Source organism: Mangrovimonas sp. CR14, from assembly GCF_011764015.1.
Taxonomy (GTDB): Bacteria; Bacteroidota; Bacteroidia; order Flavobacteriales; family Flavobacteriaceae; genus Mangrovimonas; species Mangrovimonas futianensis.
The window spans coordinates 230,685-288,355 of the sequence record NZ_JAAFZY010000004.1 but is presented as its reverse complement, the minus strand read 5'-3'; the positions used below and the strand labels follow the sequence as shown (position 1 = coordinate 288,355).

Below are 57,671 nucleotides of genomic sequence, written 5' to 3'. Positions count from 1 at the left end.
ACATCCCGTTTTAACCATTTGTCTTTTCACGGCAGTGATGCTTCTACCCAACCTACATGTCATGGATGTGACAATCATGGAGGCTAGAAATTTTATTTCCGCCAGAGAAATGATTCAGGATGGCCATTGGCTATTAACGACCATGAACGGTGAAGCTAGATATCAAAAACCTCCAATGCCCACATGGATAACAGCGGTTTCAGGTTCCCTATTCGGAATCAGCAGTGTTTACGCTTTACGACTCCCTACTGTATTTTTTGTCATGCTCATTGGTATATTTATTTATAAATTATCTCTTTTACTCGTAAAAAATAAATCACATAGTTTAAGGAACGGCCTTATAGGGGTTACTTCCTTTTACGTTATTGGAATCACCATGGAGGCACCTTGGGACATTTACACCCATGGTTTTATGATAGCTGGGATATATTTTTTAATTAAAATTTTCAGCTTCAATGATTTAAAAATAAAATGGATTGCTTTAGCCACCCTATTCCTAGGACTATCATTTTTATGCAAAGGTCCTGTTTCCTATTACGCTTTAATGTTGCCATTTCTAATCGCCTATGGATTTACCTATAAATATCAATGGTCTGGTAAATTAGTTTTTACCTTCATTGGAATTTTAATCCTCTCTTTAGTCATTGGAGGTTGGTGGTTTATTTATGTAAGACAAGCAGACCCAGCTACTTTTGAATCGATTGCTACTAAAGAAACCTCCAATTGGGGAAGTTATAACGTGAGACCCTTTTACTATTATTGGAGCTTTTTTGTACAAAGTGGACTATGGACCATTCCAGCCTTTATTAGTCTTTTATACCCTTATTTAAAATCACGCGTCTCTCATTTAAAAGCCTATCAATTTAGTTTACTTTGGACATTATTTGCCGTTGTATTACTTTCCATAATTCCAGAAAAAAAATCCAGATATTTAATGCCTGTTTTAATTCCATTGGCCATCAACATTGGGTTTTACATTCAGTATCTAATCACGCATTTTAAGGAACTTAATAACAAAAAAGAAACAGTTCCCGTTTATTTCAATTTTGGACTTATTGGGTTAATCGGACTCGCATTTCCCATTTTAGGATATATCCTTTTAAAGGGACATTTTCATTCCTATTGGATTTCTTACCTTTTGGCATCCTTAGTTCTTTTTGGACTGGGGCTCATGATTTATGTCTTTCTGATTAAGAAAAATATGAAAATGGTTTTTTATTTGACGGTTACGTTTTTTGCCGGTATTCTGGTTACGGCATTACCTTTAAGTAAAGCAACCACTACGGAAAATTTTAAGCCCATTTGGAATCTAAAAAATCAATTAGAAGCGCAAAACCTCAAACTTTATGGCAACAATGTCTCACCCGAAGTTTTTTGGCATTACGGCACAACAATCCCATTTGCCGATTTGAATAACATGCCTAATGAAGAGGAATTTGGATTTATCACAGGAACCTTGAGTGCGTCTTCAATGAAAAAGTTACTAGAACAATATACTATTGAAGAAAAAATGGTTTTTGATATGAACCGTGTGGAAGTTTCTTCAAGTCGTCACAATGACCGTTTGCAAAATGAATATTACTTGCTAAAAAGAAAACCTTAAAGTTGGTATTTCTTTCTAACAAACTCATTGAGCTTATAAAACATCCATCCGGCAAGTCCTCCAAAAATAAGTCCGCTAACCACATCCAACGGGTAATGAACTCCTATGTAAACTCTACTGTAGGCCATAAGTATTGCCCATAAAATCATAAGAGGCATAAGATATTTAAACCTGCCTTTAAGGAGTAGGCCACTAAAAATAGCCACTCCCATGGCATTAGACGCATGCCCCGAAAAATATCCATAAGCACCACCGCAATACGGTTTCACCAATCTCATTAAGTCTATAAGCCCTTCTTCATGACAAGGTCTAGGTCGCATAACATTATGCTTAAAAAAATTGGACACTTGGTCTGTAAAAGTGACTAAAGCAGCAATAATAACCAAAGTCACCAAAAACATTTTCCAATGCTCTTTTTTGAATATGAAAAACACCAAAAGCGCATACAGCGGAATCCAATAGAATTTGGTGGTGTAAGCCATCCAAAATCCATCCCATCGCTCGGTACCAATTCCGTTTAAAAATAAAAATAGCTGTTTATCTAATTCAATGATTTGATCTAACATATCTATTCTTCATAACGTTCTACTTCCCTATCATAAAAATCCATGGCCTGCTGAATTAAGTTTTCAGCCTCCATTTCTAGCTCCTCCTGATCATGTTGATCAAAATCCTCCAACCATTCAACATCATCATTTTCAAGATTAATAATGAATCTTGGAAAATCTGTATGAATCACAAAAATAGCATCAGGAAAATCGGTGTTATCACCAAGTAAAAATTTAGGAAGTTCCATGTTTTGTTTCGATTAATTTATTAGTTAAAAAGTGAAATCTAATATACAATAAAATTGCCGCCGATGTCAATCCGGCCAATAATCCAATCCAAATCCCTACACTTCCCAATCGGTCTTCTTTTCCCAAAAGTATCGACACAGGAAAACCGATAACCCAATAGGCCACAAAAGTGATAATGGTTGGAATTTTAACATCCTGCAAGCCTCTAAGCGCACCCAAAACAATTACTTGTATGCTATCACTTATTTGAAAAACAGCTGCTACCAATAATAAGGTTGCTCCTATTTTTACCACTTCCAAATTGTCTTGCAGATTATTTAAATCACCAAGGTCTACATACAGTCTTGGCAGGAATTGGTGCATGACCGTAAAAAATAGCCCAAAGAGAATGGCAAACAAGGTTCCCATAATAAAAATAGAAAATGCAATTCTTTTGAGTTCGATATAATTACCTAATCCTTTCTGGTTTCCAACGCGAATCATGGCAGCCACACTCAAACCTGTAGCCACCATAAAGGTCATGGATGATAAATTTAAGGCTATTTGGTTGGCAGCCTGTGGGTTCTTGCCCAATAAACCACTTAACCAGATAGCTGCTGTAAAAATCGCCACCTCAAAAAACATCTGCATGGAACTGGGAGCGCCCAAATGAATTATTTTTTTCAACATCAAACGATCCAATTGAAAAAACTTGATTTGGGTGACATAATTAACTGATTTACTGTTTTTAGTTAATAACCACCAAAGCAATACAACCAATACAAACCGTGAAATAAGGGTGCCATAGGCAGCACCTACAATTCCCATCGCTGGAAAACCAAATTTTCCAAAAATAAGAATGTAATTAAAAAATACATTGACCACATTGGCGAGCAACGTGGCATACATGGGATACTTCGTTAATGAAAGTCCATCACTGAATTGTTTAAAGGCTTGAAAGACCACCAGTGGAATTAAGGAAAAAGCCACCAAATCCAAATAAGGAATTGCATAAGCCACAACCTCTTCTGGCTGGTTCATTAAATACATAATGGGTTTGGCAAAAAATACCATTAAAAACAGACTAATACCCAAAACGGTACACAAAAACAAGCCATGTTTAAATGAGGATTTTCCCTGCGCAAAATTTTTAGCTGTATCCGCCTCGGCAACCAATGGGGTAATAGCAGTAGAGAAACCTATACCCAAAGACATGGCAATAAACATAAAACTATTACCCAAAGAAACGGCAGCTAATTCTGCGGTTCCTAATTGCCCTACCATGATGTTGTCTATAAAGCTCACAAAAGTGTGACCTAGCATACCCAACATTACAGGAGCCGCCAATTTCCAGTTGTATTTAAATTCTTTGGTGTAGTTTTCTAAAACCATTGTGCAAAAGTAAGAGATAGTATTTGTTTTCCCTCTCTTTCCTCGTTATTAATTAGAATTTCCCAATTACTACATTTTTTAATTATGTACCTTCGCTTGAAACTCCAAAAAATGCCAAAAAAAGCCATCCTATTCATGATTATAAGTGCCTTGGCATTTACACTTATGAATATCACGGCTAAAAAAATGGCCCATTATTCTCCATTTCAAATGGTATTTTTTAGATCATTAGGAACCTTAGTATTCACTTCGTCCTACCTCGTCTATAATAAAATCAATTACTTCGGAACCCATAAAAAATTATTGTTTTTTAGGTCTATCGCGGGTATGACGTCCATGTTATTGTTCTTTACATCCTTATCCTACCTTCCCGTAGGAACAGCAGTTACCCTAAGGTATCTTTCCCCTATTTTTGCCGCTATTTTTTCAGTTTTTCTGATAAAGGAAAAAATTGTTCCCATTCGCTGGCTATTTTTCATTCTTGCCTTTGTGGGAGTACTCATTTTAAAGCTTACCGATCTTCAATTTAACATAATTGGTTTGGTAGTCATTATAGGATCAGCAGTTTGTGGTGGCTTAGTTTATAATTCCATTAAGTTAATTGGTGACAAGGAACATCCTTATACCATTGTCAATCATTTCATGCTGCTTTGTGCCCTTGTTGGCGGTGTGGCTTCCATATTCCACTGGAAGCCTATACAGAGTGAAGATTATATACCATTGTTGAGCTTAGGCCTCTATGGATATGTTGGACAATTAAACATGACCAAAGCATTTCAATTGGGAGAAATAAATAAGGTGGCCCCAATAAAGTACACCGAAGCCATTTTTACCTTGCTCATTGGAATTTCATTTTTTGGAGACAGTTACTCCCTTTGGAGTCTAATGGGCATGGGGTTAATCATAACCGCTTTACTATTGAACCTGCTTTTTAAACCTAAAGGTTCTTAACTTCATTTTTGGCACGTTCAAATTCAGAAATCATATCATCTACAATTTCTGATACAGGTTTGATATCGTGAATCAATCCTGCAATCTGTCCGATTTCGAGTTCGCCATCTTCTAAATCGCCTTCAAACATACCTCTTTTTGATCTAGCTCTTCCCAAAAGTTCCTTGAGCTGTTCTACAGTTGGTGCTTGTTTATAAAGTTCTTGAACGTCGTTAAAGAATTTATTTTTGATCAACCTGACAGGAGCTAATTCCTTCAAAGTTAACATGGTATCCCCTTCCTTGGTGTTTACGACCACTTCTTTGAAAGCTGGATGCGCCGAACTTTCTTCACTCGCCACAAATCTGCTTCCTACCTGTACACCATCTGCTCCCAATACCATAGCTGCCAACATAGCTTTACCGGTGGCAATACCACCAGCGGCAATCAAAGGAATTTCCAACTGCTCTTTTACCATAGGAATCAAGGTTAAAGTAGTGGTTTCATCACGACCATTATGTCCACCAGCTTCAAAACCTTCAGCAACGATAGCATTCACCCCAGCTTCTTGAGCCTTGAGGGCAAACTTCACACTACTTACCACATGAACCACCGTAATTCCCTTTTCTTGAAGCCATGAGGTCCAGGTCCTAGGGTTACCAGCTGATGTAAAAACGATTTTCACACCTTCCTCCACGATAATGTTCATGATTTCTTCTATGTTGGGGTATAGCATAGGCACATTCACCCCAAAAGGTTTATCCGTTGCTTGTTTGCATTTTTGAATGTGTTCTCTTAAAACATCGGGATACATACTCCCCGCCCCAATTAAACCTAAGATACCAGAATTGCTTGCAGCAGATGCTAACCTCCAACCGCTATTCCAGATCATTCCAGCCTGTATAATGGGGTATTGAATTCCAAAAAGTTGTGTGATTCTATTTTGAGACATTAATCTTTAACGAGTTTGATGGTTTTATGATAATTTCCAGACTCTAACTGTAATAGATAAATACCACGATCCAAATGCTTCACATTAATGCTATTATTGGTGTTGGTAAGTTTTTGTTGTATCACCATTTTACCCAAGACATTATAAAGTTTTATTGTTGCCGAAGCCCACTCATCGGGTAAGTAAATATTCAAATTAGCCTTTACTGGATTGGGATATACCTTAACTTCCGGAAGGTTTATAGTATTATTTTCAGTGGATAAGGCTAAATTTAAGGCTAGTGATAAATCAGGAATACCATAACCCAATAAATAATCTGGGGAGTCAAATTGTGAGGCCGATTCCCTAACTAATTGCATAATCTCACCATTATCTAAATCTGGTAAGGCTTGCCATAAACAAGCGATTCCCCCCGCTAAAATAGGAGAACTAAATGAGGTACCGCTAGCAGTTACAATTTGATCATTAGAATTTATTACAGTAGAGCTTTGACCCTGAGCAGCTACATCGGGTTTGATGACCGGTTGAAAATCACTTCCTTGACTACTAAAGAGCGCATAAACACCACTGGAATTAACAGCTCCAATTGAAAACACAAATTCAGAATCTGCGGGTGCATTAACTCCATTTTCACCAGCGTTACCCGCCGAATTCACAATAAGAAGTCCTTTTTCATACCCTATGTTGGCTCCTTGTGTAATAAAAGCTGTCTCGCCATCCATCTCTTCAGAGCTATAATTATAGGCTGCATTATCATAATAATCTTTGTACCCCAAAGAGGAATTTACTAAATCAACTCCTAAACTGTCGGCACGCTCTAAAGCTTCTACCCACAAACTTTCTTCTACTGGGTTTTCATTTGGGGCATTTTCAGTTCGAAATAAATAATACTCAGCATCAGGCGCTGTACCTACAAATTGATCTTCAACATAACCTGCCATATCGCTTAGAACCAAAGTACCATGTGAACTGGAGGTATTGGCATAAACATCTTCATTTCTATCATAAAAATCATACCCTCCTAAAATGCCATTATTGGTTCTTAACCTATCAAAACCATCCATGGTATCGACATTGGGAAAGCCTGCATCTATAACGGCGATAACCATTCCCGCTCCCGTGAAATCCATTTCATGAAGCACATCTCCATTAAACATTTCAATTTGATTTCCTGAATTGCCATAAACAAAATCAACCATCACTTCCTCAGTTTCAAATTTGTTAGATATTTCACCTGGGCGTGCATTCAAACTACCATCGGCATAAACGATTTCATCTACAATTTCTAAACTCAGAAGCTCTGATATGGCCTCAAACTCTCCTCTTACATGAACACAGTTCATCCATTTGGATTTGGCTAAAACCGTAATACCGTCTTGATTTTTGATTTCGGATATGTAAGATTCAGTGACTGGAACATCACGGGTATCAATAAGCACGCCATGAGCAGCCTTTCTATCGATGGCTCTTTGAGTTAAAATGCTAATAGGATTTGCTAAAGACTCAGTAACATTTTCTTTATCCACAAAATAAACCCAAGCATCTTGTTGGGCAAAATTAGATATACTGAAAATACAAAAAATGAATAGTGTAATTTTTCTCATCATAAGCGTTTAATTCAATTTAGGATATCACTCCAGATCCAATCAACTCATCACCAAGATACCATGCAGCAAACTGTCCCTCTGTTATAGAAGATTGTGGCTCAACGAACTCTATATATAATCCTGAATCCACTTGATATAATTTGGCTTCCTGAAGTTTTTGTCGATATCTTATCCTAGCCATAACTTCCATAGTACCATCAATAGGTAGCTTTAAATCTTCCCGTACCCAATGCACTTCATCATTTTTAATAAAAAGTGCTCTTTTAAACAGGCCAGGATGCGATTTCCCTTGCCCAGTAAAAATGATATTCTCTTTGACATCGGTATCTATAACGAAAAGTGGTTCAGTTGTACCACCAACGGCTAATCCTTTTCTTTGGCCTTTAGTAAAAAAGTGAGCCCCTTGATGTTTGCCAACAACCTTGCCATCGGTTAAAGCAAAATGATGCTTTCTAGATAAATAAGCCAACTTTTCTTCTTCTGAATTGAAATCTACAGACTCCTGAAGAAACTTCTCATCATTCTCCGGAATTTCAACAATAACGCCTTCTTTTGGTTTTAACTGTTGTTGGAGAAAATCGGGCAATCTAACCTTTCCTATGAAACATAACCCTTGAGAGTCCTTTTTATCTGCTGTAATGAGATCTAAACGTGATGCTATTTCCCTAACCTCTGGTTTTGTTAATTCTCCTATAGGGAATAAAGAACGTGATAGTTGCTCTTGACTCAATTGACAAAGAAAATAGGATTGATCTTTATTAGAGTCTACTCCTGCCAATAGTTGATAGATTTCTTTTCCATCTTGTACCAAAGTTCCTTTTCTACAATAGTGACCAGTTGCAACGTAGTCTGCTCCAAGTTCTAAGGCAATCTTCAAGAACACATCAAACTTAATTTCTCTATTACAAAGAACGTCCGGATTTGGCGTTCTTCCTTGTTCATACTCATTGAACATATAATCAACAATCCGTTCCTTATACTGTTCACTTAAATCCACAGTTTGAAATGGGATCCCCAATTTATCAGCCACCAACATGGCATCATTACTATCATCTAACCATGGGCATTCATTTGAAATAGTTACAGATTCATCATGCCAATTCTTCATAAATAAGCCGATAACCTCGTAACCCTGCTCTTTTAACAAGTATGCCGCTACACTGGAGTCAACACCTCCAGACAATCCAACTATGACTCTTTTTCCTTCCATATTTAAGTGCAAAGATACATTTTTTAAACATCAAATTTGGACTCCTCTAGAAATCCAAAATTTAAAATTGTTTAAGTTTTTTTATAATTTATTAAACATTTAACATCTTTTTGTTTAATCTTTTCTTAAGTTTGTTTAACAACAATTTAAAATCACTGATTATGAAAACATTAAAACTATTAGCAATCTTATTTATTGCTCCTTTTCTCGTAACTAATTGTAGTGACGATGATGACATGACTCCAATTAACACTCCTACTCCTACGGCAACCACTATTGTTGATTTAGCTATAGATACACCTGAACTAAGTTCTCTTGTGGCAGCTTTGCAACAAGCTGATGGTGATTTGACCACCGTATTGAGTGGTGATGGACCCTTTACTGTCCTTGCACCAACTAATGCAGCCTTTGCAACCTTTTTAAGTGCAAACGGTTTTGCTTCCTTAGACGAGGTTCCTACTGATATCCTTTCAAAAATATTATTGAATCACGTTATTTCTGGAAATGTTATGTCCACCGATTTAGTAGCCTTGGGCGAAGGATATACCTCCACAAGTACCAATGGTGCAGGAGGAATGCCCATGAGTCTTTATTTTAATACAAGCAATGGTGTTATGTTCAATGGTATATCTTCAGTAGAACAAGCGGATATAGAAGCTTCAAACGGCACCATTCATATTGTGGATGCTGTGATAGGCTTACCAAATTTAGTTGACCATGCCTTGGCCAATCCTAACTTCACCAATTTGGTAGGAGCCCTATCAGCTGCAGATGGAGATCTTGTGGATGTCGTTGGCAACAATGGTCCGTTTACCATACTCGCTCCAGGTAATAATGCCTTCGGAACATTTTTAACTAATAACGGTTTTGCTTCATTAGATGAAGTACCTACGGACATTTTGGCACAAGTGTTACTAAACCATGTCTTATCCGGAAGTATATCATCTTCCAATTTAGTAGAAGCAGGGGCAGGTTACACGACCACAAGTGCTACCGCAGCACCAGATGGAAATGCCTTAAGCCTTTACTTTAATACAAGCGATGGTGTTAGTTTTAACGGTGTTTCTAACGTTGCTACACCTGATATTGTGGCGACCAATGGTATTATCCATGCTGTTGATGGCGTTATAGGATTACCAACTGTTGTTGATTTTGCTTTGGCAGATCCAAACTTTACCACTTTAGTAAGCGCTTTAACTCGCGATGATTTGACTTTTGATTATGTAGGAGCTTTATCTACACCTAATGGAACTGCACCCGCACCTTTCACAGTATTCGCCCCTACAAATGATGCATTCGCTTCTTTATTAGACGAACTGGGAATCTCAGGCTTAAATGATATTTCTGAACCAGTTTTAAAAGCAACTTTAGATCACCATGCCGTAGCTCAAGCCAATGTATTATCCTCAGATTTAATGGATGGAATGACTATATCTACCTTAGGTGGAAATATCACCGCACAATTAGAAGGTGGTGCTGCCTTGGTGGATGCCAACGGAAGAATTTGCCATATAATAGCTGTGGATGTTCAAGCTTCTAATGGTGTAATACATGTTCTAGATAAGGTTGTTTTACCACCTTTATAAAAAATAACAGAATAAAAAACGCTGTTAATTAGATCGTTATAATATTTTCGATTAAAAGCCTGATTAAAAATTTGGGTGTGATGTAACAATTACATATCTTCGGAATCGTTATTTTTAGGTAACTTCCCACAAATAGATTGATTAATAGCTTATTCAAAAATGTGATAATTGATACCTAAAAAAGAAAAGCTCCTTTTTCAAGGAGCTTTTTCTTTTAATAAATTTAATATACCTACTTTTTCTTATATGGATTTTTACTAACTCTAGTGAAGTCTTTTTCCTCCTTCAATTCACCATTTTCATAATATTTCCATATACCATCCTTTCTATCATTTTTATATCTTCCTTCTTGTACTAACTTCCCAGAGCCATCATAAAATTTTGCCTCTCCATGCAATAATCCATCTTTGTAATGGTAGATCTTAGTCACCACCCCTTGGTCTGAATACCATGTAGCCTTCCCGTCTACGTTTCCATTTTTAAACATGCGCTTTTCAGCAATGTTTCCGTTAGTGAAATAAACAATGCTTTCTCCTTCTAATACACCCTGTTCATTATAATTCTCTCGGTTCATGACGGCATTTTTATCCTTATGATAATAAATCCATTCACCAGTATGTAGCTTTCCTTTCATTTTGCCCTCACTTATCTTTTTACCTTTCGATGAGTAAAAAGTCACCTTAGCCTTACCATCTGGCAAAAATTCACGAGTAGCAGCCAACACAGCCTTTCCGTTGATATTTTTATAATATTTAAAGGTTCCTACTTCTTTGCCATGGTTAAATTCACCTTCATACCTTAGCACATCAGAGTCTTCAAACTTTTTCTTCCAAACACCATGTCGTTGCCCTTTATCATCCATTTGGTTTATATCTTGGGCATTCAACACAGAAGTTCCCGTGAAGAAACATATTAATACCACAACAATTATTGATTTCATTCCTGTCATATTGTTCTCTTTTATATCTTTAAATAACAAAAAAGCTGCCAATTTATTTGACAGCTCCTTTAATTATTTTTTGCGATTCTGATTTCGTTGCTGTTGTTCCGCCTGTTCCATCATTTCTTTCATCTTCCTCTGGAACTTGCTTTCCTTTTTAGGCTGAGCCTTTTTAACTTGAATTTGTGCATGAATTTTATCTTCATCCAAAATGTAGTTTTTGATGACTATCATAATTCCAATACTAATCAAATTCGATATGAAGTAATACAAACTCAATCCCGAAGCATAGTTGTTAAAGAACACCAACATTAATAAAGGAGAGAAATAAATCATCACCTTCATCATTTTCTGCATATCAGGCATCCCTTCTTGCTGTGGTTGTGACATGGCAGTCTGTTGGCCTGTTGTCATTTTCATGTAGAAGAAAATTGCAATAGCCGCCAAAATAGGGAACAAACTTACGTGCTCTCCGTAAAAAGGAATTTTAACAGGCAATTGAGCTACCACATCATAAGAAGATAAATCTTCTGCCCATAAGAAACTTTTCTGTCTCAAATCAAATGCAGATGGGAAAAACTGAAACAGTGCATAAAAAACCGGTAGCTGTATCAGAGCTGGCAAACATCCACTTAGCGGACTAGCACCAACCTGAGTTTGTAAAGCCATAGTTTCTTGTTGGATTTTCATCTTATTATCCTTGTGCTTTTCTCTAATTTGATCTAATTCTGGTTTGATCACCTTTAATTTAGCTTGAGACAAGAACTGTTTGTACTGAACGAAAGACATCAAAAGTTTGATCAAAATGGTCATGACAATGATAGCTCCCCCATAAGGCAAAATAGTAATCAAGAAGTTAAATAGAGGGATAAATAAGTATCTATTGATCCAACCAAAAATTCCCCAACCTAGTGGAATGGAATCTTCTAGGTCATAATCATAATTCTTTAGAACCTTGTGATCTGTAGGTCCAAAGTACAATTTCAAATTTTCATTCAATTCTCCGGCGTTTAAAGCCATAGGTATTTTAGAATCGAATGTTTTGGTAAATAGAGTATCAACATCCTCATCTTCCACCATATTTTCTGAAGTCAATTTTACAGACTTAAATGGTGTTTCAGAAATTAAAATAGAACTAAAGAAGTGCTGTCTGTAAGATAACCAAGTTAAATCTTCTACACTTTCATCATCAGATCCTGTAGGTGATAATTTGCTAATTTTACCATCATCATGTTGATAGGTTAATCTCGTATATCGATTTTCATAACTGATACTCTTATCATTCCTGAAACCTTTAAGACTCCAATCCAAATTTACTTCTTGGGAGCCATTGATTACTTGGCTAAGACCTTGCGATTGGATTGAAAAATCCATCATATAGTCATTGGGCTTCAAAACATAACGGTACTCCAAATACTTAGTTGCAGAAACCTTCAATTTCATTGAAACCACTGTATTCTCTCCATTTTTGGTTACAGATGGCTCAAAATATAAATCCTTAGTGTTTAAAATTCTGCTATCAGTCGTTCCAAAATTAACATTAAAGGAACTATTATTTTCTTTGATCAAGTAGATAGGAATGGAATCATAATCTACAAAAGGCTTTAATCGGACTTCCTTTAAAAACCCACCCTTATTGCTAAATTTCAAATCCAATAACTCGGTTTCTACCTGCGTAAATTCATCCTTAGCTGATGGTAAAGTAGCTGAGTATGCAAATGCTCCCAGTTTATTTTGTAATTCCAAAAACTTTAGTGAATCTTGTGCACTAGCGGCCGAGAAATCTTCTGAAGTTGCAACTTTAGGCTCTTGTTCCTGTTGCTTTTTTTGTTGTTCTACCTGTTCTTGCTTTTGTTTAGCCTCCAACTCCTCTTGGGTTGGTGTTTGCATGTAGAACATGTACAATAAAATTCCGAAAATAAGTACAAACCCTATTATCGAATTAATGTCTAATTTCTTTTCTTCCATTTAAGTATAATTAGTCCTATTCTCCTTGAAGAGAATTAATAACAGCATTGTGCAACTCAAAAAGTTGTCCAATTTTATTTTTGTGCCATACTGACACTTTTATTTTTCTTATGCTTGAATGCAGCTTTAACGAAAGCTACAAATAAAGGGTGTGGGTTGGCCACCGTACTTTTATATTCTGGGTGGTACTGAACACCTACAAACCATGGGTGTTCTGGTACCTCAACGATCTCAACCAATCCAGTATCTGGATTCAATCCCGTAGCAATCATACCGGCTTCTTCGATACGTTGCTTGTAATCGTTATTAAATTCATAACGGTGTCTGTGACGCTCTTGAATCAGGTCTTTCTTATAAATTTGTTTAGCTAAAGACCCATCTTTAATTTCGCAATCCCAAGCTCCTAACCTCATGGTACCTCCCTTATCGGTGATATGCTTTTGTTCTTCCATGATATCTATAACCGGGTCAGGGGTATCTGCTCTCATTTCGGTAGAACTGGCCTCAGATAATCCCAAAACATTTCTAGAATATTCAATAACTGCCATTTGCATTCCTAAACAAATTCCGAAGAAAGGAATATTGTTTTCACGAACATATCTTACGGCATCAATTTTACCTTCAATACCTCGTTCTCCAAATCCAGGAGCTACCAACACACCATTCAAATGAGAAAGTTTGATTTTTACATTATCCTCATTTAAATATTCTGAGTGAATAGGCTCCACTTTAACCTTTACTTCATTGGCAGCACCTGCATGTATAAAGGCCTCTAATATAGATTTATAAGAATCTTGAAGTTCTACATATTTACCAATAAGACCAATGGTAATTTCGGTAATTGGATTTTTATGTCTTTGAAGAAATTTATTCCATTGTGTTAAGTCTGGATCAGAAGCTTCCAATCCAAGTTTCTTTAAAACTACCTTATCCAAACCTTGCTTCAACATTAAGTTTGGTACATCATAAATGGTAGACGCATCGATAGATTGAATTACAGCTTCTTCCCTTACATTACAGAATAAAGCCAATTTGGTGCGAAGCTCGATTGGTAAATCATGTTCGGTTCTACAAACCAAAACATCTGCCTGAACCCCACTTTCCATAAGGGTTTTCACACTATGTTGGGTAGGTTTAGTTTTTAATTCTCCTGCAGCAGATAAAAATGGTACTAAAGTTAAGTGAATCACAATACCATTGTTTTCTCCCAAATCCCATTTTAACTGACGAACTGCTTCAATGTATGGCAAAGATTCAATATCCCCTACAGTTCCTCCAATCTCTGTGATAACGATATCCCACTCTCCAGATTTACCCAGTAATTGAATGCGTTCCTTGATTTCATCTGTAATATGAGGAATGACCTGAACAGTTTTCCCTAAGAATTCACCTCTTCGTTCTTTCTCAATAACACTTTGGTAGATTCTACCTGTAGTCACATTGTTAGCCTGACTGGTAGGTACATTTAAAAAACGCTCATAATGACCTAAATCCAAATCAGTTTCGGCTCCATCATCGGTTACATAACACTCCCCATGCTCATAAGGATTCAAGGTACCTGGATCAACATTAATATAGGGATCCAACTTTTGAATGGTTGTTCTATATCCTTGGGCTTGAAGTAATTTGGCTAGAGAGGCAGCTATGATTCCTTTTCCTAACGAGGAAGTCACACCACCGGTTACAAAGATGTACTTGGTATTCGTATTTGTTGTCATGTTGCGCTTTTAAACGCAGGCAAATTTACAAAATTAAAACCGTTAATAAAGGAATGTAGCAGCAGAAAAATAAGATTTATTAACACTGGTCATTTTGAAACCATCCAATTAAATATCAATTGCTTAGAAACTTACTTGGGATAATTCTCACGAATGTTTCTCACCAAAATTTCCAAGCCGTTTACTTTAAGTTCGTAAACCGTTTGAAGCATCTCCCCTAACTGACCTTTTGGGAATCCTTTATTATGATACCAGACCACATAGTACTCGGGTAAATCTATTAGGTATCTATCCTTATATTTACCAAAGGGCATTTTTGTATGAGCCAACTTAATTAAAAACTCTTTGCTTGGTCCTAAATTCATTTATACGATTCCAATTGTTTTAATTGGGTTGAAATATACGCTTGCCATTTTAATTGATTGGCTAAATCTCGAGAAAAATTGGTTTCACGATCATAGTTTTCTTGCATTTTTGCCCAATCCCTATTAATCTGTAGGTGCAATCTATCTATGTCTTGAACTAGTTGCCGAGAAATTTTAACAGCACCCAATTCCATTCTAAAACGGCGGGCATGTAATTCCGTAATATCGAAATGCAACTGTTCATGATTCAAAATAACCGAGGTAGTATCAGCTAGTTTTACCCAAGATTTCTCAGGATAAAAAAAGGCATTCACCTTGGGTTCAAATCCTATTATGTTATCATCTGATGTTTTTAGAGCGTATTCAAACACAATACCTGATGCGGTAAGTGCCACTGCCTTGGTATTGTTATTGGGTTTCCCCTTAAAATCGTCCCATTGCAACTTTTGAGCTCCACTCCATTTTATGGAAGGCTCTGAACTTTTATCTGATATGAAAAAGGGAGACAAGCAAAGCAATATCCAAAAAACTAGTTTCATAGGTAAACCATTTACTAGTTAAAAACGAATAATCAACAAACTTTATTACTTGACTACAACAATCTTAAGATTATCATATTTGACTAAATAAGACGTATCGTTATAGTACCCCCCAAACAATTTTTTCTTGTATGCGAATTTATTTTCCACATACTCTGTCATAGGAGCATCTATAACCGACTGATATAGATCTGGCGAAGTCACCAATCTTAAAACAACATCCATAGTTAAATCAAAACCTCTTGTCGCCACCTTGTTAGGTGTAATATCAAAACGCTTTTCATAAGCCTTAACAAATGGATTTTGATCATCTTCACTATATGATTTGGCTATAGATGGAAAATGGAATTGCAAATTAGACAAATGGTAATTTGAAACCTCATCATCTCTAAAAGCATCATTCATATTAGTGGTTGCAAGAATAATGGATTTATCTTCCAAATTAGTCATGGAATTCAATTTACTGGTCACGTTTGAAATGAATCCTGGATTATCCGACTCAAGGAAAACCAAATTGACACCCTCCTTTAATCTACTCAATATATCATCATCCAAAACATAGAAAGCATCCTTCCCTTCCTTGTCCTTTCTTGAGAATACCTGTGATGCATACATAAACTGACGTTTCAACTCATCTGCTGCCTTTATATGTTTTTGGTCTGAAATTATAATGGTATTCTGAATGAGACTATCTGCTTTAAAATAGTCTAATACGGTATTGTATAACAAATCTTCAGATGGTCTTGATTGAAATACATTATCAAACAACTGAACATTTTTTGTTACCGGCGAAATAACCGGAACGTTAAATGCTTTTAATTCAGATGCTACCCTTTCAATATTAGAAGGCATCAATGGACCAATGACAGCATCAACATTTTCAAAAGAATGATCTCTAAAAATCTCATTGATGGTGCTAATTTGATTTTTGGTATCATAGGTGTCCACTTTTAAATTAACACCTAATTTTTGAAGCGAATCAAACGCTACGACAACCCCCGAATAAAAGTCTAACGACATATTTAAAAAAGGATCAGTATGCATCTGCTCTTTGGTATCCTGAATAGAATCCATTTCAAGTTTATTCAACTTAAATGGCAGCATCACAGCAATATGCTTAAACTCTCTTGATAATGGTTTTTCATCCAAACTAACCTCAGGTATATCAATAGCAACACCATTTGCTTCCAACGTTGGATCGTAAGGCACCTTTAAAATCATACCTTCTTTCAATCCATCTATTTTCAAATCTGGATTTAATGCTTCCAATTGACTTTGATCCAATTCCAATTTAATTTTTAACCTATAAAAACCTTCTTTTGGATTTACCTTATAATAAGAGTATTGATTGTCTATTGGTTTTTCAATTTCTGCAGAGATATTTGGCACATTAATCACTTGCCCCACATCCAAGGTATCTGCTATACCAGGATTAAGTTCATCTAACTCTTGAACAGAAATACCATATTTATATGCGATTCGCCATTTACCTTCTTTAGGAAGAACGGTGTATTTTTTTGTTTTTGAATTATCTACCACCTCAACAACTTCCTCCACCGTTTTATAGACTGGGATTTTTATTTTATCACCCTTTTTTAGGTTACTGGCATATAAATCTGGATTGTGTTTTTTAATTTCTGAAACCTCAACCTGATATTCCTTAGAAAGACTAAACAAAGTCTCTTTTTTCTTGACCCGGTGCTCTTTAAAACCAACCAATTCCTTGGTTATTTTTGGTTCTGCTTTAATCTCTGCTCCTGATTTTGGGACAATAAGAACGGTGTTTGGCTTCAACTCTTTTTTAGCATCTGGATTCAGTGCATAAAGCGTTGAAGTTGAAACATTGTAGGTCTTTGCAATACTTTGAATAGTCTCTCCTTGCTTGACCTTATGGGTTCCGTAGTTTTGAGCCTGTACAGACGTCAAAACCCCCAATCCAAGCATGAAAATAGTTACTAAAAATATTTTTTTCATGAATGAGGTTTTACACTTCTTGATAAAGTTAATGGAATATCCGGTAATTCAAAATTTAATGAATATACGTTCTATTCCCACTCTATGGTTGCCGGTGGTTTAGAACTAATATCATATACTACTCTATTCACACCTTTAACTTTATTAATGATTTCATTTGAAGTCTTTTGCAAAAACTCATAGGGTAAGTTAACCCAATCGGCTGTCATTCCATCTGTACTTTCTACAGCTCTTAAGGCCACACACTTCTCATAAGTTCTTTCATCTCCCATCACACCCACACTATTTACAGGAAGTAACATGGCTCCAGCTTGCCACACAGAATCATAAAGACCCCATGATTTCAAGTTACTAATAAAAATGGCATCTACCTCTTGAAGGATTCTCACTTTCTCGGCAGTGATATCCCCCAATATTCTGATTCCAAGTCCTGGACCTGGAAATGGATGTCTTCCCAATAAATTTGGACTCATTCCCATAGAAGCACCAACGCGTCTTACTTCATCTTTAAACAACAGTTTAAGAGGTTCTACAACCTTCAATTTCATGAAATCTGGCAATCCCCCAACATTGTGGTGACTTTTTATGGTAGCACTTGGACCTCCAGTGGCCGAAACACTCTCGATCACATCTGGATAAATAGTTCCTTGAGCCAACCATTTTACATCACTTATAGCATGAGCTTCATCATCAAAAACTTCAATGAACACGCGACCAATAATTTTTCTTTTTCCTTCTGGGTCACTTTCACCTTTAAGAGCATCCAAAAAACGTGCCGAAGCATCAACTCCCTTTACATTTAACCCCATTCCTTTGTATTGTTCCAAAACATCTTGGAACTCATTCTTCCTTAGCAACCCGTTATTAACGAAGATACAGTATAGGTTTTCACCTATTGCCTTATTCAATAACATAGCAGCCACAGAAGAATCTACACCTCCAGACAAACCAAGGACCACTTTATCGTCTCCTAATTTCTCCTTCAGCTCTTCTACGGTCTCTTCAACAAAGGATTGTGGTGTCCAGTCTTGATTCACACCAGCTATTTGAACTAAAAAGTTTTCTAAGATTCTTTTACCATCCATGGAGTGATATACCTCTGGATGGAATTGAATAGCATACGTTGTTTCCCCTTCAATTTTATATGCAGCATTTTCCACATCGTGAGTACTGGCAAGAAGAACGCCATTAGTTGGCAAATGTTTAATAGTATCACTATGGCTCATCCATACCTGACTTCCTTCTGATACACCTTCAAAAAATGCATCTTCTTTAATGAATGACAAGTTTGCTCTACCATACTCCCGTGTATTTGAAGGAGCTACTTCTCCACCAGAAAAGTGTGCTAGATATTGTGCTCCATAACAAACTCCTAATAAAGGTTTTTTTGCTCTAATGTTTGAAAGATCTGGGTGTGGAGCTTCTTCTGACCTTACTGATGAAGGACTTCCTGAAAGGATTACAGCTTTATAACCATCAATATCTTCTGGAACTTTATTGAACGGGTGGATTTCACAATAAATGTTGAGTTCTCTAACTCTTCGGGCAATCAACTGCGTGTATTGGGACCCGAAATCTAAAATAAGTACCTTGTTGTGTTGCATGCGCAAAATTAAAATTTATAGCTGAAATAGCCAGCTACTTTTTAAAATTATATCATAGACTCCAATATCAACTGGATATCTTGTTCGGTTGTATCAGGATTAATAAAACAAAAACGGGAAACAGTTTCAAATCCACTTTTTGATTTCCACTTAGTTGGTGTCACCAATGCAAACCCAGATTTATGGTTTTTATAGGTCCATTCCCTATAATCTTGAGGCTCCCAGTCTTTTCTTCTGAATAATACACAGGATAAGCTAGGTTCCCTAACCAGCTCCACATGATCCATTTCTTCAATCATTTTCCCAGCTATTTGAGCTAGCTCCAATCCACGTTCAATAGCTTCTTTGTAAGTATTTGTTCCATGCATTGCCAAAGAAAACCACAAAGGCAATCCTCTCACACGGCGTGTTAACTGAATTTGATATTCTGTAGGGTTAAAACCTATAGCACCTTCATCATTAAATATTTCCAAATAGGATCCTTCTTGATGATGCGCTAATTTAGCCAGTTCTGGTTGCTTGTAAATGACAGCTCCACAATCATAAGGAGAAAACATCCATTTATGAGGGTCAATAGTAATACTATCAGATTTCTCAATTCCTTTAAACAAATGTCTTACGGAATCAGCCGCCAGTGCTCCACCTCCGTAGGCAGCATCAACATGAAACCATAAATTTTCACGCTCACAGACATCTGCGATTTCATCAAGTTCATCAATAATTCCTGCATTGGTTGTTCCGCCCGTTGCTACTACGGCAAACAACCTTCTCCTTTCAGCCTCCGAAAGTGAATCAATCATTTCAGTTAATTCCTTACCTGAAAGCTTTTCTTCAGAATCAACCAACATGATATCAACATCTGCAACCTTGGCCATAGCTTTAATAGATGAATGCGCTCCTATAGAGGTAATGATCAATCCTTTTTCGCCTTTAAATTCTTCCTTCTGCCTCCAACTTTCTCTTGCTGTTACTATTGCCGATAAATTAGCAGCTGTACCACCACTGGTAAAAACTCCAAAGGCACCTTCAGGCAAACCTGTTAAAGAAACTATCCACCTCATGGCTTCATTTTCACAATAAATACCACCAGCTCCTTCCATCCAATAGGCTCCATGAATACAAGAGGCCGAAGTCACCAAATCAAACATAACCGCTGCTCTCGAGGGCGATGCTGGAACGAAGGCCAAATGCCTAGGATGATCGACAGGTACATTGGCTTTAGATAAATGTTCTTTCCATAGATTAAAGGCATTTTCTCCCCCAATCCCTTTTTCGGTAATGGTTTCACCCACTAAAGATTTTAGTTCTTTTTCTGATTTGGGATGACCTATGGGTTGGTCGGCGACGGTAATTCTATCAATAGCGTATTTCATGACGTCTAAGGTCATGGCTACCAAATTAAAATCTATTTTGTGCATGCTTAATCTAAGTTTAGTATTAAAAACTCACCTGACAGAGGTTGCAAATTTAACACTAACTGTTGGATTAATTGGTCTCCATACTCCAAATAAAACTCTGAAAAATTGGCTTGACGTTCTTGAAGACTTTGGCTAGGAAAAAGTTCATTTTGCAGGTTAGAAGCCCTATCCAAAACATCATGCCATTTTCTTTTCTGGGCTTTTAAAAGTCTTTTCTCCAAATGCTCCAGACCTTTTATTTGTTTTCGTTCTTGTGCTCCTACCGCTCCAATAAACGAAGGGTCTGTTTTCTGAGCTACTTTATAAAGCTCTTCAAATTGCTTTTGAAGAAACTGCTTTTGCTCAGAAAAGTCGATATCAACCTCGGAAAGCTGCTTGGTTAATTTTGTTTTTAATTCAGACTGTTTTAAAAATAAATCCTGAATCTTGAGATTAAGTTTATCCAACTTAAGGCGCTGCTTTTTGTTGGTGATTAAAACAGAGTTCCTAAGTAAAAGAACAGGAAATACCACTTGATTTTTATCAAAATTAGACTTCAACTGAAACCAATAAGCTAGTTCACCACCACCTCCAATATAACATAAATTAGGAAGGATTACTTCTTGGTACAATGGTCTTAAAATAACATTAGGACTAAATCTTTCAGGATAGTTTTCAAGTTCATTTAAAATACCATCTTTATCCCACGACATATTGGTTTCCAAAACAGAATAAGTACCTTCCTGCTCTACAATACGTTCGCGTATTCCTCCATGAATATAGAATAAATTGATTTCACGTGGATTTACCTGAATCTTATAATTTTTGGGTAATTGATTGATGGATTCATTTGTTTTTGAAACTTCTTGAAAAGAGGACTGCTCCAATAGCTCCTTTTTCATGTAAGGAACAAACAAGTTTTTTAACTCATGACTATTGGCATCGATAATCACCAAACCGTATTCAGAAAACAACTCATTAGCCAAGTATCTAGTAGCATCTGCCAAACTGCTGCTTTCCAAATAGGCATTTTGAAACAGCTTTTTTAGATACGTTGCATTTTTACTAGAGTTCAATTGATTTGAGAATACCTCAAAAACTTGGTCTACACCATCCAAACGCAATTCACCCACAGCGCCACTAGATGCTCTATCCCACTTTATTTTTTTACCATCAAAATTGAAGTAATTGATTTCTTCAAAATCATGATCTTCTGAAGCCATCCAATAAATAGGAACAAAATTATAATTTGGGTAGGTCTCTATTAATTCTTTACACAGATTAATCGTTGAAATGATTTTATATAAAAAATATAAGGGTCCTGTGAATAAATTTAATTGATGCCCTGTTGTAATTGTAAAAGTATTTTCATTTCCTAAGGCAGTTATATTTTGCTGGGTCTGTTCTGATATGTTCAAACCCTTATATTGCCTATTTAATGATTCAAGTAAAATCCGTCTGCTTTCAATTGGGTAGTTTAATTGCTTTTCTTCAATTTGTTTTGAAAAATTCTCTTTACTTGGGAAATGATTGTAAAAGTGTTTTAATTCTTCCTTTTGGTCTAGATAATCGTTTATTAAATCAGAAAAATAATTGCTCTCTTTAAAGGAAATACAGTCGGTTGGCATATAATAATTCAAAATTTCTGTAAATATACGGCTATTCCAATTTGAGAATTCTAAAAAATAAGTTAAGAGAATACCTTTATCTATTTGACAGGATTACATCTTTATATTATTGAATTGCAAACGAAAACCTAAAAACATTATCAAATTCAGAAAAATTCCGTATCTTATCAAAAGAAAATTAGGTAGACAAAACTAATAATCTATGAAGTCTCATGAAAACTTTACGCGTAACTTCACATTTCCCCAAATCGTTGCTCCTTCTAGCTGCCTTTTTACTTTCGGCATGTTATTTTAATGTTTCTGCTTTTTCAACTGAAAACACAACCTTAATTCAACAAAATTATGACGAATACAAAGGAAGTGTTTATGATGCCAAAACTAAAGATCCGCTCACTTTTGCAGATATCACTTTGAAAGGAACCAATATAAGCACCATCACCAATACTGAAGGTGAGTTTATGTTAAAAGTTCCAAAGGACCAAAGCAATGGTATCATTGAAATTTCATTCTTGGGCTATACCAAGAAAGAATTAAGCTTAACTGAATTTAAAAACAATTCTAAAATCTATTTAGAACCTTCCGTTTCAGAACTAAGTGAAGTGGTCATCAACAGACCAGAAACAGCATTAGCTTTGGTTGAGGCTACTTTGAAAAAGAAAGGTGAAAACTACATCAACCAACAAAATATTATGACAGGTTTTTATAGGGAAACCATTAAAAAACGTCGCAAAAATGCCTCCCTATCAGAGGCCGTTGTAGAAATATACAAACAACCCTACAATTCCAATAAAAAGGACAAAGTAAAAGTCATTAAGTCCAGAAAAGATGTAGATTACTCGAGGTTAGACACCTTGGCTCTTAAACTTCAAGGTGGCCCTTTTAGCACCCTGTATGTTGATATGATTAAATACAACGAGTTTATTTTTGATTTTGACACGATGAAATACTATGATTTCAGTTTTGATAATTCTACTCAAATCAATGATCAAAATGTTTTCGTGGTCAACTTCAAGCAAAAACCTGAGGTCGATTCTCCTCTTTATTATGGTAAGCTCTTTATAGACACTGAAAATTATGCCTTAGTAAGTGCCGTCTATAATTTAAATGTGGAAGATGAGAAAGAAGCGAGTAAGCTCTTTGTCAAGAAAAAGCCAGCAAGGGTTGACGTTTATCCTAAGGAAGCCGCCTATCGTGTAGACTACAGAACACATAATGGAAAGTGGCATTACAGATATAGTAATGTGCAACTCATGTTTGTGGTCGATTGGAAAGGAAAATTATTTAATAGTAGGTATTCGCTTAATAGTGAAATGGCCATTACCGATTGGAAAGAAGATGCTTCTAAAAGATTGTCTTCTGGCGAAAGCTTTAAACCTAGCATGATTTTAATGGAAGAAGCCTCTGGATTTTCTGATCCCGAGTTTTGGGGAGAGTACAATATTATCGAACCTGAAAAGTCTATAGAATCAGCCATTGAAAAAATCAGTAAAAAAATGGCTAAAAACTAATTTCAATACTTACCAAAAACTGAAAAGAGGCCGTCAAAATTCATGACAGCCTCTTTTTTATTTTATTAAACTAGTTTTCAATTAATACCTTCCTAAGTCAGTGACTTTCGCCCATGCTTCTACAAAATCATTTACAAATTTGTCTTTGGCATCTGCACTGGCATAAACTTCGGTCAATGCCCGCAATTCAGAATTAGATCCAAAAATTAAATCAGCTCTGGTTCCAGTCCATTTCTTTTCTCCTGTGGCTCTATCTTTTCCTTCAAACAACTCATTGTCCTCAGAAATAGCGCTCCATTTGGTACCCATATCCAAGATATTCACAAAATAGTCATTGGTTAAAGTTCCTGGACTATTTGTTAATACACCATGGCTGGATCCGTCATAATTAATATTAATGACCTTTAATCCTCCCATCAAAGCAGTAAGCTCAGGAGCTGTTAAAGTTAGAAGTTGCGCTTTATCAATCAACAATTCCTCTGAACTAACAGGAAACTTGGTCCCTCTGTAACTTCTAAATCCATCTGCAAATGGCTCTAGATAATCAAAAGCCTCAACATCAGTCTGTTCTTGAGACGCATCCATTCTACCCGGGGTAAATGGCACTGACACATTTTTACCTGCATTCTTAGCAGCTTTTTCCACCCCTGCATTACCAGCAAGAATAATCAAATCGGCCAGTGACACCTTTTTATTACCAACTTGGGAATCGTTAAACTCTTTTTGAACACCTTCTAAAACACCCAACACTTTAGATAATTGTGCCGGATTATTTACTGTCCAATCTTTCTGAGGTGCCAGTCGAACTCTAGCGCCATTAGACCCCCCACGTTTATCTGAACCTCTAAATGTTGAAGCAGAAGCCCAAGCAGAACCAACCAATTCCGAAACGGACAAACCGCTTTCTAAAATTTTTGATTTAAGTGATTCTGCATCATCACTTGTGATCAAATCGTGATTAACTTCAGGCACGGGATCTTGCCAAATTAATTCTTCTTGTGGCACTTCTGGACCTAAATATCGTTCTACAGGGCCCATATCTCTATGAGTTAATTTAAACCATGCTCTAGCAAAGGCATCGGCAAACTCATCTGGGTTTTCATAGAATCTTCTAGATATTTTTTCATATTCTGGGTCAAACCTTAAGGACAAATCTGTAGTCAACATGGTTGGACGGTGCTTTTTATTTGGATCAAAAGCATCTGGTATACTTTCCTCTGTACTTTTAGCTACCCATTGTTTAGCACCAGCTGGACTTTTGGTCAGCTCCCATTCATTTTCAAATAAATTCTTGAAGAAAAAATTACTCCATTGTGTAGGCGTTTGAGTCCAGGTCACTTCTGGTCCGCCGGTAATAGCATCTTTTCCACTTCCTGTTTGAAAGCTACTTTTCCATCCAAATCCCATTTCTTCTATAGCAGCGGCTTCTGGTTCAGCTCCCACATATTTACTTGGATCAGCCATTCCATGTGTTTTCCCAAAGGAATGTCCGCCTGCAATTAAAGCAACGGTTTCTTCATCATTCATGGCCATTCTTTTAAATGTTTCCCTAATATCAATTGCTGCTGAAAGCGGATCACCATTTCCATTAGGCCCTTCAGGATCTACATAAATCAATCCCATAACCACAGCTGCTAATGGGTCTTCCAAATCTCTCTCACCAGAATAACGTTTATCACCTAGCCACTCCTTTTCAGAACCCCAATACACATCTTCTTCTGGTTCCCACACATCTTCACGACCGCCACCAAATCCAAAGGTTTTGAAGCCCATGCTCTCTAACGCCACATTCCCAGCTAAAATCATTAGATCTGCCCAAGAAATCTTATTACCATACTTTTGTTTGATGGGCCACAACAATCTTCGTGCTTTATCTAGATTAGCATTGTCTGGCCAACTGTTCAGAGGTGCATAACGTTGCTGTCCAGCTCCTGCTCCACCTCTACCATCACCAATTCTATAGGTTCCGGCACTGTGCCAAGCCATTCTAATAAAAAGTCCTCCATAATGTCCAAAATCTGCAGGCCACCAATCTTGTGAATCGGTCATCAAATCATTCAAATCTTTCTTTAATGCATCATAATCCAAACTTTCAAAAGCTTCTTTATAATTAAAATCTTTATCCATTGGATTGGACAGTTCAGAAAACTGACGTAGAATATTCACTCGCAATTGGTTAGGCCACCAATCTCGGTTTCGAGTTCCTCCACCAGCGGCTTTTTGAGGCGCTGCCCCAGAAAATGGGCATTTGGCACTTGACTCATTAACTTCCCAGGCATTTCCTTGATCATGCCCATTTGAATGCATATGATTTCCCATATTTAATATGTTTTAGTTTATGTTTCTTAAAATTATAATAATCAATTCTTATGAAATCTAATTTTCAATCAATAAAATTTATATCGATATAAACCTCATAAAACACCTTTAATTTACGGAATTTCAAAGAGGTAGAAAAGACCTAAACGTTAATAAGCTATTAATTAAATACCGTTCTAAATAAACCTACATATTATACTTCTAATACTTATTTTTATCTGATATGATTATAAATTACCAACAAACTTATTTTTAATGTAATACATGTTACACAAGTTACGTTTGATATGTATTAATTTCATCCTCATGAAACACATATGGATTGGTTGCTTTTTCTTTTTAGCAACCCAAATGACAATCGGTCAAAACTGGATGACCAATTTTACCCAAGCAAAGAGTTTAGCAGCTAAAGAACATAAACCAATTGTTCTTGTATTTCAAGGATCAGATTGGTGTGCTCCTTGTATCAAATTAGATAAAGAAATTTGGAGTACCGAAGAATTTAAATCGTATTCCAAAGATCATTTTGTCATGCTCAAGGCAGACTTTCCACGGAAAAAAAAGAATACCCTTTCTCCAGAATTGCAAAAACAAAATGGTGAATTGGCTGAAAGGTACAATCCCAATGGATTTTTCCCTTATGTTTTAGTATTAGATGAAAAAGGTCTGGTCAAAGGAAGTACGGGCTACCAAAAAACAACACCCAAAGAATTTATAAAACTTTTAGAATCATATCATTGAGAAAACTTGTTCTCATCGGGTTCGTAATTTTATTGGCTACCTCCCTGCAAGCCCAGACACCTTTCAAAAGGGTTTTGAAATTGATGGGAAGCCGCTTTGAAATTACTGTAGTGGCCAACTCTCAAAACGAGGCAGACCAATATATAGATCTGGCTGTTGATGAAATGAGTCGGATTGAAAAACTGATTTCCTCATGGGACCCAAAATCCCAAACATCCAAAATCAATGCCATGGCAGGGATAGAACCTGTTCAGGTGGACAAAGAGTTATTTGACTTGATCAAACGGGCTATTGGGATATCAAAAATTACTGATGGCGCCTTTGATATCACCTATGCTTCCATGGATAAAATCTGGAAGTTTGATGGTAGCATGACCGAGATGCCTTCCCCGGAAGCCATTAAAAATTCGGTTTCAAAAGTGGGTTATCAGCACATCGTTTTGAATGAAAAGGAGCTTTCGGTTTACCTGGATCAAGAGGGGATGAAAATTGGCTTTGGCGCTATAGGAAAAGGCTATGCCGCAGATGTAGCCAAAAATTTATTAATGAGTAAAGGCGTTGCGTCTGGAATCATCAATGCCTCTGGCGATATGAATACTTGGGGAAAACAACCCAATGGAGAGCCATGGCAAGTGGCTATCACCAACCCCATGGACAAAGATAAAGCGTTTGGACTATTGCCAATCGAGCATGGAGCTGTCGTAACTTCTGGGAATTATGAAAAATATGTCACCTTCAATGGTATCAGATATACCCATATTATTGACCCCAGAACTGGGTACCCTGCCACAGGTATTATAAGTGCTACCGTATTTGCACCCAAAGCCGAACTGGCTGATGCCTTAGCAACTTCCATTTTTGTTATGGGAAAAGAAGTTGGATTAAATCGAATCAATCAATTACCACAAATTGAATGTATTATCGTGGACGAAAACGGCCATGTTTTTACCTCAAATAACATTAAAATTAATTAGTAGCTATGAAAAAATTAGGTCTTGCTATTGTTATTCTTTCAACTGTCACTTCTTGCATGACCGTTAAGGAATATGAAAAAATCAACATCAACGATCCAGATATGGCCCTTTCGGACAAACCTGCAGATCGTAACGTGACCACCTTCCACTCCTACAGGGAAGCCGCTTCTGGAGCCAACGGAGGAAAAACAGGAGGCGGTTGCGGATGTAATTAACCTTAATTCAAAAAAAGATGACAATTAAATCTCTCATATTTACCTCTGTAATCAGTCTGGGATTTGGAAGAGTTGTACAAGCACAAAACTCGCCCGTTTCAGATTCTACAAGAGTTTACAAAAAAAGGGTTCTTGAAAGTACTGAAGTGGATATCTTAAGCAGCTACTACAGTCAAGACGGAGACAATGCCGCCGTTTCAGGAGGTATCGGAACCGAAGAACTTACCGATGCAACAGGAACCATCATTGTGTCAATTCCACTTAATGATGATGATGTACTGACTATTGATGCCGGAATTTCAGCATATACTTCTGCTTCGTCAAGTAATATCAATCCATTTGACAGTAACGATCCGGCAGATCCCTTCACCGCAAGTTCTGGAGCATCCTCTGGCGACATTTGGGTTAACGGAAATATTGGTTACAGTCATTCTTCAGATGATAGAAATACCATTTATTCAGGAAAAGTATCGGTAGCCTCAGAATTTGATTATTTCTCTTTGGGATTTGGTGGAAGCATCACCAAATTATTTAACGAGAAAAATACCGAACTGAGTTTACATGCTAGTGTCTATCTAGATACTTGGAAAATCCTATACCCTTATGAATTAAGGCCATTTGCTGATAACGGACCAGGTTTGAATGATGAATTTTATCAGGGTCGCATCATTACAGGTAATCCAGATTATGCCCCCTCTTTACATGAAATAGATAGCAAGGGACGAAACTCCTATTCCGGTGGATTGAACTTTTCACAGATATTGTCAAAAAATATGCAAGGATCCATCGCTTTGGATGTGGTAAAACAACAAGGCCAATTAGGAACGCCTTTCCAAAGGGTTTACTTTGCCGATGTAGCCAATTCCTATATTGAGAATTTTCAATTAGCCGACGATATCGAACAATTACCGGATTCGCGATTCAAAATAGCCGTTGGTGGCCGTTTGCACTACTTCATCAATGAATTCCTGGTACTGCGTACCTATTACCGCTATTATTCTGATGATTGGGGAATCAGTTCACATACCGCCAGTTTGGAAGTGCCAGTTAAGATATCAGATAAATTTACGCTTTACCCTTCATATCGCTATTACAATCAAACCGCCGCTGATTATTTTGCACCATACGAAACCCATTTATCCACTCAAAACTATTATACCTCAGATTATGACCTTTCCAAATATTCGGCCAACCAATACGGTTTTGGAGTCTCATACACCGATATTTTCACCAAGGCACATATTTGGAAGTTTGGTTTAAAAAGCATCGACTTAAAATACTATCATTACGACAGAAACACATCCTTTAATTCTAACATCATTACGGTGGGTATAAAGTTTGTTCAGTAGATATTCAAATTAGGTTGTATGGGTGTAATTTCTTATTATTATGAGAAATTAACATCACATGAAAAACAAATATATGGGGCTAGGTGTCGCTCTAGGCGTTGGATTAGGCACCCTTATTGGCTCTCTCTTTGATCAAACAAGTGTTGGACTAGCCATTGGAATTGCCATAGGCATTTCATTTGGTTTGATGATGGATAGGAGAAAGAAGAAATAAAGTCTAGCATTTCAGTAAATGCCTATGCAATTTAAAATAATTTTCATTTTTCTTTTAATATCAACAAATCTTTGCGCTCATAAAGATAAAGTTATTGCCAAAAACTATGGCAATATCAAAATTTATATGAAAACTGGTTTTAACTATTCTGAAATAGATAAAATTCAAATAATAGGTCAATTGTCTGAAAAATTAGCTTCGAGGTTGCAATATCAGGACACCTTACTTATTGAATACATTCATGATTACACTGATAATTTCAAGGATAATTTATATTTATTGGAACCCAATAATTCTAACTATAAACTGGCATATGGCCTTAATTTAGAGGATCCTATTCCTTCTAATCACCAAGGACTTTCTGTTAGGATTTATGCAGATAGTGTTGACATAGTCAAAATTTTACATCTAGTGGAATACAGTATTCTTAACCACCAGAACCTTAGCAAACAAATCATAAAAACAACTATGGGTTATAATGTTTATGAGGATAAAGTTCTTCTAGAACCACTGGTTGTAATAGCCACAAACGAAAAATTAATTGAGGTAATCTTTAATGCTGAAAGCTCAAAAAGTATTAAAGATATTATCTCAGAAAGAATTCCTATTATCTTAAGAAAGCATTATGGAATGGAAATATATTGGAGTAACAATACTTTCTTTTTTGAGTATAAAAATTATGAGAAGCGGACACCAGTTTATGAAATTAAGGATTACTACTATCATTTATTTCCCAATCAAAACTTTGCTTTATTATTTATAGATGAACAGTCCTTTTATTACCTAGACGACTCCAACAATTCCCCAAAAAAGCTAATGACCTGTACTGTGGGAAGCAACGCTCCTATAAGAACAATGAATTTTGGGGACAAGGTATTATTACAGCACTGGAGAGATCTAAGTAGAATTAATATGCTACTCACCAAAAAAAATAAAGTCATTACTAAATTTGAGTAACCCTACTACAACTTTATTTCTCAATTAGATTTCGATTTTTTACCAGCTATTGAAAAACCTTTTTCTAAAAATATTTACTATTCCAAAAATTTATCCCTTATTTTTAGAGAGTAACTTATCACTTTTATGAATATCTATATCATCGCGGCCATTCTGGTTTCCCTGTCAGCCGTATTCGGTTATATCAATACTCGATTTATTAAATTACCCAATACCATTGGTCTCATGCTTGTGACCATCATCTTTACCTTTTTTGCCTTTTTGGTAGGCTATTTTGATGATACCATACTAGATGCGGAAACAAATTTTGTGAAACAAATTGATTTTGAAACAGTTCTAATGGACGTCATGTTGAGCTTTCTGTTGTTTGCCGGAGCTTTACATACCAATTTCGAACAACTAAAAGTACAACGCTGGCCGATATTATTATTCTCTACGTTAGGCGTTGTTACTTCCACATTTTTGATAGGTGGTTTGACCTATGGCTTACTGGCATTATTGGATTTTAATATCCCATTTATATACTGCTTACTTTTTGGCGCCCTAATTTCCCCCACCGATCCCATTGCTGTTTTGGGTATATTAAAACAAGCAGGTGCTCCAAAAAAATTGGAAACCAAAATCGTAGGTGAATCGCTGTTCAATGATGGTGTGGGTGTTGTTGTATTTCTAACCATTTTCAAAATTGCTTCTGGAGGAACCGATATTGAAGTTGGCGAAGTGTTGCTCCTATTTGTTGAAGAAGTATTTGGTGGTATTTTATTAGGTGGTGTTTTAGGGTTTATAAGTTACCGACTCATGAAGTCTATTGATAATTATGATATAGAAGTGATTATAACGTTAGCTGCAGTGATGTTGGGTACGGTTATCGCACAACAATTACATGTATCTGCCCCTTTGGCTATGGTCACAGCTGGCTTAATTGTAGGTAATGACACCGTTAGAAAACATACCATGTCTGAAATCACCGAAACCTATGTGGATAAGTTTTGGGAGCTTATTGACGTTCTTTTAAACAATATCTTATTCGTATTAATAGGATTGGAAATCTTAATTCTATCTGTTGAAAAAAACTACGTTCTTGCGGGCATATTAATGATTCCTATAGTGTTGGCTTCAAGGTTTCTATCTCTATTGATTCCGGTAAATGCTTTAAAGAAAAAACTTGATTTTGTTCCTAACACCAATTTGGTGATGACTTGGGGCGGATTACGGGGAGGAATATCCATCGCCTTGGCTTTGTCGCTTTCTCAAGATATGCACCGTGATTTGTTTTTAGTGATTACCTATGCCGTGGTGGTATTTTCAATCGTTGTACAAGGCTTGAGTGTAGGAACCTTGATTAAAAAATTAGGAATTAATGTGGAGCCTACTGAGGGTGGACATTAAAAAAATTCAGAACTAGTAAACGAATTGGTTTAAAATAAAGAAGTCCATCCTGAGGATGGACTTCTTTCATATAATATCATTAGAATTTAAGCCACTACCTCTGCATACAAATCAAAATCAGCGGCATCCGTAATTTTCACCTTGGTAAATTCTCCTGTTTTCAAATAAGTTGTTGAAGCATCGATTAACACTTCGTTATCGACATCTGGCGAATCAAATTCGGTTCTTCCTACAAAATAATTCCCCTCTTTTCTGTCTATTACCACCTTAAATTCTTGACCAATTTTTTCCTGATTCAATTCCCAAGAAATTTGTGATTGAATCTCCATAATCTCATTGGCGCGATCTTGCTTAACTTCTTCTGGCACATCATCTTCTAAATTAAAAGCATGTGTGTTTTCCTCATGAGAATAGGTAAAACAACCCAAACGCTCAAAACGCATATCTTGAACCCATTGTTTCAATTCTTGAAAATCCTCTTCAGTTTCCCCCGGGTATCCAACAATTAAAGTCGTTCTTATGGTCATTCCTATAACTGCCTTTCTAAATTCTTGAAGCAGTTTGGTAGTCTTCTCTTTGGTGGTACCACGTCTCATACTTTTTAAGATGTGATCAGAAATATGTTGTAGAGGAATATCAATATAATTACACACTTTCTCCTCACGGTTCATGACTTCCAATACATCCATTGGAAATCCCGTAGGGAAGGCATAATGCAAGCGAATCCATTCAATTCCTTCCACTTTTACCAAAGCTTCCAATAACTCAGCTAAATTGCGCTTTTTATAAAGATCCAGGCCATAATATGTTAAATCCTGTGCAATCAGTATCAACTCCTTAACGCCACTTGCTGCCAATTTTTCTGCTTCAATGACCAAATCTTCAATAGGTGTGCTTTTGTGCTTTCCTCTCATAAGCGGAATCGCACAGAAACTACACGGACGGTCACAACCCTCGGCAATTTTCAAATAGGCATAGTTTTTTGGAGTGGTTGTCAAGCGCTCCCCAATCAACTCATGTTTGTAATCTGCTCCAAGTGCCTTTAATAATTGAGGAAGTTCGGTGGTACCAAAATATTGGTCCACATTTGGAATTTCCTTTTGTAAGTCTGGCTTATAGCGTTCACTTAAACAACCGGTCACAAAAACCTTATCCACCTCACCTGCTTCCTTTTTCTGCATAAACTCCAAAATGGTGTTGACGCTCTCTTCCTTGGCATTATTAATAAAACCACAGGTATTTATAACGACGACATTTCCCTCTTCCTCATGAACAACTTCCTTCCCACTTGCCTTTAATTGTCCCATCAAAACCTCACTGTCGTAAACATTTTTACTACAGCCTAAGGTTACCACATTGATTTTATTCTTTTTAAGTGACTTGGTTCTCATAATAAATTTTAAGGATGCAAAGATACAACCTTAATTAAACCTTTTATATTTTTATACATCTAAATGTAAAACATTGTTATGAAGCGCCTTATCTACCTATCTTTAATCTTATCTCTGTATGTATTTGGTTGTCAATCGTCTGACGACGCGCCCAATACAGACCCAGAAAACAATCTTCCCGATACTCAAGATCTTTATTTCCCTCCTTTGAATTCTGAAGAATGGGAATCTATACCTCCAACTTCATTGGGATATGATGACAGTCAAATTCAACCCTTGTTAGATTTTTTAGAAGAAAAAAACACCAAAAGCTTTATCATGCTCCACCATGGTAAAATAGTGCTGGAAGCTTACATGAATGGTCACCAAGCAGCAACACCTTGGTATTGGGCAAGTGCCGGTAAAACCCTATCTGCAACGGTTGCCGGCATCGCACAAGATCAAGGTTTTTTAAATATTGAAACACCTGTTTCCAATTACTTGGGAACTGGTTGGACTAGTGCCCCTTTGGAAAAAGAAAATTTAATAACCAACAAGCACCTACTTACCATGACCTCGGGTCTAGATGACAGTTTGGGTGATGACGTCTCTTCAGAAAACTTGCAATACCTGGCAGACGCTGGTAGCCGATGGGCCTACCACAATGTTTATGTGAAAATTCAAGATGTGGTTGCAGCTGCCACAAACCAAAATTGGGACACCTATTTTGAAAATCAATTGAAAAATAAAATTGGCATGACGGGAAGTTGGATTGATCTAGACAATTTAAATGTCTATTTCAGCAATACTCGAAGTATGGCTAGGTTTGGACTAATGATTTATGCCAATGGAAAATGGGAGGATGAACAAATCGTTTCAGAATCCTATTTACAACAAGCGACCAACACCTCACAAGACATTAATTTAGCTTACGGGTATTTATGGTGGTTAAATGGTAAGTCTAGTTTTCATCTGCCTCAATCGCAATTAGAATTTCCAGGAGAGCTTATTCCTAATGCACCAGCCGATATGTATGCTGGTCTAGGGAAAAATGACCAAAAGATATATGTTGTTCCCAGTGAGCAATTGGTCATTATAAGAATGGGAGAATCTGCCGATGACAGTAATTTTGCCTTATCTAATTTTGACAATGACTTATGGGAAAAGATAAATGCGGTGATTCAGTAGTTAGTTTCTATTTTCAAAAGGAATTACGGTGCCTTTTTCAAGATAGTCTTTAAGTCCGTTGAGTAACATGCCCCAACAAAACGAAGAAAATTTTAGGTGATCATTCATCTCGGGCCAATTGACATGACTAAACCTGACATAGGTTCCTTGGTCGTGTTCTTGTAAATCAAATCCAAAAGTAGTAGGATCCCAATCCTTGTCACTCTTGGTCATTTTAATATGGAAAGAATTATTTGGTTCACAAACCACTACTTCACCATACCAATCATACGCATCAGTAAAATTCAAATTGTAGGTTGTCCCCAGTTTTGGTTCGCCAGAACTTTTTAGAGGCCACCAATTATCCAAATGTTGTGGTTGTGACACAGCGTCAAACACCTCTTTTTGGGGAGCTTTAATAATGAAGTTATGATATATGGAATGAGATGACATAAGCAACTATTCCTTTAAAGATACAAAATTCTTTACTTGAAAAATGAATCTACAAATTCAAACTTATTGAAAACTTGAAGATCTTCAATTCCTTCACCCACACCAATATATTTAACTGGGATTTTAAATTGATCAGAAATTCCTATCACCACACCACCTTTAGCAGTTCCATCCAACTTGGTGACAGCTAATGAGGTAACCTCTGTTGCTGCGGTGAATTGTTTGGCCTGTTCAAAGGCATTTTGACCTGTAGAACCATCCAAAACAAGTAGAACATCATGAGGTGCATCACCCACCACTTTTTGCATCACGCGCTTCACTTTGGTGAGCTCGTTCATCAAATTCACTTTGTTGTGCAAACGACCTGCCGTATCTATTATAACGACATCAGCATTTTGGTTGACCGCGCTTTGTAAGGTATCAAAAGCAACCGATGCCGGATCACTTCCCATGGCTTGCTTTACAATTGGTACATCTACCCTATCTGCCCATACCTGAAGTTGATCAATAGCGGCTGCCCTAAACGTATCTGCGGCACCTAAGACAACCTTCAATCCTTTCTTCTTAAATTGGTAAGCCAATTTACCAATGGTTGTGGTTTTTCCAACACCATTGACACCTACCACCATCATAACATAAGGTTTCTTATTTTCAGGAACAACAAATTCGGTGGCTTCTCCATAGTTGGTTTCACTCAACAAGGCCGCAATTTCTTCTCTAAGGATTTGATTAAGCTCATCGGTACCAAGATATTTATCTTTAGATACTCGTTCTTCAATACGTTCAATGACCTTAAGCGTCGTATTTACACCCACGTCACTTGTTACCAATACTTCTTCAAGATTATCCAAAACATCATCATCTACTTTGGACTTTCCGGCTACAGCTTTGCTTAATTTATTTAAAAATGAAGTTTTGGACTTTTCAAGGCCCTTATCTAAAGTTTCCTTTTTTTCTGAAGAAAATATTTTTTTAAAAAAACTCATGGTCTGTTGATTATTGGCAATAAGCAAGTCAAAATGCTTGCCTAATTTTCAAAAGTGAAAATTTGTCATTAGTTGAAGAGCAAATATAAAACAAAAGCAGCTTTCAAAATATTGAAAGCTGCTTGTATATCTTAAAAAACTTACTGCTTGGTTTAGTTTTGTTTGCTTAACCAATCGTTAACTTCTTCAGGAGTCATAATTGATTCTACAAATGTATATGCCCCACTCTTAGGAGATTTAACCATTTTGATAGCTTTAGTTAATCTCTTAGATCCTGTTTGTAATGATGCTACTGATTTCTTTGCCATGATTCAAATGTTCTTTGAAATTTTTACAAAATGTAAAAAATCCTAATTATTTAATTTCTTTATGAATTGTCATACGCTTAAGAATTGGATTAAATTTCTTAATCTCCATTCTATCTGGCGTATTCTTTTTGTTCTTAGTAGTAATGTAACGAGAAGTACCTGGCATTCCAGACTCTTTATGCTCTGTACACTCTAATATAACCTGTATTCTATTCCCTTTCTTTGCCATTGTAGGTGTTTTTTCGCGTTATCTATTATTTTAAATATCCTTTAGCTTTCGCTTGTTTGATAGCGGCAGAAATACCAATTCTGTTGATCGTTTTCAAAGCGGCTGTAGAAACCTTTAAGGTTACCCACTTATCTTCTTCAGGAATATAAAAACGTTTTTTGATCAAATTTGCATCAAATTTACGTTTTGTTTTATTCATCGCGTGAGAAACATTGTTCCCAACCATTGCTTTCTTACCAGTAAGTTCACAAACTCTAGACATCTTTTTCTGACTTTAAATTGTTCTTATTTCAAAACAGGGTGCAAATTTAGTAAAACTTATCTATATCAACAAACTAATATTATTACTTTTTTAAAATTTCTTTATGTAATAATTCCAAAGCTTTATTTGCAGCCTTATTTATAACCCGTTCCCGATGGCTCCCAAAATGAAATTCATGCGTCAAAACCCCTTGTTTAGAGGCAATAGCAATAAATACCGTCCCCACTTCTGCTTCTGAGTCTCCTTTATCTGGACCTGCATTACCTGTTGTTGCTATAGCGTAATCCGAATTAAAAAGTAGTCGAGCTCTTGCTGCCATTGCTTGAGCTACCTCGGCACTCACTACCGAATATTTTTCAATCAATTCTTCCGAAAGACCCAAAACCTTCACCTTGGTTTCCGTCGCGTAAGTCACCACACTTCCCTTAAAATAGTGGGAAGCTCCTGGGTGTGCTGTAAACATTTCAGCAATTTTTCCACCTGTACAGCTTTCGGCAGTTGCAATGGTTTGATGGTTTGCCTCTAAAGCGCTACCTATTAGTTCCTCAATACTTCCATCGTTCTCAAATCCTACAAACACATCTTCTATTTGGGGCATCAACAAATCGATTTGTTGCTTGATCTCATTTTGGATTACGGCTTTATCCATTCCCTTGGCGGAAAGACGTAATCGAACCCTTCCCAAATTTGGCAAATAGGCCAACTTGACAAACTTAGGTAAATGGTCTTCCCATGTTTCAATTCGTTCTGCTAAAGCACTCTCCCCTATACCATGGGTTAGAACTGTTTGATGTTCTATATATGGAAACTTAAATTTCCTTCGGAGTCTTGGCAAAACCTCATCAGTCATTAAAGCCTTCATCTCAAATGGCACTCCAGGCATGGAAACAAATACTTTCCCATTCCTTTCCAACCACATACCGGGAGCACTCCCGTTTACATTCATTAAAGCGGTTGCTTTTGAAGGCACAAGAGCTTGATCGATATTAACCTGAATCAGCGGTTTTTTTATATAGGTATCCCAGATGCGACGAATGTTTTCAAGAACAGCTTCATCCCTAATTAAGGTATCATCAAAATACTCTGCAATAGTTTTTTTGGTAATATCGTCTTTGGTGGGTCCCAGTCCACCAGTAATCAAAATAATATCGGCATTCTCCTCAGCTTCAGCTAAAGCCTTTAGAATATGTTCCCGATCATCTTGAACAGAGGTGATTTGATATACCGAAACCCCTATCTGATTAAGGGCTTTACTAATAAATGCGGAATTGGTATCAACGATTTGGCCGATTAAAATCTCATCGCCAATGGTAATAATTTCTGCTTGCATGGGTTACAATCCAAAATCGGACTTGATTTCCTCAACAGCTTGGTCAACGGCAGTCAAAACAATGTCCAACTCATCCGATATATCCAAACCCGTTTTTTCAAACTTTCCCCAATCCTGAACTTCAATCAAGTTTGACAAAACACCCAATTCAAACAAATCTACGGTTGGTTTCATTTTATGGGCAGCCTGATAAGCCGTATAATAATCTTTTTCTGCTACTGCTTTTTTCAATCGTTCAGCATCTTCTGGAACTTCCTCCAAAAAAGCTGCAGCCAATGCAGCAACAAAATCCTCATCGCCATCGGCCATTTCCCTTACTCTATATAATTTATAATGCGCTTCCATAGTTATTTTACAGTTACGGTAAACATAGGTTGATTACCAATGTAACCTATTAATTCATCATTCGCTTCTACTTTACTCACACCGGCAGGTGTTCCTGTAAAGATAATATCTCCAATTTTTAAAGTGAAATATTTGGACACATATTCTATTATCTCATCAATTTTCCAGAGCATAAGACTCGTATTGCCCTCTTGCACCTTATTTCCGTTTTTGGTTAATGAAAACGAGACATCATTCAAGTTTTCAAATTGCTCTTTTGGCAACCAGTCTCCTATAACGGCAGCGCCATCAAACCCCTTAGCCTTTTCCCACGGCAATCCTTTGGATTTTAATTGTGCCTGCAAATCTCTAGCCGTAAAATCAATTCCCAAACCTATTTGGTCATAATATTTATGAGCAAATTTTTTATCGATATGTTTTCCTACTTTACTGATTTTTACAAGAATTTCAACTTCATGATGTACGTCATCAGAAAAATCAGGAATAAAAAAGGGGTGTTTAGCAGGCAAAATAGATGTATCTGGCTTCATAAAGATGACCGGATCTGTGGGTCTTTCATTTGCCAACTCTGCAATATGATCGGTGTAATTTCTACCAATACAAATGAGCTTCATTCTAACTCAATTTATTATTAAAGTTTCTCAATTTAATAGCTGTCAGCACTTTTTTGGTATACAACGGAAAATCGGCATTTAACAACCAACCAAAATAGCCTGGTTCTTCTGTAAGTACGTCCTCGACTCTTTTACCCTTATGTTTCCCAAAGGAAAAGCACTCCTCTCCTTTTTTGTTAAAGGCAATAAAACCAGCAAAATCGGCATATTGTTTTCTGGAGCTAAACTCGGCCAAAAACTTCATGTCATTTTCCAAGGCTTCATAACGCTCTACTTGAGCTTTTAAAACCTCATAAGTTGCTTTGGTATCTGCCTCGGCACTGTGGGCATCCTCTAAGTTTTTATCACAATAGAATTTATAGGCTGCACTAAGTGTGCGTTGTTCCATTTTATGAAATATAGCCTGAACATCCACGGCCAATCTGTTTTTCATATCAAAATCTACTTCAGCCCTAAGCATCTCTTCGGCCAACAATGGAATATCAAACCTATTGGAATTAAAACCTCCCAAATCGGCATCTTTAATCATTTGACTCACCTCCTTGGCAATTTCTTTAAAGGTAGGCTTATCTGCTACATCAGCATCTGAAATACCATGTACTTTAGTTGTTTCTGCAGGAATAGGAATGGTTGGATTGACCAACTGTGTATAAATATCCTCCTTGCCGTTTGGATGGACTTTTAGAATGGAAATCTCAACAATTCGGTCTTTTGAAATATTGATTCCTGTTGTTTCTAAATCAAAAAAGCAAATAGGTTTGTTTAATTTAAGAGACATGCTACAATTTTTGGTAAAGATAAATAAATAAAAAGGCCTTAATCAACATTAAGGCCCTATATATTCTAAATTTAAATCTCTCGATTAGGATCCCAAGCTTCCAAATAATTTTTTACGGCTTGAACAAATTGTCCTCCCAGAGCTCCATTCACCACTCGGTGATCATAAGAGTGTGATAAGAACATGCGGTATCTAATACCAATAAAATCACCTTCTGGTGTTTCTACCACAGCTGGCACTTTTCTAATAGCTCCCAAAGCCAATATCCCTACTTGAGGTTGATTGATAATGGGCGTTCCCATGACACTACCAAAGGTTCCTACATTAGTAACTGTATAAGTTCCCCCTTGAATTTCGTCTGGCTTTAATTGATTCAATCGAGATCTATTAGCCAAGTCATTGACTTTTTTAGTCATTCCTACCAAGTTCAATTGGTCAGCATCCTTGATCACTGGAACAATTAAGTTGCCATCAGGTAAAGCTGCCGCCATCCCTAGGTTGATATGTTTCTTTTTAATTATTTTATCATCTTGAACAGAAATGTTCATCATTGGGAAATCTCTAAGAGCCTTTGCAATAGCTTCCATAAAGATTGGTGTAAACGTCAAGTTTTCGCCTTCACGCTTAGCAAAACTGTCTTTAACCTTTTTACGCCAGTTCCAAATTTTGGTTACGTCGGCTTCAATAAAACTTTGAACATGGGCAGAGGTTTGCACCGACTGAACCATATGATGTGAAATGAGTTTCCCCATTCTTGTCATTTCAATAATTTCATCATCTCCTGAAGGAATTGGAGCTGGTTTAGGAGTTTCCTTAACAGGTTCTGATTTTTGAGAAGCAGAAACAGCTTGCTGTTTTACTGGCGTAGCATCAGTTCTATTTTCCAAATAACCTAAAATATCATTTTTGGTAACGCGACCGTCTTTTCCTGTTCCTGGTAAGGCATCCAGTTCCTCTTGCGAAATATTTTCTTTTTGAGCTATATTTTTCACCAAAGGTGAGTAAAAACGATCTCCAGATGAAATTACTGGTGCTGCCGTATCTTTTGCCACCTCAACGGTTTGATTAATTTCAGACACTACATCAGCATCAACACCTTCCTCGGCTTCAACTTGGGTCTCTTCCTTTTTTGGTGCACTTGCTTCCCCTTCGGTTTCAATAATGGCGATAGTCTGCCCTACTTGGACAACCTCATCGGTTTCAAATAATTTTTCCACCAAAACTCCATCCACCTCACTAGGGACTTCACTATCTACTTTATCAGTTGCAATTTCCAATACTGCCTCATCGGCTTCAATGGTATCACCAACTTCTTTTAACCAAGATGTGATGGTTGCTTCTGCAACACTTTCACCCATTTTAGGGAGCTTTAATTCGAATTTTGCCATATCCTCAATAAAATGATGTTTTTTTATTTTTCGACTGCAAAATTACTGAAAAAATATCCAATTCACTGAAATTTTGCTAATCATTATTTTTTAAATAGATTAATTCGCCTCGATTTTTGGAGCTATTACTACCTACTAAGTAGTGTGATTTTTGCATTAAAAACTTAAAGGTAAGACTTTTACTTTCCCGCCACTCCAAAAGAAATCCTATAATTTCCTTAAATGTCAAAAAGTCTGTATCAAACACTACTTCATCCTCTTCCTGCAAATTCCCTACATCTCCCAACAACTTGACCGGTTTATTCAATTTCTGCCTTAAGTCTGAAGGAATTTTATCAGAAAACAGTACATAACGCTCCACTTGTTTCTTCTCTTCTTTGGGTTCTCGCCTCATTAAAAAGGCCAATTTGATGCCCAACCAAACAACGGCGTTAAACAACGGGTTCTTTTTAAAATGCTTTTGATAAAAAATCTGCATTGCTCCATAGAACCTTTTGGCATAATGTACATTCTTCAAAGTACTTTCTCCCTTAAAATGAATGACAGTAGTATCTCCAAAATAAAAGTTTTGATACCCTTTCTTTATCGCCTTATAAGAAATATCCACATCTTCTCCATACATAAAATAATCTTCATCAAATCCGCCTATATCTTGATACACCTCACGCTTTAAAAACATAAATGCCCCCACCAAAATAGGCACCATTCCTTGCTGGGTTTCCTCCAATTGATTGGCGTAATAGGCATTGGATTTTCCAATCATTTTTTTCAAAGCAACAAAAGGTTTCGGAGTATTTCTTTTGCTTTCTGGCAGAAATTTACCTTTCCCATCTATTAATCTGCAGCCTACAATACCGAGATTTTCTTTAGAATCAGAAAAGGATAATAGCTTCTCAAAAGTATCTTCTGCAATAACCGTATCTGGATTAAGAATACAGATAAACTCTCCCTGAGCCCGCTCTACTCCAATGTTATTCCCTTTTGAAAACCCTACATTTTCTTTATTTTCAATAAGCTTTACATTAGGAAATAGTTTTTTAACCATCTCGCAACTCTCATCTGAAGACTGATTGTCCACCACAATAATTTCGGCATCCATATGCCTAATAGCGTACTCCACACTTTTTAGACATAATTCTAAAAAATAGCGAACATTATAGTTTAATATGACAACTGAAAGTTTCAAAAATGTGGTGTTACGATTTTATAGACACCTCAAAAGGAATACGGTTTATGATACTTCTTCCCAAAGTAATTTCATCTGTGTATTCCAATTCATTCCCTACTGAAATTCCTCTAGCTATTGTAGTTGTTTGAACTTCGTAGTCCTGAATTTGCTTATAGATGTAGAAATTTGTGGTATCGCCTTCCATAGTAGATCCCAAAGCAAAAATAAGCTCTTTCACCTCACCCTGCTTTACCTTATCTACCAAAGGTTGAATATTAAGATCATTGGGGCCAATACCATCCATAGGAGAAATTTTACCTCCCAATACGTGATAAAGCCCTTTAAAGGAGCTGGTATTCTCAATGGCCATGACGTCGCGTATATCTTCCACCACACAAATAATCTCTGGATTTCTGCGGGGATTGGAACATATATCGCACAATTCCGTATCACTGATGTTATTGCAACTTTTACATAGTTTAATTTGCTGTCTCAGCAACTTTAGGGCATCTGCCAATTGTATTGTTTGCCCCTCTGGCTGTCTCAATAAATGCAAGACCAACCTAAGTGCTGTTCGCTTCCCTATGCCCGGTAATTGTGACATTTCGTCAACAGCTTTAGCCAACAATTTTGATGAAAATTCCATAAGTGCGAAGTTACAACTTTACATTAAAGAAATACTTATACATTTGTAATTTGTAACCAGGAATTCTTAGCTTCATGTCGCCCATTGTTATTGCCAGTCTTATATTAGGTTATTTTATTGTTTTAATCGCCATTTCCTATTTTACAGGAAAAGAAGACACCAACGAAGCCTTTTTTAAAGCCAACAAATCAGCCCCTTGGTATTTGGTTGCTTTTGGTATGATTGGAGCTTCCCTTTCTGGAGTCACCTTTATTTCGGTCCCTGGTGCCGTAGAAGACAAACAATTTGGTTACATGCAAGTAGTTTTTGGCTATTTGTTTGGTTACATAGCCATAGCTTATGTACTCTTACCCATTTATTACAAACTCAATCTGACTTCCATTTACACCTATTTAAGGGACCGTTTTGGAAACGTTTCTTATAAAACAGGTGCCATTGCTTTTTTGGTTTCTAGGATTGTAGGAGCTGCTTTCAGGCTCTTTTTGGTAGCCAATGTCATGCAACTATTGATTTTTGATCAGTTCAACATTCCTTTTGTGGTAACCGTATTGATTACCATAGGTCTTATTTGGCTTTATACTTTTAGAGGAGGAATAAAGACCATTATTTTCACCGATACCCTACAGACCCTATTCATGCTGGTCTCAGTTGTTGTTACCATCATTTTTGTGGCTAGTAAAATGAACCTAAATGGCATTGGAGATATTTACCAAACGGTGGTTGCTAGCCCTATGAGCAAAATGTTTTTCTTTGATGACATTAACGATGCACAATATTTTGTAAAAAGCTTTTTATCTGGAATGTTTATCACCATTACCATGACTGGTTTGGATCAGGACATGATGCAGAAAAATTTGACCTGTAAAAATCTAAAAGAAGCACAAAAGAACATGATATCATTTAGTGTGATCTTGATTTTTGTGAACCTTCTTTTTTTAACCTTGGGACTATTATTGACCCAATATGCCAGACAAAATGGCTTTGATGTCAACAAAGATGATTTATTCCCTACCATTGCTATGTTACCAGATATCGGACTGGCCATTTCCGCCTTTTTTATTCTTGGTTTGATTGCCTCGGCATACTCCAGTGCCGACTCTGCTTTAACTTCCTTGACAACCTCCTTTTGTATTGATATTATAGAATTGGATAAAAAACCACAATCCAAACAAAAGGATATCAGAAAGATTGTTCATGTGTGCATGAGTCTTGTTTTAGTACTGGTCATTCTTATTTACGACCTCATTTTTAAAGATGTATCTGTTATCTGGGAACTTTTTAAAGCCGCTGGTTATACCTATGGGCCACTATTAGGGTTATTCGCTTTTGGTATTTTCACCAAGCAACAAATTAAAGATCACTGGGTATGGATCATAGCCATAGTAGCCCCGATTCTTTCCTATTTTATCAACCAATATTCCACCGTCATGTTTAATGGTTACCAAATAGGGTTTGAAATTTTGATCATCAACGGGCTGTTGATGTTTTTGGGCTTAGTACTGATTCGTAGAAAGGAGCACTAAAGTACAAGACGCCTCAAAAGGAATCTTTGCCTCTCTTAATATTTGATATAGCTCTGGATTTTCGGTTCCTGGATTGAAAATAACCCGCTTCGGATTTAAGGAAACAATATAATCATAGTATGCCGTTTGATTTTTAGGACCAAGATATAATGTTATTGTATGGACATCTTCATAAGGAACTAGCTCTGTGTCGATAGATATCCCAGACACTTGCCCTTCTCTTTTACCAAAAGCCATCACATCATATCCACTATCTATTAGACGTTCCAAAGCATAATTGGAATATCTGTTAGGTTTTGTCGATGCCCCCATCACTAAAGTTTTTTTGCTCATATGTTAAAGTGTTGTTAAGGATTTTTAAAGATAGTAACATCCATCCACAACAGACGTCTATACTTTAAACAATCAATCAAAAAATCGATCATCAAAGAATGAAATCATTTATTTTATTTCTTGGCTTGTTCATGTGTTTTACATTTACCTATAGCCAAACTTCAGTAAACTTATTGGATAAACAAGGACTCATTACCGGAAAAGTATTAGACTCCAAACTCCAACAACCCCTTCCCTATGTAACCATTGTAGTAAAAAACAAATCAGGTATAACCATAACCGGAGGCATCACAGATGACAATGGCGACTTTAAAATCACATCCGTTCCTGATGGCGATTTGGTAGTAAGTGTACAGTATATAGGATATAAAACCGTTTCAAGGAACATTACCATTGATAAAAACAATAAAAACATTGAGCTAGGTAATATTCTCCTAGAGGAAGAAGCAACGAGTCTCAATGAAGTGACTATCGTGGCCGAAACTTCTACAATCGAACAAAAAGTAGACAGAAAAGTGATCAATGTGGGAAAAGATTTAACTACTTCTGGGGTATCGGCTTCTGATATCATGAACAACATCCCATCGGTGAGTGTGGATCAACAAACTGGAAACATTAGTTTAAGAGGGAATGAAAATGTAAGGGTGATGGTAGATGGAAAACTTTCTAATGTGCCCGTGGCCCAACTTTTGAAACAAATCCCTTCCACATCCATTAAAAGCATTGAATTGATTACGAACCCTTCGGCTAAATACAATCCAGAGGGAATGAGTGGGATCATCAATATCATCCTTCATAAAAACACCAAACTTGGATTTAATGGAAATTTGAATTTTGGATTGACCAAAGAAATCAATGCGCGATTCAACAGCTCCATCGATATGAATTACCGAAATGGGAAATTTAATTTATATGGTAATTATGGAAACAATATTGGAAGCAACACCAATTACGGGACTATTTATAGAGCATTTAACGAGTCAGAACAGAATGTAAACTTCCTTAACAATAATAAATCCCATTTATATAAAGTTGGTTTGGATTTTTACATGAACGATAAAAACACGCTTTCGTTTTTTACCAATCAAAACCTTTATGACGGCAAAGGCAATGGAGTTACAACTATCTATTATGACAATGCCCCTACAGAAATCCAAGATTCCAATGACGAAACAGATAATAATACCTCACAATATAACCTAGCCTATAAAAGGGAATTTAAAAAGGAAGGTGAGCAACTGGACATCGAAGTTGACTACAATGTTTTTGATCAAAACCAAACGGCCAACTTTGATTTCACCAATATTCCAACTACGGATTATACGGATCATGTGGATACCAATAGAGACCAAACAACTATTAACGTAGATTATGTCAATCCATTAAATGACAACACCAAATTGGAATTGGGAGGTGAAGTGCGTTTGTTTAATAGTGAAATTTATTATGACTCCTCTGGGTTTACTTTTAATTCTGAAGGCAATATAGCCCCAACTCCAAGTACCGATTTTGATTATGGCAGAAACATCTATTCGGCCTATGCTACCTTTGGAAAGAACTACGAAAAATGGACCTATCAAGTTGGTGCTCGTTTTGAAAGTGTCACGGTTGATGCCGAGGCATTACGCTATACAGAATCAGGCACAGAAGTAATCCCTTTTGAGAATGATTACATCCAAGTGTATCCTTCCGCCTTTTTAACTTATAATCCTAGCGATAAAAATACTTATCAGTTAAGCTTTAGTAGACGTGTAGATAGACCTGGCTTACAACAAGTCAATCCCATTAGGGAATGGAGTACGCCTTTAATTTCATCTTATGGGAATACAGAATTACAACCACAGTTTACGAACTCCATAGAAAGTAACTACACCCGAAAGCTTAAAAATGGATCTTTGACCGCAGGTGTTTTTTACAGAATTATTGAAGACGAAATCAACCGTGCAGTTTTTATTGACCGATTAGATTTGGAAAAAGTCATCCTGTCTTATGATAACTTTAGCAACACCTCGGCTTATGGTCTAGAACTATCCAGTAATTACAGACCAACCAAATGGTGGAGCTTTAATGCCAGTTTTGATTTGTACTCCAGAAAACAAAAAGGAGTAACCGAAATCCTTTCAACAACGGTAGATAATGCAACCATTGATGATATTTCTACCCAAACAGTTACTGCAGACAATGTGGTATGGAATTTTAGAGTTTTCAATAATTTTAAAGTCACCAAACAACTTGCCTTATCGTTGTTTGCCATGTATCGTGGACGTGAAGAAGGCATCCAGCTTAACAGAAAACCCATGTATTTTGTTAATAGTGGGTTAAGGTATTCGTTTTTACAAGATCAACGTGCTACCTTTAGCTTTAATTACAATGACATATTCAACACCATGCAGTTTAGGTTTGACGGGGACACGCCCTATCCATCTACTGGTGAGTTCAACTGGGAAAGTAATACCTGGAATGTCAGTTTAGCCTATAGATTTGGTGGTGGAAAATATAGAGCCTTAAGCAGAAAGCAACGTGACAATAACGTTAAATCTGGTGAAGGTGGATTTATGTAAGATATTTAATAGCCAATACATAATAGTTGATGGTTAGTGTTAATGTCAGGCTATTAAATAAGAAAACCCAAAGTGTCACTGCTTTGGGTTTTCGATTTGTATAAGGTTTGTTAAAACCTAGTTAAATGTGTTAATGTTTGAAATAATTTCAAGGTTTTACCGTCTATATAAATGAGTGATAAGTTTTAAGTAATTAAGGATTTATAGAACATTCTAATAAAACAGTTTCGTTTTATAAATTTAGTGTTAGTTAAGTTGGTTAATAGTGAAAAACCCGAGGTAATTTTAAAATGCCCCGGGTTTTTCTATTTATTTTAATTTTATTTTGAAATTTACCATTTTATAATGGCACTTCCCCAAGTGAAACCACTTCCAAAGGCTGCCAACACAACCGTATCTCCTTCCTTAATCTTCCCTTTTTCCCATGCCTCTGTCAAGGCAATTGGAATGGAAGCTGCAGTGGTATTTCCATATTTTTGAATGTTATTGTAAACCTGATCGTCAGACAATTTAAACTTCTTTTGAATGAATTGTGCAATTCTCAAATTGGCTTGATGCGGAATCAACATGTCAATATCCTGAGGCGTCAATTCATTTTTATTCAATCCTTCCATGATCACTTCACTAAAGCGAACCACTGCATTTTTAAAAACAAACTGTCCATTCATATACGGATAGTAGCTTTCATCCTGCTCACTGTTATCAGCCAATATATCGGTCACCCATCTTTTCCCCATTCCGGGAGCGATAAGACTTAATTCTTCAGCATGTTCCCCTTCAGAATGCAAGTGGGTGGATAATATTCCTTTTTTTGTATCCTCCGTTCTCGATAAAACGGCTGCTCCAGCCCCATCTCCAAATATCACCGAAACGCCTCGTCCTCGTGTGGTTTTATCCAAACCATGAGAATGAAGTTCGCTACCGATAACCAAAACATGTTTATACATCCCGGTTTTAATAAATTGGTCTGCCACAGATAGTCCATAAACAAATCCAGAACATTGATTTCTCACATCAAGTGCTCCCACCGTTTTGATACCCAATTCCTTTTGAACAGTAACACCTGGACCTGGAAAGTAGTAATCAGGGCTTAAGGTCGCAAAGACAATAAAATCAATGTCATTTTTATCTATACCAGCGCGTTCAATCGCAATTTTAGCTGCTTTAACGCCCATAGAAGAAGTTGTTTCCCCTGAACCGGGTTTCACCCAACGACGTTCTTGAATTCCAGTTCTTTCTTGAATCCATTCATCACTGGTATCCATCAATTGGGTCAAATCATCATTACTGACTACGTGGTCTGGCACATAATAACCTAACCCACTAATTTTTGAATTGTACATAAAATTTAGAACATATTTGCTTGTGCAATTTAATTAATTCACCCCTATTTTATCAATAAAACAAAAGCTATCGTTATGCATGCATAACATATACAAAATGTCACTTTGTCATCTTTTTTCGGTTGGTATTTTTTTTGACTACTACATTTCGAAAATTATTAAAAAACAGAAATTAAATTTTAGATACTATGGCAAAAGGAAATATTAATGTTTCGGTTGAAAATATCTTTCCATTAATTAAGAAATTCCTGTACAGTGATCACGAAATCTTTTTGCGTGAGCTAATCAGTAACGCAACGGATGCGACTTTAAAACTAAAGCATCTTACAGGTATAGGAGAAGCCAAGGTTGAATATGGCAATCCTCTTATTGAAATAAAAGTAGATAAAGATCAAAAAACGCTTCACATCATTGACCAAGGTATTGGTATGACGGCTGAAGAGGTAGAAAAATATATAAACGAGGTTGCTTTTTCGGGTGCCGAAGAGTTTTTAAACAAGTATAAAGACTCTGCCAAAGATAGTGGCATCATAGGGCACTTCGGATTAGGTTTTTACTCAGCATTTATGGTGGCCAGTAAAGTTGAAATCATTACTAAATCTTATTTAGAAAATGAGGAAGCTGTACACTGGACTTGTGATGGGTCTCCAGAATTTACCCTTGAACCGCATGATAAAACCGAAAGAGGTACTGAGATCATTCTTCACATCAATGATGAAGACAAAGAATTTTTAGAAGATTCAAGAATTAGGGAGTTGTTGGTGAAATACAACAAGTTTATGCCTATTCCAATTAAGTTTGGAACAAAAACGGAAACCCTACCAAAACCAGAGGATGCTAAAGAAAATGAGCCAGCTCCAACCCAAGAGGTTGATGATATCATCAACAACCCAACTCCGGCTTGGACCAAACAGCCAACCGATTTAGAAGATGAAGACTATAAAAACTTCTATCGTGAGCTTTACCCAATGCAATTTGAGGAGCCTTTGTTCCATATTCATTTGAACGTAGATTATCCTTTCAATTTAACGGGAATCCTTTATTTCCCTAAAATGACCAATGACCTAAACGTTCAAAAGGATCGCATTCAATTGTACCAAAACCAAGTGTTTGTTACCGATAATGTAGAAGGAATTGTTCCTGAATTTTTAACCATGTTGCGAGGGGTTATTGACTCTCCAGACATTCCTTTGAATGTTTCGCGTTCTTATTTACAAGCTGATGGGGCGGTTAAGAAAATTTCTTCTTACATCACCAGAAAAGTAGCCGATAAATTAAAATCTCTTTTCAATAACAATCGTGAAGATTTTGAAAAGAAATGGAATGACATCAAAATTGTTATTGAATATGGAATGCTTTCTGAAGAAAAATTCTTTGAAAAAGCTGAAGCATTTGCACTTTATCCAACAGTTGATGGCAAATATTATACATATGAAGAATTGTATAACGCCATTAAGGCCAAACAAACTGACAAGGACGATAAATTAGTCATCCTTTATGCCTCTGATAAAGATGCCCAACACAGTTATATTGAAGCAGCTCAAGCCAAAGGCTATGAAGTATTGTTCCTTGACTCACCTATTGTTTCTCACTTAATGCAGAAATTGGAAGGATCTAAGGAAAATATCACCTTTACTCGTGTGGATGCCGATCACGTTGACAATTTGATCAAAAAGGATGAAAATAAAATCTCTAAATTAACAGAAGACCAACAAAAGGAATTGGATGAGTTATTAAAAGAGGTGATTCCGGCGGAGAAGTTTACCGTGAAATTGGAGAACATGGATAGCGATGCTGCACCATTTATGATTACCCAACCAGAATTTATGCGTCGAATGAAAGAAATGCAAATGACTGGTGGTGGTATGTTTGGAATGGGTAACATGCCAGACATGTACAACCTAATTGTCAACACAAATTCAGAATTAGTTGGAGAAATCATTAGCACCAAAACCCGTAAGAAACAAGAACGTTTAATCAACCAAAGTTTGGATTTAGCGCGCTTGTCCCAAGGTTTACTTAAGGGTGAAGAATTGACTAACTTCATTAAAAGAAGTTATGAAATGATCAAGTAAATGGTCTTTACATAAATGAAAAATAAAAGCCACTTCCCAACGAAGTGGCTTTTTTATTGGCGACAGCCTCATTAAATAGCACCCTTAACTCAACCAAAGGGAGCTTTTGCTAAGTATGGATTTTATCATGGGTAATTCTTGAATAGGTTTGAGAAACTTTAAATTTCTAAATCATGAAAAATCAAATTAACTTAAACATCAAAACACCTTGCCAAGAGGATTTCAATTCATTTAGCAAAACCCCTAATGGTAAATTTTGTCAATCCTGCAAGCACGAAGTAGTCGATTTTACGACTATGGACCATAAAGAAATCTCTCTTTACTTCAGTTCAAAAGAGAATAATAATACCTGTGGTAGATTTAAGCAATCACAATTAGCCGCTTTTACAATTCCGGTAAGCAAGACTAAGATTAATTTCTTTAAAGGCATTGGATTGGCTTGTATTTCCTTTTTCTCTCTACACAATTTACAAGCCCAAGATGTAATCAAACAAACAGACCCCATGAACAATAGCACCAACATTCAAAACCAAGTTGCAAATAGTCCTGTAAAAGTTTCAGGTATGGTTACAGAAGATTCAATACCATTACCTGGTGTAAACATTCTTTTACAGGAAACGAATATTGGAACAACCTCAAATTTTGATGGGTATTTTGAGTTTCCTAAAAAATTAAAAAAAGGCGATGTGCTTTTGTTTAGCTTTATAGGCATGGAATCCCAAAAGGTAGTTATAGAAGATGAATCTTCACCTCAATTAGAACTAAAAGTCAACATGAATTCCGATTCCTATATCTTAATGGGAAAAGTTGCTGTAAAAGAAGTTTATAAATCCAAGTAAATAATGAAGTATTCCTTTTTGATAGGCTTGTTCTTCATTTGGAAGTTAAGCTTTGGGCAAATTTTAGATTTCAAAACGGTAGATTTTTCAAAGGCCGATTACATGGCCAAATTAAATCACGGCAGGAGCCTTGACAATTTACCATTACTTGCTCAGCGCTTAACTTCCAATCTCACCACTGATGTTGAAAAATTCAGAGCTATTTATACGTGGGTTTGTTATAATATTCGAGGGGATGCTGCTCAGGATTCTAAGGTTAGTAGGAAACGGAAAAAATTTAAAAATGATAGTATTTCATATTTAGACTGGAATGACTCCTTCAAAAAAAAGGCGTTTAAACAGCTTCTCAAAAATAAAAAAACCATGTGCACGGGTTATGCTTATTTAATAAAGGAGTTATGCTTTTTAGCGAATATTGAATGTCAGATTATTAATGGATATGCACGAACAGCCGAGGCCAATATTGAAGAACTTGATATCGCAAATCATTCTTGGAATGCAGTGAAACTAAATAATAAGTGGTATTTATGTGACGCTACTTGGTCCAGTGGATATTTTATAAGGGATGTATTCATTAAAGATTTTAATGAAGGTTACTTTTTAGCAGATCCTGTGCTTTTTTCCCTTAGCCATCGCCCGTTGGACAACCAATGGTTACTCAATAATGATCTGGCTAAAAATCCATTTACTCCCGCCCCTATCGTTTATGGAGAAACCTTTAAAAACCAAATAGTCCCAGTTTATCCAAGGGAATTCCATATTTCAACCAAGAAGGGTCAGGAAGTTACGTTTAGCTTACATCCTCTAAATCCTAAATTTGAAGATTCCATCTCCCTGGTACATTTTGTAGGTGTTGAACAACGACCCTTTTCTATTTATGATATAAAATATGAAGGCGAAAAGATTTCCTTTAAATATACTTTTAAACATAAGGGCACTTATGATGTCCATTTAAAAGTTGGCGATGACATTGTGGCCACACACACAGTGCGGGTTGGTAACAAATAAAAAAGTCCTGAACCTGTTTAATTAATGAAAGGGTAGCGTTTAAAATAAATGAGAATGGAATCCCAAAACCACAACCCTCTATTTTTAAACCACTTGAAGTAAATTGTCCCTAATTTTTGTATTTTTAATTAAACAATTTTCTCATGACCATTTCAAAAATCCCTCAACCATTTCTACTGTTCCTTTTTCTGTCAACAATTTTAAATGCCAGTCTTTTCGCCCAATCCATTGAAGATGACATAAGCCACTTAGCTAGTAAAGAATATCCCGAAGGAGGACCAGGGGTATCTATTTTAGTAGCCAAAAATGGGAAACCCATTTATAAAGAAGCATTTGGAATGGCCAGTATCGAATTGAACGTTCCTATGAAACCTGACAATGTATTTGAAATTGGCTCTATTACCAAACAGTTTACTGCAATTGCTGTTCTTATGTTAAAAGAACAAGGAAAGCTGAAGCTTGAAGATGACATTACAAAGTTCCTTCCAGATTACCCAACACATGGAAAGTCAATCACGATTCACCATCTTCTTAATCATACCTCGGGCATCAAAAGCTATACAGATATGCCCAGTTTTATTCAAGAAGCACGAACCGACTTTACGCCGCAGGAATTGATCGACACCTTTAAAAACGAACCCATGGATTTTGAGCCGGGAGAAAAGTTTAGATACAATAATTCTGGATATATCCTTTTAGGTTATATCATTGAAAAAGCAAGCGGTGAAACCTATGAAGATTTTATTGACAACCATATTTTTAAACCATTGGGCATGTCTAGTTCCTATTATGGCTCCAACTTAGAAATAATAATGAATAGGGCCTCTGGATACCAACAAGTGGAACAAGGGTTTGCCAACTCAAATTATATTAGCATGACCATTCCTTATGCAGCCGGTTCTTTGATGTCTACCACCTCAGACCTATTGAAATGGCAGAATGCCCTTAACTCTTACAAACTGATCACCAAGGCCTCCTATGAATTGGCCATTCACGGTTCTACCCTTAACAATGGTGAGCATATTGATTATGGGTATGGCTTAAGTGAAATGACTATTCAAGGTTCCCAAGCCATTACACATGGAGGGGGTATTTTTGGTTATACAACCATGGGAATTTATTTTCCAAAAGAAGACATATTTGTTTCTGCTTTAAGTAATTGTTCCTGTAAAAATGTAACTGGTTTAGCCAATAAAATTGCAGCCATCGCGATTGGAAAACCGTTTCCTAATGTGGACGACGCTATTATTTTAAATGAGACCCAATTAAATAAATGGTTAGGTGCTTATCAATTTGAAAATGATATTGTAAGACATATCACTTTAGACGAAGGCAAACTATACAGTCAAAGAGAAGGAAGCACCAAGCTTCCTATTTTTCCATTATCAGAGAATCAATATCTATTTGAAGATGTTATTTATACGTATGATTTTTTTGAGGAAGACGGTGTCAAAAAGGTTACATTCAAATCACCATCCAATACCCAAATAGGCATCTTCACAAACAAACTTCCTCCTGCGGAAAGAAAAACTATCACCTTGACCGAAAAAGAAATAGAGCCCTATGTTGGTAAATATGAATTGATGCCTGGATTCATACTTACCTTTACCAAAAATGGAAACAAACTTTTCACCCAAGCTACAGGACAGCCGCAATTTGAGGTTTTCCCTGAAAGTAAAGACACCTTTTTTCTAAAAGTAGTTGAAGCGAAAATCATATTTAAAAAAGACTCTCAAGGTAAAATTACCAGTCTTGATTTACACCAAAATGGCGTCATTCAGAATGCCAAAAAAATTGAATAAAGCCTGATGACCATTCAAGACAAAGAATTTATGCAAAGAGCTATTGACTTAGCTAAGGAGGGCATGGATAAAAATGCAGGAGGCCCATTTGGTTGTGTGATTGTGAAAAATGGAAACATCATAGCCGAGGCACATAACTGTGTTACATCCTCCAATGACCCTACAGCCCATGCAGAAGTAACAGCCATAAGGAATGCATGTCAACATTTAAACGATTTTCAACTTGAAGATTGTGTTATTTATACCTCATGTGAACCCTGCCCCATGTGTTTAGGTGCCATTTATTGGGCACGTCCCAAAAAAGTTTTTTACGCATGCAATAAAGATGATGCTCGTGAAATTGGCTTTGATGACCATTTTATTTATGAGGAAATAGATAAAAAGACAACTGAAAGATTGATACCATTTCAACAAATATTGCAAGAAAATGGCATAAAAATCTTTGAAAATTGGAAGGAAAAAATTGACAAAACTCCCTATTAATTTTTTATCTTTAGTACTCGCAATTACCTGACCAGCAATATTATGAAAAGACATCTAATTCAATCTCCGTTTCTTTACTTTCTATTATTTATGCTTTGTAATCTTCAATTAATGGGACAAAATGATACCATTGTTCTTAAAAACAAGGACAAATTGGTTGGAGAAATAAAACAAATGGAAAAGGGCGTCCTGACTGTCGAAACCGATTATAGTGAAGATGATTTTACTATTACATGGGTTGAGGTTGGAGAAATTCTTAGTTCGCAATCTTATTTAATTACCCTTTCGGATGGTAGAAGAATTAGTGGCACCATTCATACAATAGATGATCATTTTGGTAAAGTTTTAATTAAAGGAGACGGTGAGGAATTTGAAGCCGACATTTCCGATATTGTATTTCTGAAAGCTGTAAAAAGTAGTTTTAAATCCAGATTGACCGCATCTCTTTCTGTAGGTTTCAACTACACTAAAAGTAATAATCTGTCACAATTTACTGTTAGGAGTACCATTAGTTACACCACTTTTAGATGGTTACTTACAGGAAGCTACAATTCGGTGAGAAGCAATCAAGACAATGTGAGCGAAACACATCGTACAGATGCCAATGTTACCTACAAGTATTTCATGAATAAAAATAGGTATTATGAATTAACCTCTGCTTGGTTATCTAATGATGAACAATTGTTAAAATTACGTACCACTATCAGAAGTGGTTTGGGACAATATTTTATAAGAAATAATAAACTTTATTTAGGTGCTGGTGTAGGTTTAGCTTGGAACAACGAACAGTTTATTCCAGAAGCCAATCAAAGTGTTCAAAATTCAATGGAAGCCTATGGTGCAGTAGTTTTCAACATGTTTGATGTTAAAGATTTTAGTTTGAATACCAGTTTGGCAGTCTATCCTAGCTTAACGGAAGGTAGTCGTATAAGATGTGATTACACACTAGACCTCAAATATGATCTCCCTCTAGACTTTTTTATAAAATTGGGTCTGACCTATAACTATGATAGCAAACCAGTAGCTGGAGCTTCTACGAGTGATTATATTTTTCAAACAACTTTCGGCTGGGAATTCAACTAAACTATGTTGATAAAAAAACAGGTGTTTCTTTCACCTTTTATTCACACAAATTTAAAAGAGGTGTGCTTTTGAGTTCTTTATTAAAAACCAAGTCGTTTGTTATAAAAATGTTTCATCCAACTTACTTGAACCAACAACATCAAACCTAGAACCAATAAGGCGTACATGACTACTTGAGGCCAGTTTGTAGAAAAAGAAATTGCTGGAAGATTAAAGAATTGATCAAAGTCTATTTGACTAAACCATGAACTATTAACCAGGGTTGTTTTAGAAACCAAATATCCCATAAACGCCAGAAACAAACCACCTATTACAAACCAAACAGGCTTTGAAATTAAAGGTTTGTACTGAATTAACTCTTTCTCCCTCTTATTAGGAAGATTATCCATAACATGTGATAAAAAATCATTAGAGGGACTGTCCAACTCTGTTGATGACATGATTCTTTTAACAAATGCATCCAATTCTTTATTTTCTCGCTCTTCCATAACTTTCAATAATTTCTGGTTCCAGTTGGCTCTTTAGAATTGACGCCAGCTTTTTCCTAATTCGAAATAACTTAACCTTGACATGATTTGATTCGAGCGAAACAATCTTTGAAATTTCGTCCATACTCAAATCTTCAAAATAATATAATGTAATCAAAAACGCATCCTCACTAGTCAACTGTTCTAAACAAAATTGTATTTTCTGCTTTTGTTCCTGTTCCACCAACTGATTAAATGCATTTTCCATTACTTCCACCTGTATAGGCCTGTCTCCATCCATAGATACATCTAAATAATGTCTTTTGTTCTTTTTCAATCTATCTAAACAAGCATGATAAGCTATCCTATAAATCCAAGTTGATAATTTAGAGTCTCCTTTAAAATTTGACAAAGACTTATATACTTTAATGAACGTATCTTGAGACACCTCTTCAGCTTCTTCACGATGTTTCATCATTCTTAAAGCTAAAGTAAAAACCAAATCCTTATAGCGATCTACCAGTATAGCAAATTGCTTACTGTCACCGGCATTAATTTGATTGATGATTATTTCGTCGCTGGTTGGTGTCATGTTTTCTTTGGACGACACCACTACTCAAACGGTTACAAATGAAATAAAAATATTTTTTGAAAAAACTGTAACCACAAGAAAAGTTATATCGTCATAGGCTATAAACAATTAAAATTAATCAATTAAAAACAAACAGTATGGGATCAGAATTTATCATCATGCCTCTTTTAATAGCGGCCGTTTTTGGAGTATTTTATCTTTTTTATTCTACCAGAAATAAAGAGCGTATGGCTCTTATAGAAAAAGGAGCCGATGCTAGTATATTTATCCAAGGAAAAAAACGAACAGCTCCCATTTGGAAGGTTGTTATTCTAAATTTAGCCCTACTACTTATGGGTATTGGTATAGGTATTTTTCTAGCGTCCTTATTAGACACTTATTCATCATTAGCTTCTGATGCCATTTACCCAGCTACCATTTTTACAATGGCAGGAGTAGGTCTCTTCATTGGCTTTCATATGACTAAAAAATTAGATCAGGAATAAATCAAGTTACGTAAACTCTTAATAAGCAACCATCTTTTATCAAAGATGGTTTTTTTACTTAGAACTTTTTGAAAAAATAAGTATAACCTAGTAATAAACCAATAGAGCTGTATTTAGCCTCGGTAATGGCAGTAGCTCCTTTAAGAAGACTTCCTTCCGTAGGATTATTTAAATTTCC

At 36.3% G+C, this 57,671-nt stretch carries 55 protein-coding genes (2 of these 55 cut by a window edge); 21 read left to right on the top strand and 34 right to left on the bottom strand.

All coding sequences use genetic code 11. The features are described from left to right. A protein-coding gene (locus tag GZ212_RS10090) for a glycosyltransferase family 39 protein (protein WP_166959608.1) crosses the window boundary here: on the top strand, nucleotides 1-1,603 show its 3' portion. Its footprint begins 20 nt before the window's first position; the window shows 1,603 of its 1,623 coding nt (coding positions 21-1,623); the start codon falls outside the window, past its left edge; the stop codon is at nucleotides 1,601-1,603. Here GZ212_RS10090 and GZ212_RS10085 read toward each other — a convergent pair. Genes GZ212_RS10085 through GZ212_RS10075 form a run of 3 tightly spaced genes read right to left on the bottom strand, consistent with a single transcriptional unit; the run spans nucleotide 1,600 to nucleotide 3,771 of the window. Next, nucleotides 1,600-2,169: a phosphatase PAP2 family protein gene (locus tag GZ212_RS10085; RefSeq protein WP_166959605.1), complete on the bottom strand. Its 570-nt coding sequence runs from the start codon at nucleotides 2,167-2,169 to the stop codon at nucleotides 1,600-1,602. The two genes, GZ212_RS10090 and GZ212_RS10085, sit on opposite strands and share 4 nt — an antisense overlap. 2 nt (nucleotides 2,170-2,171) lie before the next feature. After that, complete coding sequence (locus GZ212_RS10080; protein ID WP_053972455.1) at nucleotides 2,172-2,399, bottom strand: hypothetical protein; 228 nt, start codon at nucleotides 2,397-2,399, stop codon at nucleotides 2,172-2,174. Beyond that, nucleotides 2,386-3,771, bottom strand: coding sequence for an MATE family efflux transporter (locus GZ212_RS10075; RefSeq protein WP_166959602.1), 1,386 nt, complete (start codon nucleotides 3,769-3,771; stop codon nucleotides 2,386-2,388). The genes GZ212_RS10080 and GZ212_RS10075 overlap by 14 nt, the downstream gene beginning before the upstream one ends. Before the next feature lie 111 nt (nucleotides 3,772-3,882). Here GZ212_RS10075 and GZ212_RS10070 point away from each other — a divergent pair, with 111 nt between their 5' ends. After that, a complete protein-coding gene (locus tag GZ212_RS10070) occupies nucleotides 3,883-4,722 on the top strand; it encodes a DMT family transporter (protein ID WP_206080427.1) in 840 nt (279 codons plus the stop codon). Here GZ212_RS10070 and GZ212_RS10065 read toward each other — a convergent pair. From GZ212_RS10065 to mnmA, 3 genes are read right to left on the bottom strand one after another with little or no spacing between them, the layout of a single operon-like run. Beyond that, a complete protein-coding gene (locus tag GZ212_RS10065) occupies nucleotides 4,709-5,653 on the bottom strand; it encodes a nitronate monooxygenase family protein (RefSeq protein ID WP_166959599.1) in 945 nt (314 codons plus the stop codon). The genes GZ212_RS10070 and GZ212_RS10065 overlap by 14 nt on opposite strands. Further along, entirely contained in the window at nucleotides 5,653-7,260 is a 1,608-nt protein-coding gene (locus GZ212_RS10060) for a S8 family serine peptidase (RefSeq protein ID WP_166959596.1), read from the bottom strand. The genes GZ212_RS10065 and GZ212_RS10060 overlap by 1 nt, the downstream gene beginning before the upstream one ends. Nucleotides 7,261-7,276: 16 nt before the next feature. After that, a complete protein-coding gene (gene mnmA / locus GZ212_RS10055) occupies nucleotides 7,277-8,470 on the bottom strand; it encodes a tRNA 2-thiouridine(34) synthase MnmA (protein WP_166959593.1) in 1,194 nt (397 codons plus the stop codon). Between the two features lie 161 nt (nucleotides 8,471-8,631). Here mnmA and GZ212_RS10050 point away from each other — a divergent pair, with 161 nt between their 5' ends. Further along, on the top strand, nucleotides 8,632-10,056 hold the full coding sequence (locus GZ212_RS10050; RefSeq protein ID WP_166959590.1) for a fasciclin domain-containing protein: 1,425 nt from the start codon (nucleotides 8,632-8,634) through the stop codon (nucleotides 10,054-10,056). Nucleotides 10,057-10,288: 232 nt separating this feature from the next. Here GZ212_RS10050 and GZ212_RS10045 read toward each other — a convergent pair whose 3' ends face one another. From GZ212_RS10045 to bshC, 9 genes are all read right to left on the bottom strand, one after another. Beyond that, nucleotides 10,289-10,996: a toxin-antitoxin system YwqK family antitoxin gene (locus tag GZ212_RS10045; protein ID WP_166959587.1), complete on the bottom strand. Its 708-nt coding sequence runs from the start codon at nucleotides 10,994-10,996 to the stop codon at nucleotides 10,289-10,291. Nucleotides 10,997-11,068: 72 nt separating this feature from the next. After that, the gene (gene yidC, locus GZ212_RS10040) at nucleotides 11,069-12,964 is read right to left on the bottom strand and encodes a membrane protein insertase YidC (RefSeq protein ID WP_166959584.1); all 1,896 of its coding nucleotides are present in this window, start codon (nucleotides 12,962-12,964) and stop codon (nucleotides 11,069-11,071) included. Nucleotides 12,965-13,038: 74 nt separating this feature from the next. Then, nucleotides 13,039-14,682, bottom strand: a complete 1,644-nt coding sequence (locus tag GZ212_RS10035) for a CTP synthase (protein WP_166959581.1) — start codon at nucleotides 14,680-14,682, stop codon at nucleotides 13,039-13,041. Nucleotides 14,683-14,813: 131 nt separating this feature from the next. Beyond that, nucleotides 14,814-15,047 (bottom strand): DUF3820 family protein, encoded by a 234-nt coding sequence (locus GZ212_RS10030; protein ID WP_053972448.1) that lies wholly within the window; start codon nucleotides 15,045-15,047, stop codon nucleotides 14,814-14,816. Further along, nucleotides 15,044-15,586 carry a DUF922 domain-containing protein gene (locus tag GZ212_RS10025; RefSeq protein WP_166959578.1) on the bottom strand — a complete coding sequence of 181 codons (543 nt, stop codon included), beginning with the start codon at nucleotides 15,584-15,586 and terminating at the stop codon, nucleotides 15,044-15,046. Before GZ212_RS10025 ends, GZ212_RS10030 begins: the two co-directional genes overlap by 4 nt. Nucleotides 15,587-15,631: 45 nt before the next feature. Next, the gene (locus GZ212_RS10020) at nucleotides 15,632-17,560 is read right to left on the bottom strand and encodes a LysM peptidoglycan-binding domain-containing protein (RefSeq protein ID WP_166959575.1); all 1,929 of its coding nucleotides are present in this window, start codon (nucleotides 17,558-17,560) and stop codon (nucleotides 15,632-15,634) included. Nucleotides 17,561-17,631: 71 nt separating this feature from the next. Continuing rightward, nucleotides 17,632-19,164 (bottom strand): glutamine-hydrolyzing GMP synthase, encoded by a 1,533-nt coding sequence (guaA, locus tag GZ212_RS10015; protein WP_166959572.1) that lies wholly within the window; start codon nucleotides 19,162-19,164, stop codon nucleotides 17,632-17,634. A 47-nt stretch (nucleotides 19,165-19,211) separates the two neighbouring features. Further along, nucleotides 19,212-20,582, bottom strand: a complete 1,371-nt coding sequence (locus GZ212_RS10010; protein ID WP_053972444.1) for an aminotransferase class V-fold PLP-dependent enzyme — start codon at nucleotides 20,580-20,582, stop codon at nucleotides 19,212-19,214. A gap of 2 nt (nucleotides 20,583-20,584) precedes the next feature. Beyond that, nucleotides 20,585-22,189 carry a bacillithiol biosynthesis cysteine-adding enzyme BshC gene (gene bshC, locus GZ212_RS10005; RefSeq protein ID WP_166959569.1) on the bottom strand — a complete coding sequence of 535 codons (1,605 nt, stop codon included), beginning with the start codon at nucleotides 22,187-22,189 and terminating at the stop codon, nucleotides 20,585-20,587. 212 nt (nucleotides 22,190-22,401) lie between these two features. Between bshC and GZ212_RS10000 the strand changes: the two genes are divergently transcribed. After that, complete coding sequence (locus GZ212_RS10000; RefSeq protein WP_166959566.1) at nucleotides 22,402-23,697, top strand: carboxypeptidase-like regulatory domain-containing protein; 1,296 nt, start codon at nucleotides 22,402-22,404, stop codon at nucleotides 23,695-23,697. Between the two features lie 81 nt (nucleotides 23,698-23,778). On the opposite strand, the gene katG is transcribed toward GZ212_RS10000, so the two are convergent. Beyond that, the gene (gene katG, locus GZ212_RS09995; protein WP_166959564.1) at nucleotides 23,779-26,016 is read right to left on the bottom strand and encodes a catalase/peroxidase HPI; all 2,238 of its coding nucleotides are present in this window, start codon (nucleotides 26,014-26,016) and stop codon (nucleotides 23,779-23,781) included. A gap of 306 nt (nucleotides 26,017-26,322) precedes the next feature. Between katG and GZ212_RS09990 the strand changes: the two genes are divergently transcribed. From GZ212_RS09990 to GZ212_RS09960, 7 genes are all read left to right on the top strand, one after another. Further along, a complete protein-coding gene (locus GZ212_RS09990; protein WP_166959562.1) occupies nucleotides 26,323-26,757 on the top strand; it encodes a thioredoxin family protein in 435 nt (144 codons plus the stop codon). Next, entirely contained in the window at nucleotides 26,754-27,731 is a 978-nt protein-coding gene (locus tag GZ212_RS09985) for an FAD:protein FMN transferase (RefSeq protein WP_240923795.1), read from the top strand. The genes GZ212_RS09990 and GZ212_RS09985 overlap by 4 nt, the downstream gene beginning before the upstream one ends. Nucleotides 27,732-27,736: 5 nt before the next feature. Next, nucleotides 27,737-27,946 carry a DUF4266 domain-containing protein gene (locus tag GZ212_RS09980; RefSeq protein WP_053972439.1) on the top strand — a complete coding sequence of 70 codons (210 nt, stop codon included), beginning with the start codon at nucleotides 27,737-27,739 and terminating at the stop codon, nucleotides 27,944-27,946. A 17-nt stretch (nucleotides 27,947-27,963) separates the two neighbouring features. After that, a complete protein-coding gene (locus GZ212_RS09975; protein ID WP_166959560.1) occupies nucleotides 27,964-29,295 on the top strand; it encodes a DUF3570 domain-containing protein in 1,332 nt (443 codons plus the stop codon). Between the two features lie 58 nt (nucleotides 29,296-29,353). Then, nucleotides 29,354-29,509 (top strand): hypothetical protein, encoded by a 156-nt coding sequence (locus tag GZ212_RS09970; protein WP_166959558.1) that lies wholly within the window; start codon nucleotides 29,354-29,356, stop codon nucleotides 29,507-29,509. Nucleotides 29,510-29,635: 126 nt separating this feature from the next. Beyond that, complete coding sequence (locus tag GZ212_RS09965) at nucleotides 29,636-30,466, top strand: hypothetical protein (RefSeq protein ID WP_166959556.1); 831 nt, start codon at nucleotides 29,636-29,638, stop codon at nucleotides 30,464-30,466. A 126-nt stretch (nucleotides 30,467-30,592) separates the two neighbouring features. Further along, nucleotides 30,593-31,855 carry a sodium:proton antiporter gene (locus GZ212_RS09960; protein WP_166959554.1) on the top strand — a complete coding sequence of 421 codons (1,263 nt, stop codon included), beginning with the start codon at nucleotides 30,593-30,595 and terminating at the stop codon, nucleotides 31,853-31,855. Nucleotides 31,856-31,941: 86 nt separating this feature from the next. On the opposite strand, the gene rimO is transcribed toward GZ212_RS09960, so the two are convergent. Beyond that, nucleotides 31,942-33,246 carry a 30S ribosomal protein S12 methylthiotransferase RimO gene (rimO, locus tag GZ212_RS09955; protein ID WP_166959552.1) on the bottom strand — a complete coding sequence of 435 codons (1,305 nt, stop codon included), beginning with the start codon at nucleotides 33,244-33,246 and terminating at the stop codon, nucleotides 31,942-31,944. 78 nt (nucleotides 33,247-33,324) lie between these two features. On the opposite strand from rimO, the gene GZ212_RS09950 reads away from it, so the two are divergent. Next, complete coding sequence (locus GZ212_RS09950) at nucleotides 33,325-34,413, top strand: serine hydrolase (protein WP_166959549.1); 1,089 nt, start codon at nucleotides 33,325-33,327, stop codon at nucleotides 34,411-34,413. On the opposite strand, the gene GZ212_RS09945 is transcribed toward GZ212_RS09950, so the two are convergent. From GZ212_RS09945 to recR, 12 genes are all read right to left on the bottom strand, one after another. Continuing rightward, the gene (locus tag GZ212_RS09945) at nucleotides 34,414-34,845 is read right to left on the bottom strand and encodes an SRPBCC domain-containing protein (protein ID WP_166959546.1); all 432 of its coding nucleotides are present in this window, start codon (nucleotides 34,843-34,845) and stop codon (nucleotides 34,414-34,416) included. It lies immediately after the preceding gene. Between the two features lie 32 nt (nucleotides 34,846-34,877). After that, a complete protein-coding gene (gene ftsY / locus GZ212_RS09940) occupies nucleotides 34,878-35,831 on the bottom strand; it encodes a signal recognition particle-docking protein FtsY (protein WP_166959543.1) in 954 nt (317 codons plus the stop codon). Between the two features lie 152 nt (nucleotides 35,832-35,983). Continuing rightward, entirely contained in the window at nucleotides 35,984-36,139 is a 156-nt protein-coding gene (locus GZ212_RS09935; protein WP_082316619.1) for a DUF4295 domain-containing protein, read from the bottom strand. A gap of 46 nt (nucleotides 36,140-36,185) precedes the next feature. Continuing rightward, a complete protein-coding gene (gene rpmG / locus GZ212_RS09930) occupies nucleotides 36,186-36,368 on the bottom strand; it encodes a 50S ribosomal protein L33 (protein WP_053972430.1) in 183 nt (60 codons plus the stop codon). A 25-nt stretch (nucleotides 36,369-36,393) separates the two neighbouring features. Next, nucleotides 36,394-36,630 (bottom strand): 50S ribosomal protein L28, encoded by a 237-nt coding sequence (gene rpmB, locus GZ212_RS09925; protein WP_053972429.1) that lies wholly within the window; start codon nucleotides 36,628-36,630, stop codon nucleotides 36,394-36,396. A gap of 82 nt (nucleotides 36,631-36,712) precedes the next feature. Beyond that, nucleotides 36,713-37,960: a competence/damage-inducible protein A gene (locus GZ212_RS09920; RefSeq protein ID WP_166959540.1), complete on the bottom strand. Its 1,248-nt coding sequence runs from the start codon at nucleotides 37,958-37,960 to the stop codon at nucleotides 36,713-36,715. A 3-nt stretch (nucleotides 37,961-37,963) separates the two neighbouring features. Further along, entirely contained in the window at nucleotides 37,964-38,305 is a 342-nt protein-coding gene (locus tag GZ212_RS09915; protein ID WP_053972427.1) for a hypothetical protein, read from the bottom strand. A 2-nt stretch (nucleotides 38,306-38,307) separates the two neighbouring features. Continuing rightward, a complete protein-coding gene (locus tag GZ212_RS09910; protein WP_166959537.1) occupies nucleotides 38,308-38,919 on the bottom strand; it encodes a fumarylacetoacetate hydrolase family protein in 612 nt (203 codons plus the stop codon). A 1-nt stretch (nucleotide 38,920) separates the two neighbouring features. Continuing rightward, nucleotides 38,921-39,697 (bottom strand): 3'-5' exonuclease, encoded by a 777-nt coding sequence (locus tag GZ212_RS09905; protein ID WP_053972425.1) that lies wholly within the window; start codon nucleotides 39,695-39,697, stop codon nucleotides 38,921-38,923. Nucleotides 39,698-39,768: 71 nt separating this feature from the next. Next, on the bottom strand, nucleotides 39,769-41,085 hold the full coding sequence (locus tag GZ212_RS09900; protein WP_166959534.1) for a dihydrolipoamide acetyltransferase family protein: 1,317 nt from the start codon (nucleotides 41,083-41,085) through the stop codon (nucleotides 39,769-39,771). 76 nt (nucleotides 41,086-41,161) lie between these two features. Further along, nucleotides 41,162-42,271 carry a glycosyltransferase family 2 protein gene (locus tag GZ212_RS09895; RefSeq protein ID WP_166959531.1) on the bottom strand — a complete coding sequence of 370 codons (1,110 nt, stop codon included), beginning with the start codon at nucleotides 42,269-42,271 and terminating at the stop codon, nucleotides 41,162-41,164. 10 nt (nucleotides 42,272-42,281) lie between these two features. Beyond that, the gene (gene recR, locus GZ212_RS09890) at nucleotides 42,282-42,899 is read right to left on the bottom strand and encodes a recombination mediator RecR (RefSeq protein ID WP_166959528.1); all 618 of its coding nucleotides are present in this window, start codon (nucleotides 42,897-42,899) and stop codon (nucleotides 42,282-42,284) included. 74 nt (nucleotides 42,900-42,973) lie between these two features. Between recR and GZ212_RS09885 the strand changes: the two genes are divergently transcribed. Beyond that, entirely contained in the window at nucleotides 42,974-44,422 is a 1,449-nt protein-coding gene (locus tag GZ212_RS09885) for a sodium:solute symporter (RefSeq protein ID WP_166959525.1), read from the top strand. Here GZ212_RS09885 and GZ212_RS09880 read toward each other — a convergent pair. Beyond that, a complete protein-coding gene (locus GZ212_RS09880; protein ID WP_166959522.1) occupies nucleotides 44,393-44,755 on the bottom strand; it encodes a CoA-binding protein in 363 nt (120 codons plus the stop codon). The genes GZ212_RS09885 and GZ212_RS09880 overlap by 30 nt on opposite strands. A 98-nt stretch (nucleotides 44,756-44,853) precedes the next feature. Between GZ212_RS09880 and GZ212_RS09875 the strand changes: the two genes are divergently transcribed. Next, nucleotides 44,854-47,316, top strand: coding sequence for a TonB-dependent receptor domain-containing protein (locus tag GZ212_RS09875; protein WP_166959518.1), 2,463 nt, complete (start codon nucleotides 44,854-44,856; stop codon nucleotides 47,314-47,316). A 332-nt stretch (nucleotides 47,317-47,648) separates the two neighbouring features. On the opposite strand, the gene GZ212_RS09870 is transcribed toward GZ212_RS09875, so the two are convergent. Beyond that, entirely contained in the window at nucleotides 47,649-48,659 is a 1,011-nt protein-coding gene (locus GZ212_RS09870; RefSeq protein WP_166959515.1) for a 3-oxoacyl-ACP synthase III family protein, read from the bottom strand. A gap of 188 nt (nucleotides 48,660-48,847) precedes the next feature. Here GZ212_RS09870 and htpG point away from each other — a divergent pair, with 188 nt between their 5' ends. The 6 genes from htpG (at nucleotide 48,848) to GZ212_RS09840 (ending at nucleotide 55,949) form a co-directional block, all read left to right on the top strand. Further along, nucleotides 48,848-50,734: a molecular chaperone HtpG gene (gene htpG / locus GZ212_RS09865; protein WP_166959512.1), complete on the top strand. Its 1,887-nt coding sequence runs from the start codon at nucleotides 48,848-48,850 to the stop codon at nucleotides 50,732-50,734. Between the two features lie 173 nt (nucleotides 50,735-50,907). Next, complete coding sequence (locus tag GZ212_RS09860; protein WP_166959509.1) at nucleotides 50,908-51,573, top strand: carboxypeptidase-like regulatory domain-containing protein; 666 nt, start codon at nucleotides 50,908-50,910, stop codon at nucleotides 51,571-51,573. A gap of 3 nt (nucleotides 51,574-51,576) precedes the next feature. Next, nucleotides 51,577-52,581, top strand: a complete 1,005-nt coding sequence (locus GZ212_RS09855; protein ID WP_166959506.1) for a transglutaminase domain-containing protein — start codon at nucleotides 51,577-51,579, stop codon at nucleotides 52,579-52,581. 143 nt (nucleotides 52,582-52,724) lie between these two features. Further along, nucleotides 52,725-54,383 carry a serine hydrolase gene (locus GZ212_RS09850; RefSeq protein ID WP_166959503.1) on the top strand — a complete coding sequence of 553 codons (1,659 nt, stop codon included), beginning with the start codon at nucleotides 52,725-52,727 and terminating at the stop codon, nucleotides 54,381-54,383. 6 nt (nucleotides 54,384-54,389) lie between these two features. Further along, on the top strand, nucleotides 54,390-54,866 hold the full coding sequence (locus GZ212_RS09845; RefSeq protein ID WP_206080426.1) for a nucleoside deaminase: 477 nt from the start codon (nucleotides 54,390-54,392) through the stop codon (nucleotides 54,864-54,866). Nucleotides 54,867-54,908: 42 nt separating this feature from the next. Next, entirely contained in the window at nucleotides 54,909-55,949 is a 1,041-nt protein-coding gene (locus GZ212_RS09840; protein ID WP_166959500.1) for a DUF481 domain-containing protein, read from the top strand. Between the two features lie 80 nt (nucleotides 55,950-56,029). Here GZ212_RS09840 and GZ212_RS09835 read toward each other — a convergent pair whose 3' ends face one another. Then, nucleotides 56,030-56,437, bottom strand: coding sequence for a hypothetical protein (locus GZ212_RS09835; protein WP_166959497.1), 408 nt, complete (start codon nucleotides 56,435-56,437; stop codon nucleotides 56,030-56,032). Next, complete coding sequence (locus GZ212_RS09830; RefSeq protein WP_166959494.1) at nucleotides 56,418-57,008, bottom strand: RNA polymerase sigma factor; 591 nt, start codon at nucleotides 57,006-57,008, stop codon at nucleotides 56,418-56,420. Before GZ212_RS09830 ends, GZ212_RS09835 begins: the two co-directional genes overlap by 20 nt. A gap of 137 nt (nucleotides 57,009-57,145) precedes the next feature. Here GZ212_RS09830 and GZ212_RS09825 point away from each other — a divergent pair, with 137 nt between their 5' ends. Continuing rightward, complete coding sequence (locus GZ212_RS09825) at nucleotides 57,146-57,493, top strand: DUF6249 domain-containing protein (protein WP_166959491.1); 348 nt, start codon at nucleotides 57,146-57,148, stop codon at nucleotides 57,491-57,493. 58 nt (nucleotides 57,494-57,551) lie between these two features. Here the strand turns inward: GZ212_RS09825 and GZ212_RS09820 are convergent, their stop codons facing one another. Then, nucleotides 57,552-57,671, bottom strand: partial view of a hypothetical protein gene (locus GZ212_RS09820; RefSeq protein WP_166959488.1) — the 3' portion only. 1,326 nt of this gene lie beyond the right edge of the window; only the last 120 of its 1,446 coding nucleotides appear in the window; its start codon lies beyond the right edge, outside the window; it ends in the stop codon at nucleotides 57,552-57,554.

Coding starts and splice junctions, on each gene's coding strand:
- GZ212_RS10030 (WP_053972448.1), bottom strand. CDS start 15,047: ATGAATTTAGGACCAAGCAAAGAGTTTTTAATTAAGTTGGCTCATACA.
- GZ212_RS09885 (WP_166959525.1), top strand. CDS start 42,974: ATGTCGCCCATTGTTATTGCCAGTCTTATATTAGGTTATTTTATTGTT.
- GZ212_RS10065 (WP_166959599.1), bottom strand. CDS start 5,653: ATGTCTCAAAATAGAATCACACAACTTTTTGGAATTCAATACCCCATT.
- GZ212_RS09965 (WP_166959556.1), top strand. CDS start 29,636: ATGAAAACTGGTTTTAACTATTCTGAAATAGATAAAATTCAAATAATA.
- GZ212_RS10050 (WP_166959590.1), top strand. CDS start 8,632: ATGAAAACATTAAAACTATTAGCAATCTTATTTATTGCTCCTTTTCTC.
- GZ212_RS09875 (WP_166959518.1), top strand. CDS start 44,854: ATGAAATCATTTATTTTATTTCTTGGCTTGTTCATGTGTTTTACATTT.
- GZ212_RS09990 (WP_166959562.1), top strand. CDS start 26,323: ATGAAACACATATGGATTGGTTGCTTTTTCTTTTTAGCAACCCAAATG.
- GZ212_RS09915 (WP_053972427.1), bottom strand. CDS start 38,305: ATGGAAGCGCATTATAAATTATATAGAGTAAGGGAAATGGCCGATGGC.
- GZ212_RS09980 (WP_053972439.1), top strand. CDS start 27,737: ATGAAAAAATTAGGTCTTGCTATTGTTATTCTTTCAACTGTCACTTCT.
- GZ212_RS09840 (WP_166959500.1), top strand. CDS start 54,909: ATGAAAAGACATCTAATTCAATCTCCGTTTCTTTACTTTCTATTATTT.
- GZ212_RS10000 (WP_166959566.1), top strand. CDS start 22,402: ATGAAAACTTTACGCGTAACTTCACATTTCCCCAAATCGTTGCTCCTT.
- GZ212_RS09860 (WP_166959509.1), top strand. CDS start 50,908: ATGAAAAATCAAATTAACTTAAACATCAAAACACCTTGCCAAGAGGAT.
- GZ212_RS09905 (WP_053972425.1), bottom strand. CDS start 39,697: ATGTCTCTTAAATTAAACAAACCTATTTGCTTTTTTGATTTAGAAACA.
- GZ212_RS09900 (WP_166959534.1), bottom strand. CDS start 41,085: ATGGCAAAATTCGAATTAAAGCTCCCTAAAATGGGTGAAAGTGTTGCA.
- GZ212_RS09910 (WP_166959537.1), bottom strand. CDS start 38,919: ATGAAGCTCATTTGTATTGGTAGAAATTACACCGATCATATTGCAGAG.
- GZ212_RS10085 (WP_166959605.1), bottom strand. CDS start 2,169: ATGTTAGATCAAATCATTGAATTAGATAAACAGCTATTTTTATTTTTA.
- GZ212_RS09830 (WP_166959494.1), bottom strand. CDS start 57,008: ATGACACCAACCAGCGACGAAATAATCATCAATCAAATTAATGCCGGT.
- GZ212_RS10075 (WP_166959602.1), bottom strand. CDS start 3,771: ATGGTTTTAGAAAACTACACCAAAGAATTTAAATACAACTGGAAATTG.
- GZ212_RS10080 (WP_053972455.1), bottom strand. CDS start 2,399: ATGGAACTTCCTAAATTTTTACTTGGTGATAACACCGATTTTCCTGAT.
- rpmB (WP_053972429.1), bottom strand. CDS start 36,630: ATGTCTAGAGTTTGTGAACTTACTGGTAAGAAAGCAATGGTTGGGAAC.
- GZ212_RS10070 (WP_206080427.1), top strand. CDS start 3,883: ATGCCAAAAAAAGCCATCCTATTCATGATTATAAGTGCCTTGGCATTT.
- GZ212_RS10035 (WP_166959581.1), bottom strand. CDS start 14,682: ATGACAACAAATACGAATACCAAGTACATCTTTGTAACCGGTGGTGTG.
- GZ212_RS09845 (WP_206080426.1), top strand. CDS start 54,390: ATGACCATTCAAGACAAAGAATTTATGCAAAGAGCTATTGACTTAGCT.
- rimO (WP_166959552.1), bottom strand. CDS start 33,246: ATGAGAACCAAGTCACTTAAAAAGAATAAAATCAATGTGGTAACCTTA.
- GZ212_RS09975 (WP_166959560.1), top strand. CDS start 27,964: ATGACAATTAAATCTCTCATATTTACCTCTGTAATCAGTCTGGGATTT.
- GZ212_RS09945 (WP_166959546.1), bottom strand. CDS start 34,845: ATGTCATCTCATTCCATATATCATAACTTCATTATTAAAGCTCCCCAA.
- GZ212_RS10060 (WP_166959596.1), bottom strand. CDS start 7,260: ATGATGAGAAAAATTACACTATTCATTTTTTGTATTTTCAGTATATCT.
- GZ212_RS09855 (WP_166959506.1), top strand. CDS start 51,577: ATGAAGTATTCCTTTTTGATAGGCTTGTTCTTCATTTGGAAGTTAAGC.
- GZ212_RS09950 (WP_166959549.1), top strand. CDS start 33,325: ATGAAGCGCCTTATCTACCTATCTTTAATCTTATCTCTGTATGTATTT.
- rpmG (WP_053972430.1), bottom strand. CDS start 36,368: ATGGCAAAGAAAGGGAATAGAATACAGGTTATATTAGAGTGTACAGAG.
- GZ212_RS09825 (WP_166959491.1), top strand. CDS start 57,146: ATGGGATCAGAATTTATCATCATGCCTCTTTTAATAGCGGCCGTTTTT.
- katG (WP_166959564.1), bottom strand. CDS start 26,016: ATGGGAAATCATATGCATTCAAATGGGCATGATCAAGGAAATGCCTGG.
- GZ212_RS10045 (WP_166959587.1), bottom strand. CDS start 10,996: ATGAAATCAATAATTGTTGTGGTATTAATATGTTTCTTCACGGGAACT.
- GZ212_RS09880 (WP_166959522.1), bottom strand. CDS start 44,755: ATGAGCAAAAAAACTTTAGTGATGGGGGCATCGACAAAACCTAACAGA.
- GZ212_RS09850 (WP_166959503.1), top strand. CDS start 52,725: ATGACCATTTCAAAAATCCCTCAACCATTTCTACTGTTCCTTTTTCTG.
- bshC (WP_166959569.1), bottom strand. CDS start 22,189: ATGCCAACCGACTGTATTTCCTTTAAAGAGAGCAATTATTTTTCTGAT.
- GZ212_RS09935 (WP_082316619.1), bottom strand. CDS start 36,139: ATGGCAAAGAAATCAGTAGCATCATTACAAACAGGATCTAAGAGATTA.
- GZ212_RS09970 (WP_166959558.1), top strand. CDS start 29,354: ATGAAAAACAAATATATGGGGCTAGGTGTCGCTCTAGGCGTTGGATTA.
- guaA (WP_166959572.1), bottom strand. CDS start 19,164: ATGCAACACAACAAGGTACTTATTTTAGATTTCGGGTCCCAATACACG.
- htpG (WP_166959512.1), top strand. CDS start 48,848: ATGGCAAAAGGAAATATTAATGTTTCGGTTGAAAATATCTTTCCATTA.
- GZ212_RS10010 (WP_053972444.1), bottom strand. CDS start 20,582: ATGCACAAAATAGATTTTAATTTGGTAGCCATGACCTTAGACGTCATG.
- recR (WP_166959528.1), bottom strand. CDS start 42,899: ATGGAATTTTCATCAAAATTGTTGGCTAAAGCTGTTGACGAAATGTCA.
- mnmA (WP_166959593.1), bottom strand. CDS start 8,470: ATGGAAGGAAAAAGAGTCATAGTTGGATTGTCTGGAGGTGTTGACTCC.
- yidC (WP_166959584.1), bottom strand. CDS start 12,964: ATGGAAGAAAAGAAATTAGACATTAATTCGATAATAGGGTTTGTACTT.
- GZ212_RS09835 (WP_166959497.1), bottom strand. CDS start 56,437: ATGGAAGAGCGAGAAAATAAAGAATTGGATGCATTTGTTAAAAGAATC.
- GZ212_RS10025 (WP_166959578.1), bottom strand. CDS start 15,586: ATGAAACTAGTTTTTTGGATATTGCTTTGCTTGTCTCCCTTTTTCATA.
- GZ212_RS09920 (WP_166959540.1), bottom strand. CDS start 37,960: ATGCAAGCAGAAATTATTACCATTGGCGATGAGATTTTAATCGGCCAA.
- GZ212_RS09870 (WP_166959515.1), bottom strand. CDS start 48,659: ATGTACAATTCAAAAATTAGTGGGTTAGGTTATTATGTGCCAGACCAC.
- ftsY (WP_166959543.1), bottom strand. CDS start 35,831: ATGAGTTTTTTTAAAAAAATATTTTCTTCAGAAAAAAAGGAAACTTTA.
- GZ212_RS10020 (WP_166959575.1), bottom strand. CDS start 17,560: ATGAAAAAAATATTTTTAGTAACTATTTTCATGCTTGGATTGGGGGTT.
- GZ212_RS09960 (WP_166959554.1), top strand. CDS start 30,593: ATGAATATCTATATCATCGCGGCCATTCTGGTTTCCCTGTCAGCCGTA.